Annotated in this window: 51 protein-coding genes, 2 tRNA genes and 1 pseudogene (2 of these 54 only partly in view); 27 read left to right on the forward strand and 27 right to left on the reverse strand. The window is 26.2% G+C overall.

What is annotated here, in order from left to right; genetic code table 11:
* Positions 1–1,960, forward strand: the 3' portion of a protein-coding gene (gene feoB / locus H0H67_RS02580; protein ID WP_185859212.1) for a ferrous iron transport protein B. Its footprint begins 95 nt before the window's first position; 1,960 of the gene's 2,055 nt are visible here — the last part of the coding sequence; its start codon lies off the left edge, out of view; the stop codon is at positions 1,958–1,960.
* A gap of 136 nt (positions 1,961–2,096) precedes the next feature.
* On the opposite strand, the gene H0H67_RS02585 is transcribed toward feoB, so the two are convergent.
* A complete protein-coding gene (locus H0H67_RS02585) occupies positions 2,097–3,083 on the reverse strand; it encodes a D-alanine--D-alanine ligase (protein WP_185859213.1) in 987 nt (328 codons plus the stop codon).
* Positions 3,084–3,138: 55 nt separating this feature from the next.
* On the opposite strand from H0H67_RS02585, the gene H0H67_RS02590 reads away from it, so the two are divergent.
* The gene (locus H0H67_RS02590; RefSeq protein ID WP_185859214.1) at positions 3,139–4,002 is read left to right on the forward strand and encodes a PASTA domain-containing protein; all 864 of its coding nucleotides are present in this window, start codon (positions 3,139–3,141) and stop codon (positions 4,000–4,002) included.
* On the forward strand, positions 4,003–5,040 hold the full coding sequence (locus H0H67_RS02595; protein WP_185859215.1) for an RluA family pseudouridine synthase: 1,038 nt from the start codon (positions 4,003–4,005) through the stop codon (positions 5,038–5,040).
* Here H0H67_RS02595 and mgtE read toward each other — a convergent pair.
* On the reverse strand, positions 5,010–6,362 hold the full coding sequence (gene mgtE, locus H0H67_RS02600; RefSeq protein ID WP_185859216.1) for a magnesium transporter: 1,353 nt from the start codon (positions 6,360–6,362) through the stop codon (positions 5,010–5,012). The genes H0H67_RS02595 and mgtE overlap by 31 nt on opposite strands.
* Before the next feature lie 115 nt (positions 6,363–6,477).
* On the opposite strand from mgtE, the gene leuS reads away from it, so the two are divergent.
* The 6 genes from leuS (at position 6,478) to rpoN (ending at position 15,040) form a co-directional block, all read left to right on the forward strand.
* A complete protein-coding gene (gene leuS / locus H0H67_RS02605; RefSeq protein WP_185859217.1) occupies positions 6,478–9,270 on the forward strand; it encodes a leucine--tRNA ligase in 2,793 nt (930 codons plus the stop codon).
* 122 nt (positions 9,271–9,392) lie between these two features.
* Entirely contained in the window at positions 9,393–10,823 is a 1,431-nt protein-coding gene (locus H0H67_RS02610; RefSeq protein WP_185859218.1) for a Glu/Leu/Phe/Val family dehydrogenase, read from the forward strand.
* Between the two features lie 63 nt (positions 10,824–10,886).
* A complete protein-coding gene (gene pyrH / locus H0H67_RS02615) occupies positions 10,887–11,603 on the forward strand; it encodes a UMP kinase (protein WP_185859219.1) in 717 nt (238 codons plus the stop codon).
* A gap of 5 nt (positions 11,604–11,608) precedes the next feature.
* Entirely contained in the window at positions 11,609–12,163 is a 555-nt protein-coding gene (frr, locus tag H0H67_RS02620; RefSeq protein ID WP_185859220.1) for a ribosome recycling factor, read from the forward strand.
* Complete coding sequence (asnS, locus tag H0H67_RS02625; RefSeq protein ID WP_185859221.1) at positions 12,163–13,572, forward strand: asparagine--tRNA ligase; 1,410 nt, start codon at positions 12,163–12,165, stop codon at positions 13,570–13,572. Before frr ends, asnS begins: the two co-directional genes overlap by 1 nt.
* A gap of 13 nt (positions 13,573–13,585) precedes the next feature.
* Positions 13,586–15,040: an RNA polymerase factor sigma-54 gene (gene rpoN / locus H0H67_RS02630; RefSeq protein WP_185859222.1), complete on the forward strand. Its 1,455-nt coding sequence runs from the start codon at positions 13,586–13,588 to the stop codon at positions 15,038–15,040.
* On the opposite strand, the gene H0H67_RS02635 is transcribed toward rpoN, so the two are convergent.
* The 6 genes from H0H67_RS02635 to H0H67_RS02660 are packed head-to-tail and all read right to left on the reverse strand — an operon-like array spanning position 15,035 to position 21,815.
* Positions 15,035–16,393: an aldehyde dehydrogenase family protein gene (locus H0H67_RS02635; RefSeq protein WP_185859620.1), complete on the reverse strand. Its 1,359-nt coding sequence runs from the start codon at positions 16,391–16,393 to the stop codon at positions 15,035–15,037. The genes rpoN and H0H67_RS02635 overlap by 6 nt on opposite strands.
* Positions 16,394–16,403: 10 nt before the next feature.
* Positions 16,404–16,847 (reverse strand): SufE family protein, encoded by a 444-nt coding sequence (locus H0H67_RS02640; protein WP_185859223.1) that lies wholly within the window; start codon positions 16,845–16,847, stop codon positions 16,404–16,406.
* A gap of 37 nt (positions 16,848–16,884) precedes the next feature.
* Positions 16,885–19,188, reverse strand: a complete 2,304-nt coding sequence (gene metE / locus H0H67_RS02645; protein WP_185859224.1) for a 5-methyltetrahydropteroyltriglutamate--homocysteine S-methyltransferase — start codon at positions 19,186–19,188, stop codon at positions 16,885–16,887.
* A 59-nt stretch (positions 19,189–19,247) separates the two neighbouring features.
* Complete coding sequence (locus tag H0H67_RS02650) at positions 19,248–20,432, reverse strand: putative sugar nucleotidyl transferase (RefSeq protein ID WP_185859225.1); 1,185 nt, start codon at positions 20,430–20,432, stop codon at positions 19,248–19,250.
* 16 nt (positions 20,433–20,448) lie between these two features.
* The gene (locus H0H67_RS02655; RefSeq protein WP_185859226.1) at positions 20,449–20,703 is read right to left on the reverse strand and encodes a type B 50S ribosomal protein L31; all 255 of its coding nucleotides are present in this window, start codon (positions 20,701–20,703) and stop codon (positions 20,449–20,451) included.
* A 5-nt stretch (positions 20,704–20,708) separates the two neighbouring features.
* Complete coding sequence (locus H0H67_RS02660; RefSeq protein ID WP_185859227.1) at positions 20,709–21,815, reverse strand: 3-oxoacyl-ACP synthase III family protein; 1,107 nt, start codon at positions 21,813–21,815, stop codon at positions 20,709–20,711.
* Between the two features lie 105 nt (positions 21,816–21,920).
* Here H0H67_RS02660 and ubiE point away from each other — a divergent pair, with 105 nt between their 5' ends.
* The 5 genes from ubiE to H0H67_RS02685 are packed head-to-tail and all read left to right on the forward strand — an operon-like array spanning position 21,921 to position 27,568.
* On the forward strand, positions 21,921–22,643 hold the full coding sequence (gene ubiE / locus H0H67_RS02665; RefSeq protein ID WP_185859228.1) for a bifunctional demethylmenaquinone methyltransferase/2-methoxy-6-polyprenyl-1,4-benzoquinol methylase UbiE: 723 nt from the start codon (positions 21,921–21,923) through the stop codon (positions 22,641–22,643).
* A 41-nt stretch (positions 22,644–22,684) separates the two neighbouring features.
* Positions 22,685–24,202 (forward strand): GH3 auxin-responsive promoter family protein, encoded by a 1,518-nt coding sequence (locus tag H0H67_RS02670; RefSeq protein WP_185859229.1) that lies wholly within the window; start codon positions 22,685–22,687, stop codon positions 24,200–24,202.
* A 30-nt stretch (positions 24,203–24,232) separates the two neighbouring features.
* The gene (rpsO, locus tag H0H67_RS02675) at positions 24,233–24,496 is read left to right on the forward strand and encodes a 30S ribosomal protein S15 (protein WP_185859230.1); all 264 of its coding nucleotides are present in this window, start codon (positions 24,233–24,235) and stop codon (positions 24,494–24,496) included.
* Between the two features lie 38 nt (positions 24,497–24,534).
* Positions 24,535–26,685, forward strand: coding sequence for a polyribonucleotide nucleotidyltransferase (gene pnp, locus H0H67_RS02680; RefSeq protein WP_185859231.1), 2,151 nt, complete (start codon positions 24,535–24,537; stop codon positions 26,683–26,685).
* A 19-nt stretch (positions 26,686–26,704) separates the two neighbouring features.
* Entirely contained in the window at positions 26,705–27,568 is an 864-nt protein-coding gene (locus H0H67_RS02685; RefSeq protein ID WP_185859621.1) for a sigma-70 family RNA polymerase sigma factor, read from the forward strand.
* A gap of 2 nt (positions 27,569–27,570) precedes the next feature.
* Here H0H67_RS02685 and H0H67_RS02690 read toward each other — a convergent pair.
* The 3 genes from H0H67_RS02690 to H0H67_RS02700 form a co-directional block, all read right to left on the reverse strand.
* Positions 27,571–27,644: transfer RNA gene (locus H0H67_RS02690), tRNA-Arg, on the reverse strand.
* A gap of 20 nt (positions 27,645–27,664) precedes the next feature.
* Entirely contained in the window at positions 27,665–28,423 is a 759-nt protein-coding gene (gene tpiA, locus H0H67_RS02695) for a triose-phosphate isomerase (RefSeq protein ID WP_185859232.1), read from the reverse strand.
* A 38-nt stretch (positions 28,424–28,461) separates the two neighbouring features.
* Complete coding sequence (locus H0H67_RS02700) at positions 28,462–28,956, reverse strand: nucleotide modification associated domain-containing protein (RefSeq protein ID WP_185859233.1); 495 nt, start codon at positions 28,954–28,956, stop codon at positions 28,462–28,464.
* Positions 28,957–29,023: 67 nt separating this feature from the next.
* Between H0H67_RS02700 and folP the strand changes: the two genes are divergently transcribed.
* The 5 genes from folP to H0H67_RS02725 all read left to right on the forward strand — a co-directional run bounded on the left by folP (position 29,024) and on the right by H0H67_RS02725 (position 34,224).
* Complete coding sequence (gene folP / locus H0H67_RS02705) at positions 29,024–29,857, forward strand: dihydropteroate synthase (protein ID WP_185859234.1); 834 nt, start codon at positions 29,024–29,026, stop codon at positions 29,855–29,857.
* A gap of 23 nt (positions 29,858–29,880) precedes the next feature.
* The gene (locus tag H0H67_RS02710; protein WP_185859236.1) at positions 29,881–30,675 is read left to right on the forward strand and encodes a diadenylate cyclase; all 795 of its coding nucleotides are present in this window, start codon (positions 29,881–29,883) and stop codon (positions 30,673–30,675) included.
* A 13-nt stretch (positions 30,676–30,688) separates the two neighbouring features.
* Positions 30,689–31,993, forward strand: coding sequence for a UDP-N-acetylmuramoyl-tripeptide--D-alanyl-D-alanine ligase (locus tag H0H67_RS02715; RefSeq protein ID WP_185859237.1), 1,305 nt, complete (start codon positions 30,689–30,691; stop codon positions 31,991–31,993).
* Positions 31,994–32,062: 69 nt separating this feature from the next.
* Positions 32,063–33,094 (forward strand): pyruvate dehydrogenase (acetyl-transferring) E1 component subunit alpha, encoded by a 1,032-nt coding sequence (pdhA, locus tag H0H67_RS02720; protein ID WP_185859238.1) that lies wholly within the window; start codon positions 32,063–32,065, stop codon positions 33,092–33,094.
* Positions 33,094–34,224 carry a dihydrolipoamide acetyltransferase family protein gene (locus H0H67_RS02725; protein ID WP_185859240.1) on the forward strand — a complete coding sequence of 377 codons (1,131 nt, stop codon included), beginning with the start codon at positions 33,094–33,096 and terminating at the stop codon, positions 34,222–34,224. Before pdhA ends, H0H67_RS02725 begins: the two co-directional genes overlap by 1 nt.
* On the opposite strand, the gene H0H67_RS02730 is transcribed toward H0H67_RS02725, so the two are convergent.
* Positions 34,221–34,913: a TerC family protein gene (locus H0H67_RS02730; RefSeq protein WP_185859241.1), complete on the reverse strand. Its 693-nt coding sequence runs from the start codon at positions 34,911–34,913 to the stop codon at positions 34,221–34,223. The two genes, H0H67_RS02725 and H0H67_RS02730, sit on opposite strands and share 4 nt — an antisense overlap.
* Before the next feature lie 301 nt (positions 34,914–35,214).
* Between H0H67_RS02730 and secD the strand changes: the two genes are divergently transcribed.
* The gene (secD, locus tag H0H67_RS02735) at positions 35,215–37,950 is read left to right on the forward strand and encodes a protein translocase subunit SecD (protein WP_185859243.1); all 2,736 of its coding nucleotides are present in this window, start codon (positions 35,215–35,217) and stop codon (positions 37,948–37,950) included.
* Positions 37,947–38,201, forward strand: coding sequence for a Sec-independent protein translocase subunit TatA/TatB (locus H0H67_RS02740; protein WP_185859244.1), 255 nt, complete (start codon positions 37,947–37,949; stop codon positions 38,199–38,201). Before secD ends, H0H67_RS02740 begins: the two co-directional genes overlap by 4 nt.
* Here H0H67_RS02740 and H0H67_RS02745 read toward each other — a convergent pair.
* From H0H67_RS02745 to H0H67_RS02755, 3 genes are read right to left on the reverse strand one after another with little or no spacing between them, the layout of a single operon-like run.
* Positions 38,198–40,297: a SurA N-terminal domain-containing protein gene (locus H0H67_RS02745; RefSeq protein WP_185859245.1), complete on the reverse strand. Its 2,100-nt coding sequence runs from the start codon at positions 40,295–40,297 to the stop codon at positions 38,198–38,200. The two genes, H0H67_RS02740 and H0H67_RS02745, sit on opposite strands and share 4 nt — an antisense overlap.
* Positions 40,298–40,303: 6 nt before the next feature.
* A complete protein-coding gene (locus tag H0H67_RS02750; RefSeq protein WP_185859246.1) occupies positions 40,304–41,575 on the reverse strand; it encodes a hemolysin family protein in 1,272 nt (423 codons plus the stop codon).
* The gene (locus H0H67_RS02755; RefSeq protein ID WP_238784568.1) at positions 41,572–42,054 is read right to left on the reverse strand and encodes a hypothetical protein; all 483 of its coding nucleotides are present in this window, start codon (positions 42,052–42,054) and stop codon (positions 41,572–41,574) included. Before H0H67_RS02755 ends, H0H67_RS02750 begins: the two co-directional genes overlap by 4 nt.
* A gap of 69 nt (positions 42,055–42,123) precedes the next feature.
* Here H0H67_RS02755 and H0H67_RS02760 point away from each other — a divergent pair.
* A tRNA-Phe gene (locus tag H0H67_RS02760) sits at positions 42,124–42,196 on the forward strand.
* Between the two features lie 4 nt (positions 42,197–42,200).
* Here the strand turns inward: H0H67_RS02760 and H0H67_RS02765 are convergent.
* The 4 genes from H0H67_RS02765 to H0H67_RS02780 are packed head-to-tail and all read right to left on the reverse strand — an operon-like array spanning position 42,201 to position 46,919.
* A complete protein-coding gene (locus tag H0H67_RS02765; RefSeq protein ID WP_185859248.1) occupies positions 42,201–42,704 on the reverse strand; it encodes an OmpH family outer membrane protein in 504 nt (167 codons plus the stop codon).
* 21 nt (positions 42,705–42,725) lie between these two features.
* Positions 42,726–45,230, reverse strand: a complete 2,505-nt coding sequence (locus tag H0H67_RS02770) for a BamA/OMP85 family outer membrane protein (RefSeq protein WP_185859250.1) — start codon at positions 45,228–45,230, stop codon at positions 42,726–42,728.
* A 12-nt stretch (positions 45,231–45,242) separates the two neighbouring features.
* Complete coding sequence (locus tag H0H67_RS02775) at positions 45,243–45,974, reverse strand: isoprenyl transferase (RefSeq protein WP_185859251.1); 732 nt, start codon at positions 45,972–45,974, stop codon at positions 45,243–45,245.
* 60 nt (positions 45,975–46,034) lie between these two features.
* Positions 46,035–46,919 carry an NAD kinase gene (locus H0H67_RS02780; protein ID WP_185859252.1) on the reverse strand — a complete coding sequence of 295 codons (885 nt, stop codon included), beginning with the start codon at positions 46,917–46,919 and terminating at the stop codon, positions 46,035–46,037.
* A 106-nt stretch (positions 46,920–47,025) separates the two neighbouring features.
* Between H0H67_RS02780 and H0H67_RS03225 the strand changes: the two are divergent.
* The 3 genes and pseudogenes from H0H67_RS03225 (at position 47,026) to H0H67_RS02795 (ending at position 49,095) form a co-directional block, all read left to right on the forward strand.
* Positions 47,026–47,954, forward strand: a pseudogene (locus H0H67_RS03225) (mevalonate kinase family protein).
* A 2-nt stretch (positions 47,955–47,956) separates the two neighbouring features.
* Positions 47,957–48,667 (forward strand): pseudouridine synthase, encoded by a 711-nt coding sequence (locus H0H67_RS02790; protein ID WP_185859253.1) that lies wholly within the window; start codon positions 47,957–47,959, stop codon positions 48,665–48,667.
* Positions 48,664–49,095, forward strand: a complete 432-nt coding sequence (locus tag H0H67_RS02795; RefSeq protein ID WP_185859254.1) for a type II 3-dehydroquinate dehydratase — start codon at positions 48,664–48,666, stop codon at positions 49,093–49,095. Before H0H67_RS02790 ends, H0H67_RS02795 begins: the two co-directional genes overlap by 4 nt.
* Here H0H67_RS02795 and yihA read toward each other — a convergent pair.
* The 5 genes from yihA to H0H67_RS02820 are packed head-to-tail and all read right to left on the reverse strand — an operon-like array spanning position 49,056 to position 52,736.
* Positions 49,056–49,685: a ribosome biogenesis GTP-binding protein YihA/YsxC gene (gene yihA, locus H0H67_RS02800; RefSeq protein WP_185859255.1), complete on the reverse strand. Its 630-nt coding sequence runs from the start codon at positions 49,683–49,685 to the stop codon at positions 49,056–49,058. The two genes, H0H67_RS02795 and yihA, sit on opposite strands and share 40 nt — an antisense overlap.
* The gene (locus H0H67_RS02805; RefSeq protein WP_185859256.1) at positions 49,660–50,451 is read right to left on the reverse strand and encodes an alpha/beta fold hydrolase; all 792 of its coding nucleotides are present in this window, start codon (positions 50,449–50,451) and stop codon (positions 49,660–49,662) included. Before H0H67_RS02805 ends, yihA begins: the two co-directional genes overlap by 26 nt.
* 4 nt (positions 50,452–50,455) lie before the next feature.
* Complete coding sequence (locus tag H0H67_RS02810; RefSeq protein WP_185859257.1) at positions 50,456–51,199, reverse strand: ribonuclease III family protein; 744 nt, start codon at positions 51,197–51,199, stop codon at positions 50,456–50,458.
* Positions 51,189–52,448, reverse strand: a complete 1,260-nt coding sequence (fabF, locus tag H0H67_RS02815) for a beta-ketoacyl-ACP synthase II (protein WP_185859258.1) — start codon at positions 52,446–52,448, stop codon at positions 51,189–51,191. The genes H0H67_RS02810 and fabF overlap by 11 nt, the downstream gene beginning before the upstream one ends.
* Before the next feature lie 21 nt (positions 52,449–52,469).
* Positions 52,470–52,736 carry an acyl carrier protein gene (locus tag H0H67_RS02820; protein ID WP_185859259.1) on the reverse strand — a complete coding sequence of 89 codons (267 nt, stop codon included), beginning with the start codon at positions 52,734–52,736 and terminating at the stop codon, positions 52,470–52,472.
* 103 nt (positions 52,737–52,839) lie between these two features.
* On the opposite strand from H0H67_RS02820, the gene H0H67_RS02825 reads away from it, so the two are divergent.
* Complete coding sequence (locus tag H0H67_RS02825) at positions 52,840–54,423, forward strand: phosphoenolpyruvate carboxykinase (ATP) (RefSeq protein ID WP_185859260.1); 1,584 nt, start codon at positions 52,840–52,842, stop codon at positions 54,421–54,423.
* Here the strand turns inward: H0H67_RS02825 and H0H67_RS02830 are convergent.
* Complete coding sequence (locus H0H67_RS02830) at positions 54,410–55,018, reverse strand: riboflavin synthase (protein ID WP_185859261.1); 609 nt, start codon at positions 55,016–55,018, stop codon at positions 54,410–54,412. The two genes, H0H67_RS02825 and H0H67_RS02830, sit on opposite strands and share 14 nt — an antisense overlap.
* Before the next feature lie 34 nt (positions 55,019–55,052).
* Here H0H67_RS02830 and pdxA point away from each other — a divergent pair, with 34 nt between their 5' ends.
* Positions 55,053–56,096: a 4-hydroxythreonine-4-phosphate dehydrogenase PdxA gene (gene pdxA / locus H0H67_RS02835; RefSeq protein ID WP_185859262.1), complete on the forward strand. Its 1,044-nt coding sequence runs from the start codon at positions 55,053–55,055 to the stop codon at positions 56,094–56,096.
* Here pdxA and H0H67_RS02840 read toward each other — a convergent pair.
* Both H0H67_RS02840 and atpD read right to left on the reverse strand, forming a co-directional pair.
* Positions 56,091–56,324: a FoF1 ATP synthase subunit delta/epsilon gene (locus H0H67_RS02840; RefSeq protein ID WP_185859263.1), complete on the reverse strand. Its 234-nt coding sequence runs from the start codon at positions 56,322–56,324 to the stop codon at positions 56,091–56,093. The two genes, pdxA and H0H67_RS02840, sit on opposite strands and share 6 nt — an antisense overlap.
* Positions 56,305–57,671, reverse strand: the 3' portion of a protein-coding gene (gene atpD / locus H0H67_RS02845) for a F0F1 ATP synthase subunit beta (protein ID WP_185859623.1). Its footprint extends 157 nt past the window's final position; only the last 1,367 of its 1,524 coding nucleotides appear in the window; its start codon lies off the right edge, out of view — the gene reads right to left on this strand; its stop codon occupies positions 56,305–56,307. The genes H0H67_RS02840 and atpD overlap by 20 nt, the downstream gene beginning before the upstream one ends.

The raw sequence follows: 57,671 nt of genomic DNA on the forward strand, positions 1-57,671 counted from the left end.
AGGCAATTATTTAGGAGTCACAGTAGACAAAAAAATAGGATATTTCTATTATGAAAATGTATCCTATCAAATTATAGATCTTCCTGGAATTTATAGCATATATCCTTCATCTGAAGATGAAGAAGTAGTTAGCAAATTACTTAATAATATGGATCATTTGGATTATCCTGACAAAATTATGGTTGTAGCAGACTATTCTAATGTAAAAAAAAGTCTTCTTTTATTTAGACAAGTGCAAGATTTAGGATTTCCTGTTTTATTTATCCTAAATATGTTGGATGAAGCAAAAAAGAAGGGAATATCCATTGATATAGAAAAACTAAAAAAATTTCTCATAACAGAAATTGTTTTGATCAATGCAAGGGAAGGAATAGGATTGGAAAAGGTTAAAAAAGAAATCAAGAATCTAAATAAAAAAACAAAAAAATTGGATTTTTTCAATCCAGGATTACGTTATTCTATTGCTGTTAATGATGTAAAAAATAATTATAAAGTAAATACTTATAAAGCTTGGTATTATTTAGCTTATAATGGAAAATTTTTGAAAGAAGACTATTTATTAAATAAAATAAAAAAGAAACACAATATTATATCCAAAAGATTACAAATCAAGGAAACATTAGATAGATATGAAGAAATAGGAAAAATTTTTTCCGAAACAGTTTCCGAATTGGTATCAGATAAAGAAAAAAATTATTTAGAATTTTCAAAAAAGATAGATAATAATTTAATTCTTCATCCTTTTTGGGGTTATTTTATTTTTTTATTTCTTTTATTTTTTATTTTTCAATGTGTTTTTTTCTGGGCAGAAAAACCTAAAGAGGTTATAGAATTTTTTTTTTCTTTTATTCAAAAAAAACTAGAAAATATTTATCCAGGTCCTTTCAATAATTTTTTGTTGCAGGGGATATTGCCTGGAATTAGTACTATTATCACTTTTATTCCACAAATTTTTATTTTACTGTTTTTTATTCTTCTTATGGAAGAAAGTGGTTACATAAGCAGAGTAATCTTCTTAATGGATAGAATCATGCGACCCTTTGGATTAAATGGAAAAAGTGTTGTCCCTCTTATTTCTAGCATAGCTTGCGCTATTCCAGCTATCATGTCAGCTAGACATATTGAAAATCCAAGAGATCGTTTAATTACTATTTTAGCCACTCCTTTTATGACCTGTTCTGCTAGATTACCTGTTTATACTTTAATTATATCTCTTATTATACCAAATTACAGATGGTATTTCATTCAATTAAGAGGAGTTGTCCTTATGATTATGTATTTATTAGGAATTCTATCTGCTTTAGGTGTATCAATGATTTTACATCAATTTTTGAAAAAAAATTATCAAAGCCATCTGATTATGGAAATCCCTACTTACAAATTTCCTATATTTAGAAACATATTGATTACCTTATGGATTAATCTAAAATCATTTATCATCAATGCAGGAAAAATGATTTTATTGATCAATATATTAATCTGGGTTTTAGGAACTTTTGGTCCTTCAGAAAATTTTTCATATCAAAACTCAATCGTATTGAAATATATGCAAAAAAAAGAATTATCTCATTCATATCTAGGTTTGATCGGTAAAAAAATAGAACCTATAATTCATCCATTAGGATACGATTGGAAAATTGGAATAGGATTACTCTCATCTCTTGTAGCGAGGGAAGTTTTTGTTAGTACTATGGCTTCTGTCTATAAAATAGAAGAAAAAGGAAATTTCTTGAAAGAAAAAATGAAAAAAGAAGTATTTGACAGCACCAAGAAACCTATTTACAATTTAGAGACAGGAATTTCTTTACTATTATTTTATGCATTATCTATACAATGTATGAGTACTTTGTCTATAATAAAAAAAGAAACAAAATCTTGGAAATGGCCAATAGTACAATTTTTTTTTATGACTTCACTAGCTTATATTGCTTCATTTTTAACATATCAAATTTTAAAATAAAATGTGTCAATATCTAATAATAGGAATATTGTTTTTGTGTTCAATTGTTTTTTTAATCAAAAAATTACTGAATTTTTTTTTATACGAAAAAAATTTTTGCAAAAAAAAATGCAATTGTAAATTGTAGAAATTTTTATTATTTTTTTTTCATTTTTTCAATAGAATAATTAATGGAATTTTTAAATAAATCAGACAAAGATATACCAGCTATTTTCAATTGTTTTGGAAAAATACTTTCTTCCGAAAGACCTGGAACTGTATTGATTTCTAAAAAAAAAGGTTTCCCATTTACAATGATATACTCTGCCCTAGAGATTCCTGATAGATTTAAATAATTATATACTTTCTTTGCAACTTTTTGTATTCTATTTTTAATTTTTTGAGAAAATTTTGCTGGTGTTATTTCTTGAGATTTTCCAGAATATTTGGATTCAAAATCAAAAAAATCATTTTGACTAATTATTTCTGTTATAGGTAAAACCAAAATTTCATTTTTGAATGAAAAAACTCCTACTGATACCTCCCTTCCTTCAAGAAAGGATTCAATAATAATTTCTTCATCCTCTTTAAAAGCTTTTTTGACTGCATTGAATAAATCTTTTTTTTCATAAACTTTACTGATTCCTAAACTAGATCCAGATCGATTAGGTTTAACAAAACAAGGAAGACCTACTTTTTTCAAAATTTTTTCCTCGCAGAAAATTTGATTTCTATTTAAAAAAATAGATACGGCAGTATTAATCCCAAAATGTTTCAATAAAGTTAAACAATACATCTTGTTGAAAGTCATATTTGCATGATTAAAATTACATCCTGTATAGGGAATATTTAATAATTCAAAATAGGCTTGTAATATCCCGTCTTCTCCTGGAGTTCCATGAATAGCATTAAAAACACAATCAAACTGGATACGACTTATTCCTACATTGATGGAAAAATCACACTTGTCAATAGGATATTCTTTGTCATTTTCATCTTTCATAAACCATTTCTCTTTGAAAATATACACTTTATAAGGTTCAAATTCTTTCCTGCACAAATTTTCATAAACTACTTTTCCGCTTTCTAGTGAAATTGCAGACTCTTTTGTATATCCACCCATAATCACAGCAATTTTTTTCATGATTTATTTTTATTAATGTAGAAATGATTCTTTATATTTAAAGAAATATTTTTTCATGAATTATTCAAAGTATTTTGTAATATTCATCATAAATTTATTAATTTCCATATTTTTTTTATACAATATCACTCAACTTGCATTAAAATGGGTTGATATTTACACAAAACATGGATCTTATGTTATAGTCCCAAATTTGCGTTATTTGACTTTATCTCAATCTATATCTATTTTAAAAAAGTTAGGGTTAAAATATGATATAGATACATCACATTATGATCCAAACTTGAAAAAAAATCAAATTATTTCTTTTTCCCCAGAAGCTGGAGGTTATGTAAAAGAAGGAAGACATATATACCTAAAAGTAAATTATCAATCGCAAAATACTACTTTTCTCCCCAATATTATAAATAAAAATAAATTCATTGCTATGAAATTGCTTCATGCTAATCATATTCCCGTTAAAGAAATTAGGTTTATTAATGATTTGACTAAAGATACAGTTTTAAAGGTTTTTTATAAGAACAAATCAATTCAATCTGGATACAGATTCCCTTACATTCAAGAAGGAATTACTTTGATAATTGGAAAAGGATATGAAAAAAATAATTTAGTGGTTCCAAATGTTATTGGAATGTCATTGCATACTGCAACTTTGACTTTAAAAAAAAAATTATTTCGTGTTATTAATTTTTACTATGATCATCCAATAATAGATCCTGATAGAAATGCAAAAGTATATCGTCAAAACCCTTCTCCTGGAGAAATTCAGGATAAAAATAAATCTATTGAACTTTGGTTAACTTCAAAAGAATTATTGGACAACTTAATAAAAATAGAAGAAAAAGATATTGATCAAAAAATAGAAGAAAAAGATATTGATCAAAAAATAGAAGAAAAAGATATGATACCTACGAATTAAATGAACAGTTATACATATAAAATTAAAATTTTTATAGACAAAAACCAAAAAGAAATTCGCATTGACAAATTTTTAAAAAATTATATACAAAATATCAGCAGAAATCAAATTCAAAATTTGACAATTTCAGGAAAAGTTTTAGTGAACAGAAACATTATAAAGAAAAATTATAAAATAAAGCCTTTAGATTTTGTTGAAATAGAAATTTATAAACCTTCTGTTATAGATTATTTAGAATATAAAAATATTACTGAAGAAAAAATAAATCTAGATATTATTCATGAAGATGAAGATGTTATTGTAGTTAATAAGCCTGCAGGAATGGTGGTACATCCTGGGTTTGGAAACGAAACAGGAACATTAATTCATGGAATTAAATATCATTTAATAAATTCAAATTTTAATGAATTAAACCTCTATAGATGTGGATTAGTTCATAGATTGGATAAAGATACATCAGGTTTATTGGTTTTAGCTAAAAATGAATATTCTCAAAAACATTTATTTCAACAATTCTATTCTAGAACGATTCAAAGAAAATACATAGCTTTAATATGGGGTAATTTAATTGAAGAAAAAGGAACCATAACTGGTTTTATTGGAAGAGATCCTAGAAATAGAAAAAAAATGAAAATTTTTAAACAAAATCAAGAAATTAATAGAGGAAAGTTTTCTATTACACATTACAAAGTATTAGAAAGATTTAAACATTTAACATATGTATCTTGCTATATAAAAACAGGAAAAACACATCAAATAAGAGCTCATTTCAAACATTTAGGACATCCATTATTTCATGATTCAATTTATGGAGGAAATAGAATTTTTATGAAAAAAAAATGCTCGAATCAAAATATAGAATTTATGAAAAATTGTTTAAAAATTTTGCAAAGACAAGCATTGCATGCTATTTCTCTTTCTTTTATCCATCCTAAAAATGGAAAATGTTATTTTTATTGTCCAATTCCTGAAGATTTTAAAACTGTTTTGAACAATTGTAGAAGTTATCACAATAAAGTACCACGTAAAAGAATATAAGACATAGAAAAATATATAATTAATCCAATCACATCGACTAATGTAGCAACAAAAGGAACAGAAGAACTAGCGGGATCTCCTCTAAACTTTTTAATTATAAAGGGTAACATAGAACCGCTTAACGTTCCCCATAAAACGACTCCAATCAAAGATAAAAAAACAGTTAATCCAACTAATATCCAATGAGGCCCATAATTAAATAAATTGATCTTATGCCAAGCTATCACACGGATAAAACCAGTTAATCCTAAAATACTACCTAAAAAAAAACCACAAATGATTTCTCTTCGCATGACTATCCACCAATCTTTTATTTTAACCTCTCCCAAAGCCATTGCTTGAATAATTAAACTTGCAGCTTGAGCCCCACTATTTCCTCCACTTGAAACAACCAAAGGAATAAACAAAGCAAGAACCACTGCTTTTTCGATAAAACTTGAAAATTCTTGCATGACTGTTGTTGTTAACATTTCTCCTATAAACAACAAGATTAACCATCCGGCTCTTTTTTTAATTAATCGATATAAAGGTTCATTAAGATAAGATTGATTTAATGCTTCCATTCCTCCTATTTTTTGAAGATATTCTCTATAATTTTCATTTAAAATCAATAAAATATCGGACACAGTTACTATTCCTAATAAAAAATTCTGATCATCAATAACTGGAAGTGATACTCTGTTATTCAGAGAAAATATTTTAGAAGCTTCTTCTTCTGTATCTTTCAGATTCAAAGCATAAGTATATTGATTATCCATTAAATCGGATACTTTTGTATTTGGATCTACTAGTAAAAAGTCTCTGATTTTTATATCATCTACTAATTTTCCTTTTTGATCAACTATATATACAATTTCTATCATATCTCTATTTTTCACCTCTTTACGTAGAGAATCCAAAATTTCTTGCACTCTACAAGTTTTTTGAACCGAAAGATAATATGGAATCATCAAACAACCTATGCTATTTTCTGGATATCCCAATGATACTAACGTTTTTATTTTCTCTTCTGGATTTAAATATTTGATTAAATCTTTTAATAGATTTTTAGGAATCTTTTCTAAAAAAGAAAAACGATCCTCTACTGACAAATTATTTAAAAGCTCCATCTTTTTAATTGAAGGAAACTCTTCTATAATTTTTTTTTTTATAGAAAAATCCAATCCATTAAAAACAGAAATGGCTTTGCATAATTTTAACAAATTAAATATTTTGATAACATCATTTGGATGATGATGAATAATTTTTATTAATCTGCTAATAGTTTGATTATTTAGAAATTTTTCATCGTTTATCAAATAATCTTGATGATCATTAAACATTTTTTTCTTTTTTTGTAGAGACTTTTTTTGAATATTTATATGATGGATTCATTTCAGCAGTATAAAAGTTAAAATTACGTAATCAATTTTTGTATAAAAAAAGTTTAAAATAAAAATGGAATATAATTTTAGAGAAATAGAAAAACGTTGGCAAATATACTGGAAAAAACATAATGTTTTTCATACTAAAGAAAACGAAAAACAGAAATACTATATTCTAAATATGTTTCCTTATCCTTCTGGAGCAGGACTTCATGTAGGACATTGTTTAGGCTATATCGCATCAGATATTTATGCCAGATATAAACGTGCAGAAGGATATAACGTTTTAAACCCTATAGGATTTGATTCTTTTGGGTTACCAGCAGAACAATATGCGATTCAAACAGGTAAACATCCTTATGATACCACTCGTCAAAATTCACAAAAGTATAAAAATCAAATGAATAAAATAGGTCTTTCTTTTGACTGGAATCGTGAATTATACACTAGCAATCCAAATTATTATCGTTGGACTCAATGGATGTTTATTCAAATATTTAATTCTTGGTACGACAAAAACTGTGAAAAAGCCAAACCTATAGATCTTTTAATTGAAGAATTTAATAAAAATGGAAATAATTTTATCAATGCAAGTACTTCTTACAATTATAAATTTAATTCAAAAACATGGAATGAACTAAGTTTTACTGAAAAAGAATCTATTCTTTTAGATTATCGTTTAGCTTTTTTATGCAACAATATAGTGAATTGGTGTCCAGACTTAGGCACTGTTTTGGCTAATGATGAAATCAAAAATGGAAAAAGTCAAAGAGGGGGATATCCAGTCTATAAAAAAAAAATGTTACAATGGCACATAAGAATTAGCGCATATGCAGAAAGACTCATAACAGGATTAAATTTGATTGATTGTTCTCAATCCCTAAAAAAATTGCAATTTAACTGGATAGGAAAATCAATGGGAGTTTCTCTTTCATTAAATATTACGCATCCCATGAATAATATCAAAAAAATTAAATTATTTATTTCTCGTCCAGAAATGATATTTGGAATAACTTTTGTTGTCTTATCTCCAGATCATCCACTTGCAGATCAAATAAGTATTCATTTCCATAAAAAAAGTGTTTTAACATATCTTATGCAAGAATTTTCTATTGATGAAAATCGAAAAAATATTTCTGGTGTTTTTACAGGAAATTATGTTTTTCATCCTTTCATTAAAAAAAAACAAATTCCTATTTATATTAGTAGCTCTTTTCCTGTAGAAAATCATACAAAATCCATGATAGGAATTCCTGGATATGAAGAAATAAGTAAAAAATTTGCTCAAAAGTTTGGATTAGAAATTATTCAAATTTGTGAAAAAAAAAACATCAATAAAAATGAGGATATATGTATTAATTCTGATTTTTTAAATGGATTAAATAGCAAAGAGGCAAGAGAAAAAATAATAGAAATATTAGTGAAACAAAAAATAGGAAAGAAAAATACAAGTTACAAAATACGTGATGCTATTTTTTCTAGACAAAGATATTGGGGAGAGCCAATTCCTATTTATTTTAAAAATAGAATTCCAAAAACAATTCCTATAGATCAATTACCTATTCTTCTTCCGAAAATAGATAATTATCATCCTAAGGATGGAAAATCTTCATTAATTAGAGCAAAAAATTGGGCTTGGGATGAAATAAATATGAAAATTGTTCCAAATACCCTTATTGATTATAAACATGTGTTTCCTATAGAAACCAGCACAATGCCAAGTTGGGCCGGATCTAGTTGGTATTTTCTTAGATATATGGATGTTAACAATCATCAATTTTTTCTTGATAAAAGAAAAGAAAATTATTGGAAGAATGTTGATTTATATATTGGAGGATCTGAACATAGTACTGGACATTTAATTTATGCAAGATTTTGGCACAAATTTTTGAAAGATAGAGGATGGATTAAAACTGAAGAACCCTTTAAAAAAATATTAAATCAAGGAATGATTCTCAGTTATTCTGCTTCTATACTAAAGATTATAGGGGAAAATACCTTTGTATCTTATGGACTAAGAAATCAAAAATACTATTCATTTCAAGAAATCTATGTAGATCTTTCCTTAATAAAAAAGAACAACGAATTGGATATAGAAAAATTTAAAAAAAACCGACCAGAATTTAGTTCTGCTATTTTTCTATTAGAAAGAGGAACTTTTTTTTGTAAAAGAAAATTGGAAAAAATGTCTAAATCCAAATATAATGTCATAAATCCTGATGATATCTATGAAAAATATGGATCAGATATATTTCGAATTTATGAAATGTTTTTAGGTCCTATTACTCAATCTAAACCTTGGGACGAAGAAAAAATAAATGGAATAAAAAATTTTATAAACAAATTATGGCGTTTATTTCATAAAAATGAAAATTTTAAAGTTAGCGAAGTCAATCCAACATTTAAAGAATTACAAATTTTACATCATACCATAAAAAAAATACAGGATAAAATGCAATCTTTTTCTTTGAATACATCTATTAGTTCATTTATGATTTTTGTGAATCAATTAACTATGTTAAAATGCAATAAAAGAAAAATATTAGAACCTTTAGTTCAATTAATAGCACCATTTGCTCCTCATATAGCTGAAGAATTATGGTATAAATTAGGGAAAAAAAAATCTATTATTCATTATCCAATTCCTGTTTTCAATTCAAAGTATCTAATAATAGATCAAATCACATATCCAATTATGTTTAATGGAAAATTGAAATTTATAGAAAAATTTGATTCTAATATTTCAATAAAAGAAATAAAAAATAAGATTTTAAATCACCCAAAAACAAAATCTTTTTTAAAAGAAAAAATTTTAAAAAAATTAATTATAGTACCAAAAAAAATAATAAATATTTTATATTATTGATACTTTTTAAACTTAAACAAGTTTTGTATTAAAATTTGTACATAAAACGTAGATTTGCATTCTATAATAGAACATTTGTTTTTGTTTTTTTTCATTTTATAGAAATGTGTAAAAATTTTTTTATGTCAAAAAACAACCAAAATAAAACTGGTAAATATAGTTTTTTTAATTGTATAGAAAAAAATTTTGATAAAGCCGCACAATTTCTTTCTATTGAAAAAGGTCTTTTAGAACAAATTAAAGCTTGTAATGCCGTATATCGCATGCATTTTCCTGTGAAAATAGGAAAAGAAATCAAAGTTATTGAAGCTTATAGAGTTCAACATTCTCATCATAAACTACCTTGTAAAGGAGGAATTAGATATAGCATAAAAGTTAATCAAGATGAAGTCATGACTTTGGCTGCTTTGATGAGCTACAAATGCGCTATAGTTGACGTTCCTTTTGGAGGTGCTAAAGGCGGTATTAAGATTGATCCACAAACTATATCAGAAGAAGATATAGAAAAAATAACTCGTCGTTATACTTCTGAATTAATTAAGAAAAATTTTATTGGTCCAGGAATAGATGTCCCTGCTCCTGATTATGGAACTGGAGAAAGAGAAATGAGTTGGATTTTTGATACATTTCTATCTATTCGTCCTGGAGATGTAGACGCATTAGCCTGTGTAACAGGAAAACCTGTATCTCAAGGAGGAGTTAGAGGAAGAAAAGAAGCAACAGGATTAGGTGTTTTTTATGGTATTAGAGAATTATGTAGTATGAAAGAAGATATGCTATCTGTAGGTCTTGATGTTGGATTGGTTGGAAAAAAAATTATAATACAAGGGTTAGGAAATGTTGGTTATCATGCTGCTACTTTTTTTCATGAAGCAGGAGCAATTATTGTGGCTTTAGCAGAAAGAGAAGGAGCCATTTATAATCAAAAAGGATTGAATGTTTCCAAAGTTATTCTCCATTTGAAAAATACTGGATCTATATTAAATTTTCCAGAAGCAAAAAATATCGAAAATACAGAAAATGCTTTAGAATTAGAATGTGATATTTTAATTCCTGCAGCATTAGAAAATGTAATCCATAAAAATAATGCGAATCGTATTAAAGCTAAAATTATTGGAGAAGCGGCAAATGGACCTATTACTCCAGAAGCTGATGAAATACTGGAAAAAAAAGGTGTCATTATAGTTCCTGACATTTATTTAAATGCAGGAGGAGTTACTGTTTCCTATTTTGAATGGATAAAAAATTTAAGCCACGTACGTTATGGACGCATGGAAAAAAAATTTAGCGAAAATATGAATGCAGAATTACTACAAGTAATTGAAAATATTTGCAAAAAAAAAATTTCAATAAAAGAGAAAAAAATTATATTGAGAGGACCAAGGGAAATAGACTTAGTGCGTAGTGGGTTAGAAGATACAATGATTAGTGGGTTCCACAAAATTAGTGATCTGAAAAAATCATCAAAAATAGAAAATATGCGAACTGCAGCATTTGTACTTGCTATAAATAAAATTGTAGATTCTTATGAAAAATTAGGAATTTTTCCATAACATCTTTTTCATGATTTCTGAAAAAAATGCTAAAAAATATATTTTTGAATAAATATTTTTTTCATGAAGTACAAAAGATCATTATTGAAATTAAGCGGAGAAGCTCTGATGGGAAATAACGAATTCGGACTTCATTCTACTCGTCTTCAACAATATGCTGAAGAAGTTAAAAAAGTGGTAGATATGGGAGCTCAAGTAGCTATAGTAATTGGAGGAGGAAATATATTTAGAGGTTTTTCTAGAATAAAGGAAAAGATTATAAATCGTATAGAAGGAGATTACATGGGCATGTTAGCCACCGTTATCAACGGAATCGCTTTTCAATCGTATTTAGAAAATGTAGGAATATGTGCTTATATTCAAACAGCTATTAGAATGGATCAAATAGCAGAACCTTTTGGGAAAGATAGAGCTATTCATCATCTTGAAAAAGGAAGAGTAGTAATATTTGTAGCAGGATTAGGAAATCCTTATTTTACTACAGATACAGCTGCTGTTTTACGAGCCATAGAAATCAAAGCTGATGTATTATTAAAAGGAACTAGAGTGGATGGAATTTATACCAAGGATCCGGAAAAAGATAAATATGCTAAAAAACTTAAAAATATATCCTTTGATATGGTATATCAAATGGGGATAAAAGTAATGGATCAAACTGCTTTTATTTTGGGAAATGAAAACAATTTACCGATTATTATTTTTGATATCAACAGAAAAGGGAATTTTCAAAAATTAATTTCTGGAGAAGAAATAGGAACTCTAGTTTCCAAAAAAAAATAAAAATTATGGATGAATTAAACGATATTTTTTTTTCTTGTAAAAAAGATATGGAAAAAATTGTTAAACAACTAAAGGAAGAAATTCATCGTATTCGATTAGGTAGCAAATCTATAGTTTCTCTTTTGGAAAAAATAAAAATAAAGTGTTATGGAAGTACTTTCCTGCTTATAGAAGTAGCAAATATTACTATTGTAGACAACATGAATATTACTATTCATCCTTGGGATCGTTCTACTGTTACACATATAGATAAAGCTATAATAGATGCTAATCTGGGTTTTATGCCAACTAATAAAGGAGAATCCATTCATATACATTTACCCATTATTACAGAAGAAGGAAGAAAAAATTTTCTGAAAAAAATCAAATTACAAACAGAAAATGCAAAAGTACTCATAAGAAATGTAAGAAAAAAAAATAATCAAAATATAAGAAAATTAAAAATATCCGAAGATTTTTCTAAATCAGGAGAAAACCGTATACAAAAAATAACAAGTGAATATATACAAAAAATAGAAGATTTCTTCCTTTATAAAGAAAAAGAAATACTGAGAATATAATGATAAAAAAATATTCAATTAAAGAATTATTAAATAAAGGAAAATTTTTTCTAAACAAAAAAGTATTGGTTGAAGGATGGATTCGTTCTTTTCGTTATTCTATTTTTATCACTTTAAATGATGGATCTACAATTAGGAATCTGCAAATTATTTTATCCGAAAAATTTAGAAAGGAAATTACAAAAAAAATAACAATTGGAACTTCAATTCAAGTTATAGGAATTGTAACAGAAAGTATAGGAAAAAAACAATGTATAGAACTGCAGTCTTTAGAAATTAATATATATGGATCTGTACCTTCGTCTACTCTTCAAAAATCTATTTTGCAACCTAAAAAACATAGTTTTGAAAAACTTCGTCAACAGGCTCATTTACGTTTTCAAACAAATATTTTCAGCTGTATCATGCGAATTCGTCATCATATGGCTTTTTGTATACATCAATATTTCCATGAAAAAGGATTTTTTTACCTTCATTCTCCAATAATTACTACTTCAAATTGTGAAGGAAGTGGGAAAATGTTTCAAATTACTACTATGGATTTAAAAGAGAATCCAATAGATTATAAAAAAGATTTTTTTAAATGTAAAACTTATTTAAGTGTATCCGGACAACTAGAAGCGGAAACAGCCGTTTTGGGATTAGGAAAAGTATATACATTTGGACCTGTATTTCGTGCAGAAAATTCCAATACTTCACGGCATTTATCCGAATTTTGGATGATAGAACCAGAAATTGCTTTTTATCATCTAGAAGAAAATATGAATTTAGCTGAAGATTTTTTAAAATTTATTATCAGATACATTCTTGATAAGAATATGGAAGATTTATCATTTTTAAATGAACACTTAAAAAAATGGGAAAAAAAGGATAAAGAATACCTTTTAGAAAAATTAGAAATTGTACTAAAATTTCCATTTCAAAGAATCAGCTATACAGAAGCTATAAAAATTCTTCTTCAAGAAGAAAAAAAACAAAAGATAAAATTTTTTCATCCTGTTGTTTGGGGAATGGATTTACAATCTGAACATGAACAATATTTAGTCGATAAGTATTTTAAGATTCCTGTTATTGTGTTTGATTATCCTTCTTGTATCAAAGCTTTTTATATGCGTATAAATAATGATGGAAAAACAGTTAGAGCTATGGATATTTTATTTCCAGAAATAGGAGAGATTATTGGTGGGTCTCAAAGAGAAGAACGTTATGAAATTTTATTACAACGCATCAAAGATACAAATACGGATAAAAATAAACTTTGGTGGTATTTAGATACACGTCGTTTCGGTTCTGTTCCTCACAGTGGATTTGGGTTAGGTTTTGATCGTTTAGTTCAATTCATTACAGGAATGAATAATATTCGTGATGTTATTCCATTTCCAAGAACTCCAAATAATGCAGAGTTTTAAAACATATTTTTTTATGTTAAAACAGAAATTATCACAAAAAGGACAACACAAACTCTCTCCACAACAAATTAAACTCATGAAACTAGTTCAGCTATCTACTTTAGATTTTGAACAAAGAGTTAAACAAGAAATGGAAGAAAATCCTGCATTAGAAGAAGAAAATTTTTCTGATTTAGAAGAAGAAATTTCTGATTCTGAAAATGATTTTGATCTTACAGAAGATCAAAATCAATCCATAGATATTTCTGAAATTGATGAATATTTGAGTGATGATGAAATTGAAGATTTTAAAGTCAATCATCAAAATTATGGTGTAGAAAAACATATTCCTATTATTTCTGGAGTTTCTTTTCAAGAATATTTGAAAAATCAATTGCATACTTTTCGTTTGAACAAAGAAGATTTATTGATAGCAGATTTTGTATTAGGAAATATAGATGATGACGGTTATATAAGAAGAAAGATCACATCTATAGTAGATGATATTCTTTTAATACTTGGAATATCAGTTACTGCAGAAAAAGTAGAAAAACTAATTTTAAACTATATACAAAAATTAGATCCTGTGGGTGTAGGATCCAGAGATTTACAAGAATGTCTACTTATTCAATTGGAAAAAAAAAAAATAACTGAAGAGGTTCTTCTAGCCAAAAAAATTATCCAATATAATTTTGAATCTTTTGTAAAAAAACATTATCAAAAACTGCAAAAAAAGTTAGGAATCACAAAAAAAGATTTAAGGAAATCTATTTTTCAAATAGAAAAATTAAATCCAAAGCCAGGAAAAATTTATTCTGAAAATACCAAAAATTTAAATCATATCATTCCAGATTTTACTATTCGTATTTTAGACAATAAACTAGAGCTTTCTTTAAATCAAAGAAATATACCAGAAATAAAAGTATCATCTATATATTTAGATATGTTAAAATCTTATAAATCTTCAAAAGAAAAAAATCTGAAGAAAAATGAGGAAACCATTGTTTTTTTGAAACAAAAAATAGATTCAGCAAAATGGTTTGTAGATGCAATCAAAAAACGTCAAAATACGTTGATGTTAACAATGAATGCTATTATGGATTATCAAAAAGAATATTTTTTAACTGGAGATCAAATTAAAATAAAACCTATGATCTTAAAAAACATTTCACAAAAAATTGGTGTAGGAATTTCTACCGTTTCACGTGTAGCTAATAGCAAATACGTCAATACACCATACGGTACTTTTTTGATTAAAAGTTTTTTTTCTGAGAAAATGAAAAACAAAGAAGGAGAAGAAATTTCCTCTATTGAAATCAAAAAACTTTTAGTAGAATCCATAGCTCAGGAAAATAAAAAAAAACCTCTTACCGATGAAAAACTATCTAAAATTCTCAAAAAAAAAGGCTATTTAGTAGCTAGAAGGACTGTTGCTAAATATAGAGATCAAATGCATATTCCTGTTGCAAGAATGCGAAAGAATTTATGATTTTTTTATAATCACCGTTTTCCAATTGGATAATTCTTTTATAGATAAAATAGATAGTTCTCTACCATACCCAGATTTCTTGACTCCTCCAAAAGGGATACGAGGATCTGATTTAACAATATCATTAATAAAAACCATACCAGTATCTATTTTTTTGGATAATTTTTCAGCTTTTTCTAAATCTTTTGTCCAAATAGATGCTCCTAATCCGTAACATGTATTATTGACAATATCAGGAATTTCTTCCTCTCTAGAAAAAACAGAAACAATTCCTATTGGTCCAAAAATTTCTTCTTTTTTCACAATAAAATTATCTTTTTCTATTCTCAATAAAGAGGGAGAAAAAAAATTTCCATCTTTATTAGTTTCTAAACAGACTTTTCCTCCATTTAATATGATATTCTTATATTGCTGATATAATTTTTCAGATAAATCAGAACGGGATATATAACCAATTTTGGTCGATTCATTATATAAATCTCCTTTCTGATATTCTTTCATTTCTTGAATAACTATATCTATAAAATCATTTACTATAGATTTATCTACAATAAACCTTTTTGCAGAAATACATGTTTGTCCTGTATTATTTAATCTGGATTCTGTAGCTAACTTAGCCGTTTTTTTAATGTCTTCAACATCTTTCATGACTACAAAAGCATCATTTCCTCCCAACTCCAAAACAGATTTTTTGATATATTTTCCAGATAATGATCCTATAATGCTTCCAGATAAAGTACTTCCCGTAAATGTGACTCCTTGTATAACTATATTAGCTATAACTGATTCTATTTTAGAAATATCTATTAACAAAACTTGAAAAACTCCTTCAGGAAAACCTGATTTTATAAATATTTTTTCCAAAATCATAGAGCATCCTGCTGTATTCATAGCTGGTTTAATAAGAATTACATTTCCTAATAATAAATTAGGAATAGCAGATCTTATGGTTTGCCAAATAGGATAATTCCAAGGCATGATTCCTAATATAGGGCCTATAGATTCAAATCTTACATAAGATTTTTCATATTCAGTAGATATTTTTTGAAAAAAAATGGACTCTTTCAGTTGACAATAATATTTACACAAATTTATACTCTTATTCACTTCTAAACGAGACTGAGTAATAGGCTTTCCCATTTCTTGGGTAATTAGATAGGATGTAATATCTATAGTTTCTTGCATGCAAGAATATAATTTCGTTAAACATTTAACTTTAGAATCAAAGGGATAATTTTTCCACTTTTTGTATGCATGATGAGCTATAGATAATCTAGTTTTAATATCTTTTTCAGATAGAAAATAATAAGTTTTTAAAATGTTATTATCTACAGGATTAATAGTTTGAAACATTTCATTTTTTTTAAATTCGATCATTTGATCCAATAGAAATTTTGGAATTTAGAGCTATGGCATAAATTTTTATTTTTTTTAAAAATAAAAGCATGCCATTAGCTCTAATAGGGGATAAAAAAGTTTGAAATCCTATTTCATAAATAAAATTAGTGTTCGAATAAATAATTTCAAAGGGAAAAAGTCCTGAATAAACACGAATCATAAGAGACGCCATTCCTCTAGGTAATAAAGCATCCCCATCTGCATCGAAAAAAATACGTGAACCTTTCAATTTAGCATCCAACCAAATTTTTGATTGACAACCATGAATTAATTTTTCATCTGATCTAAATTCATCTGGTTGTTTGGGCAATTCTTTCCCCAAATCTATTAAATATTCATATTTTTCTTCCCAATTTTTTAGAATATGAAACTCTTTTTTTATTATTTCTTCTTTTTTATGCAAAGTCATTTCTAAATTTTTACACAAATATAGAAATATACTTAAATTAAGAAGATTGATTTGACAGTTTCATTCTGGCTATTTTTGCAGCTTTTGTCATATTTTTCAAGGACTTCAAGACTTCTTCCCATTTTCTAGTTTTTAAACCACAATCTGGATTCACCCAAATATTTTTGATTGGTAATTTTTTTGAAGCTTTTTTTATCAAATCAAAAATTTCTTCTACAGTAGGAATTCTAGGTGAATGAATATCATATACTCCTGGACCTATTTCATTAGGATAAGAAAAAATAGAAAATGCTTTCAACAATTCCATTCTGGATCTAGAAGTCTCCATAGTAATTACATCTGCATCCATATCTGCGATATGTTCTAATATATCGTTAAATTCACTGTAACACATATGTGTATGGATTTGGGTCTCATCTTTAACTCCACTTGAAGAAATACGAAAAGCCTGAATCGCCCAATCCAAATAAGAATTCCAATTCTTTTTTTTCAAAGGTAATCCTTCTCTAAGAGCAGGTTCATCAATTTGAATAATCTGAATTCCAGATTTTTCTAAAGAGAGAACTTCTTCTCTAATAGACCAAGCTATTTGATAAGCGGTATGAGAAAGTGGCTGATCATCCCTCACAAAAGACCATTGTAAGATAGTAACTGGTCCAGTTAACATCCCTTTCATTAATTTTTTGGTTTTAGATTGGGCAAAACATATCCAATCCACAGTCATGTCTCCAGTACGACTAACGTCTCCATAAATAATAGGAGGCTTTACGCACCTACTTCCATAACTTTGTACCCATCCATTTTCAGTAGAAAGTATTCCTTTAAGTTTATTTGAAAAATATTCTACCATATCCGTTCTCTCAAATTCACCATGAACCAAAACGTCTAAATCAATTTCTTCTTGTTTTTTGATAACATCTACAATAAAACATTGTGTTTTTTGATCATATTCCTTTTTGCTCAATTCTTTTTTACGAAATTTATTTCGCAAATTACGTATCTCTTTTGTTTGAGGAAAAGATCCTATAGTAGTAGTTGGAAACAAAGGAAGATTAAATTTTTCTTTTTGTTTTCTTTGTCGAATAGAAAAAGGACTTTTTCTTTGTTTATCTTGATTTTTTATTTTTTTTGCTCTTTCTTTTATTTTTTTATCATGAAAAATAATAGATTTTTTATATTTTTCCAGTGAAGAAATATTATTCAATAAAATATTTTTATTTCCTTTTATAATACATTCTAAATCATTTAATTCATTTATTTTTTGTCTTGCGAAAGACATTCTATTTTTTACATCTTCATGAATGAAGTGCTCATATTCTATATTTATAGGAACATGTAAAAGAGAACAATTAGGAGCAATCATAATGCGATTTTCTCCTATGGATTCTATTGTTTTTTCAATTTTCTTGATTGAATCCATATAATTATTTTTCCATATATTTCTTCCATCAATGATTCCTAAGGACAAAATCATTTTTGATTCTTTGACAAAATTTAGTATTCCTTCCAATTGTTCTGAGTCTTCCACTAAATCTATATGTAAAGCTTTTACAAAAAAGTCTCTAATAAGAAAAACATTTTCTGAAATTCCATCAAAGTAAGAGGTTAATAAAATATTGGATTTTGAACAAAGTTTAGATATTTCTTTATAAGCATATTGAAATGCTTCCTTTTCTTTTTCAGACATATCTAAAACTAAAATAGGTTCATCTAATTGAATCCAATCAGTTCCTTTATTTTTTAACTCATTGATAATTTTTGTATAAACAGGAACAATATTTTCAATTAAATCCATTCTATGAAAGGATTTATCCTTTTCTTTTCCTAAAAAAAGGTAGGATACTGGTCCTATTAATACAGGTTTTATTTTTTTGATTGATTTTAATAAATTTTTTGATTCTTCTAATTCATCAAAAATTTTCTTTGAAAAAATAGAAAATTTTTGATTTTTATCAAATTCTGGAACTATATAATGATAATTAGTGTTAAACCATTTAGTCATTTCCATAGCTTTTATATCCCATCCATTTTTTTGAAATCCCCTAGCCATAGAAAAATATAGATCAATATTGTTTTGAATAATTGACACAGAAAGATAAGACTCTGGAATAACTCCTAATAAAAAAGACATATCTAGAACGTGATCATAAAAACTAAAATCATTACATGGAATCAAATCTAAATTTGCCATTTCCTGCATTTTCCAATTTTCTTCCCTTATTTTTTTTCCAACTTCAAATAAAGTTTCCGAATCAATTTTTTTAGACCAATAAGCTTCACAAGCTTTTTTTAACTCTCTTTGTGTTCCTATACGAGGATAACCCAGGTTATGTTTCAGCATATTTTATTTATTTTATTTTTCCTTTCTCCATGGAATCCCATGTAAATTTTTTTAAAAAACTAAATATCCAACAATTGATACAAATATTCTAAAATTTTTTTGTCTAAAACAGAAAAATTAACCTTTCTCCTGCTCATCATAATTTCAGCTGTTTCACAAACCTGATGAAAAGGGATCTTTTTTCTGTTTTGTATTCCACCCAAAGAAAAAGAAGGAATATATCTAGGTGGAAATCCATATCCAAAAATACTAGTGCTAATTCCTACTATCGTAGCTGTATTAAATTGAGTATTTATCCCTGATTTAGAATGATCTCCCATAATCATCCCAAAAAATTGTACATCAACAGGAGTAAAATTTTTTTTTTCATAATTCCAAACTGTTACTTTACGATAATCATTTCTCAAATTAGAAACATTAGTTCCAGCACCTAAATTACACCACTCTCCTAAAATAGTATTTCCTAAAAATCCATCATGAGCTTTATTAGAATAGGAAAACACTACAGAATTTATAATTTCTCCACCTACCTTACAAAAATGACCAATAGTTGTTCCACCATATATTTTTGAACCTACATTCAGGGTAGATTTTTTCCCAATAGATGCTGGTCCTCTGATTACAGAACCTTCCATGATTTCAACTCCTTTTTCAATATATATTGGTCCCAATTGAGCATTTAATACAACATTATTTGCTTTTATGTCTTCTTCCAAAAAAATTTCTTCTTTACAAAGAACATGATTTTTTCCCAATAAAGAAAAAGATTTTTTTCCTTTTGTAAAAAACATGAAATCTTTTTTCAATACAGTTTCGTTATTCATAAATATATCCCATGGATATTCTATATGGATAATTTTTTTGATATTATATTTTTTTTTAAAAGAGAGAATATTTTCTTTTATTTTACAGGAGTAAAAATTTTTTTTTACAGCTACAATTTTTTCTTTAAAAAAAACAGCTTCGTTTTCCTTTAAAGAAAAAATCATCTGAATTAACTCTTCGTTTGGCAAATATGATGAATTGATTAATAATATATTTTTAAAAAAAGACTCATCATTTATCAATGAATATTTTTTTGAAAGAAATGATTGTGTGATTATTCCTGAAATTTTTTTTCCAATATATTTTTCCCATCTTTCTTTTATAGTGAACAAACCCAATCGAATTTCTGATACAGGTCTGGTCAAAGTTATAGGAAATAAATTCCTCCATTCTATTCCATCATATAATATGAAATTCATATTAGTTGATAATTATTCACATTTTTTTATATTTTTCATACTTTCTTCTAAATTTTTCTGCCGGTCCTGTTTTTCCTAAAAATCTTTTTTCTCCAGTAAAAAATGGATGTGAATAACTAGATATTTCCATTTTGTATAACGGATAATTACATCCATTTATTTGAATAGAATCTTTTGTTTTTACTGTTGATCTGCAGATAAAAATTTTTTCATTATTAATATCTTTAAAAACAACAGGTCTATAATTTTCAGGGTGTATTTTTTCTCTCATATTTTTTATTTTTGTTTTTTTCTTGGAAAACGGTAAATCATTCCATTAATATTCATTCCTGCCCCTAGAGACGCCATTAATATAGTGTCTCCAGGTCTTATTTCATGAGGAGGCATTTTTCCATGAATAATCAAATCCAATAAAGTAGGGACAGTAGCTACAGAAGAATTTCCAAATTTTTTTATTGTCATTGGCATTATTTTTGATTCAAAATCTCTATTTATAGATGTATAATTATACAATTTCAATAATCTTTTTAAAATTGCATAATCCATTTTTGCATTAGCTTGATGAATAAGAATTTTCTTAATATCTTTCAAATGTAGATTGGCATGATCAAGTATATTTTTTAACATATTTGGGACTTCTGTCAATGCGTATTCATAAATTCTTCTTCCATTCATTCTAATATTCAACAGAGATTTTTTATAATTTGGATTTAAAGAAGGTCCATTAGTTAAGTAATATAATTCATCGTTATTATTGCATTGAGTCTCATAATGAATAATTCCATTTTTTTCATCCTCAAAATCTTCTATAGCTGATAAAACAGCTGCTCCAGCTCCATCCGAAAAAATCATAGCATTTCTATCATGTGGATCTATAACTTTAGATAAAGTTTCTGAACTGGTAACTAATATATTCTTAGCATATTTAGCTTGTAAAAGCTGGTCTGCAAGAATCATTCCCTCTATCCATCCTGGACAACCAAAAATCATATCATATGGTCTACATTTTTTATTTTTTATTTGAAGTTTGTTCTTTACTCTAGCAGCTATAGAGGGCATAAAATCAGATTGACAAGAAATAGGATGAATATCTCCATAATTATGAGACGATATAATATAATCTATTTTCTCTTTATAAATTTTAGAATTAATCAAAGCTCTTTTTGCTGCAATTGTAGCAATATCCGAATTTAATAACCCTTCATTAATATATCTTCTTTCCTCTATTCCCGTAATTTTTTGAAACTTATTAATAATTTCTCCATTAGACTTATCAATTTTTAATCCTTTTTTATCGTAAAATTTATGTCTTAAAAAATGATCGCTTTTTATAATTTTTTTTGGCAAATAATGCCCAGTTCCTGTAATGATTGATCGAATCATTTCTTTCAATAATAAAAATTAATAATAAAGTAAAAAAAATAAAATTCTTTAAAAGAGTTAAAGAACCGTTTTTTCTTCATAATTTAAGAAGTAAATTCATACATTATGAACAAACATTCTCTAAAAGAAGAAAAAATAAAGAATATGTTTGATCATATTTCTCATAAATATGATTTTATCAATCATATACTGTCTTTTGGAATAGATTTTTTTTGGAGAAGAAGAATAATTCACTTATTAGATAAATTTAATAATAAAAAAAAAATTCAAAATATATTAGATTTAGCAACTGGAACCGGGGATTTAGCTATTTTGTTAGCAAATAGATTTGATGATGCTAATATTATAGGATTAGATCCATCTGAAAATATGCTAAAGGTTGCTCAAAAGAAAATAAAAAATAATTTTTTGGAAAAAAAAATAAAGTTAATTCAAGGATATTCTCAACATATTCCATTTGAAAATGAAACTTTTGATGTAGTGACTATAGCTTTTGGAATAAGAAACTTTCAATATATTCATCTTTCTATCAGAGAAATATATAGAATACTGAAACCTTTAGGAATATTAGTAATTTTAGAATTTTCTAAACCTTCCAATTATTGGATCAGGAAAATTTTTTGTTTTTATTCTCATTTTATCATGAATAAAATAGGAAGTTTATTATCAAATAATCATTTCGCTTACAATTATTTAAAAGAATCTATTAAATCATTTTCTTATTGTGGAAAAAAAATGAATAAACTTTTAAAGTATCATAAATTTAACACAATCTATATGCAAAAATTAACTTTTGAAATTGCCTCTATTTATTTGTTAAATAAATAAAATTCATTTTTTTTGCATTTATAACTAAATTTTTTCTCGTAATGATAAAGTATTTATCTGGATATTTAACATCTGCTTTTCTAAAAAAAAGAATTAAAAACATAGAATTTTTCATGAGATATCCAATAGAAATACAAAATCAATTGATTCATCAATTGATTTTGTATGCAAAAGATACTGAATTTGGAAAAAAATATGGATTTCGTGACATCAAAAAATATCAACAATTTTCTGAAAGAATCCCCATATGTAAATATGCAGATTTAAAATCTGTAATCAAAAGAATTCGCAGAGGAGAAAAAAATATATTATGGCCAGGAACAGTAAAATGGTTTGCAAGATCTTCTGGAACTACAAATACAAAAAGTAAATATATTCCTGTAACCAAATTATCCATGAATGAATGTCATTACAAAGCAGGAAAAGATATGTTATCTATTTATATTCATAATCATCCAAAAACGAAAATATTTTTCGGAAAAGCTGTTCGTTTAGGAGGAAGTCATGAATTATATAAAAATTACAACACATTTTATGGTGATTTATCTTCTATTTTAATCAAAAATATGCCTTTTTGGGCGGAAAATATTTGTCTTCCTGGTAAGAAAACAGCTTTAATGAGTGAATGGGAAACAAAACTGGAAAAAATAGTAAAAGAAACAGGATGCGAGGATGTTCGAATTTTGTTGGGTGTTTGTTCTTGGTTATTAATATTTTTAAATAAATTACTAAAAAAATTTGAAAAAAAAAGAATTAATGAAATATGGCCTAATATAGAAGTCATATTTCATGGAGGAATGAGTTTTAAACCTTATATACATCAATATCAGAATTTATTCGAAAAATCTATTAATTATTACAACATATATAGTGCTTCAGAAGGTTTTTTTGCTATTCAAGATCAAAAAAATGTTGAAGATCTTTTGCTTTTATTAAATCATGGAATTTTTTATGAATTTATTCCTGCAAAAGACATAGATAAAAAAAATCCTAAAATTATCTCCATTGAGAAAGTGGAATTGAATAAAAATTATGCATTAGTTGTTTCTACAAATGCCGGATTATGGAGATACATTGTTGGAGACACTATTAAATTTACTAATTTATCACCATATAGAATTTCTATTTCAGGAAGAACTACTCATTACATTAATTCCTTTGGAGAAGAATTAATTATTGAAAATGCGGAACAAGCTTTGAATAAAACTTGCCTAAAAACAAATTCTATTATTCATGAATATACAGCAGGACCCGTTTATATGAATCAAAAAAATTCTGGTGCTCACGAATGGATTATAGAGTTCAAAAAACATCCGAAAAATTTGTGCAATTTTAGAGATATTTTGGATAAAGAATTAAAATCTCTGAATTCAGATTATGAAATTAAACGATATAAAAATATAGTTTTGGGTCCTCCTATTATACATGTGGCTAAAAATGGATTATTTTATAATTGGTTAAAAGAAAATAAAAAATTAGGTGGACAAAATAAAATTCCTCGTTTATCTAATGATAGAAAATATATAGATTCCATTTTAAGAATGGAAAAAAATTTTTAGTAGAAATATTTTTAACTTTATATCATCATTATGACTGCAGAAAAAAAAAAAGAAATATTCAAAATATATGGAACATCTGTTTACGATACAGGTTCTTCAAAAGGACAAGTAGCCTTGTTCACTTACCGTATTAACCATTTAAGCAATCATCTTAAAAACAATAAAAAAGATTTTAATACAGAAAGAGCTTTGGTAAAATTAGTGGGTAAAAGAAAAAAATTATTAAAATATATAGAAAAACGTGACATTAATAATTATAAAAAAATAATTAAACATCTAGGATTGAGAAAATGAAATAGTATTTCTTTTCTTTAGATAGAAAAAAATAAAATATGCCAGATATAGTTAAAGAAACCATATCTCTTAAAGATGGTCGTACTATCATTATTGAAACAGGAGAGTTAGCTAGACAAGCAGATGGAGCTGCTATAGTACGTTTAGGAGATACAATGCTATTGGCTACTGTAGTTGTTTCCAAAGAAATAAAAAATGAAACAAATTTTTTCCCTTTAACAGTAGATTATAGAGAAAAATATTCGGCAGGTGGAAAAATTCCTGGCGGTTTTATAAAAAGGGAAGGAAGACCTTCCGATGAAGAAATATTAACAATGAGATTAGTAGATCGTGTTTTGAGACCTACATTTCCAGAATGGTTCAAAAACGAAATACAAATTATGATTTCTTTATTGTCATATGATAAAACGGTTTTACCGGATGGATTAGCTGGATTAGCTGCATCAACAGCTTTATCTGTAGCAGGAATTCCTTTCAACGGTCCTATATCAGAGATACGTATTATACGTTTGAAACGAAAATTTATTATTAATCCAAGTTTAGATCAATTGAAAGAAGCAGATATAGATTTGATAGTAGGAGCTTCTATTAACTCTATTATAATGATAGAAGGAGAAATGAAAGAAATAAAAGAAAGTGAATTTTTGAATACTATAATTAAAGCTCATGAAGCAATTAAACCTCAGATAGAAGCTCAAATACGTTTATCTGAAAAATTATCCAAAAATAATTTCTTTTTTTTTGAAGATCTTAAAGATCAAGAATCAAAAAAAGAAAAATTAGAAAATGAATCTTTCAAAAAAGAACTTTTTTCTTTTTCTTACGAAAAAATTGAAAAAATTTACAATAATTTTTTAGACAAAAAAACTAGGTCTATTCAAGAAAAAATAATCTTAAATAATTTCAAGAAAAAATTTTTAACAGAAGAAAAAATAGAAAAAAAAGAAACTATCATTGATCAATTTTATGAAGAAATTAAAAAAAAAGTAACTAGAAATTTGATTTTAGAAAAAGGAATTCGATTGGATGGTAGAACTAATAAACAAATCCGTACAATATGGAGTATTGTCGATTACTTACCAGGAGTCCATGGTTCTGCTCTATTTTCTAGAGGAGAAACTCAATCCCTCACAACAGTCACTTTAGGATCATCTTTAGATGCTAATAAAATAGATAATGTTGTTATGGAAAATCAGGAAAAATTTTATTTACATTACAATTTTCCACCTTTTTCAACAGGAGAAATACGTTCAATAAGAGGCGTTTCTAGACGTGAAGTTGGTCATGGTAATTTAGCTCAACGTGCATTGAAAAATATTATACCTGATAATCCATATACGATACGCGTTGTATCAGACATTTTAGAATCTAATGGATCTTCTTCTATGGCTACAGTTTGTGCTGCAAGTTTAGCTTTGATGGATGCTGGAATTTCTATTAAAAATCCAGTTTCTGGCATTGCAATGGGATTATTTATGGAAAATGAAAAAAAAATTATTATATCGGATATAATGGGTGAGGAAGACCACTTTGGAGATTTAGATTTTAAAATAACGGGGACCCAATATGGAATTACAGCATGTCAAATGGATGTCAAAAAAATACAGGGGTTAACATATGATCTTTTAAATCAAATTTTGATGCAAGCTTTAGAAGGACGCATTTTTATTTTAAAAAAAATGTTAAAAGTCTTACCAAAATATAGGGAAAAAATGAAACCTAATGCTCCAAAAATATACACTTTTAATATTCCCAAAGATTTCATTGGATCAGTTATAGGTCCGGGAGGAAAAGTGATTCAAGAAATACAATCATACACAAACACTAACATACTAATTGAAGAAAAAGGAGATTTTGGTTACATTGAAATTGTCGGTAAAGATTATGAAAAAATAGAAAAAGCTATTGACAGAATTAAACAAATTACTTTTGTTCCAGAATTAGGAAAAGTTTATAAAGCAAAAGTGAAATCTATAAAATATTTTGGAGCTTTTGTTGAAATAGCTAAAGGTGTAGAAGGATTACTACATATTTCAGAAATAAGATGGAAAAGATTGAATCATATAGAAGAAGAGTTACATATTGGTGACATTATTGATGTAAAATTTATGGGAATGGATGAAAAAAATAAAAAAATGAAACTTTCTAGAAAAGTACTTTTACCTCGTCCAGGAAAAAGGAATGATTAAAAAAAAATATGATAGAACTATGAGACAACTTAAAATTACTAAACAAGTAACAAATCGTGAATCTGAATCATTGGATAAATACCTTCATGAAATAGGAAAAATTCCATTATTAACGCCAGAAGAAGAAGTAGAATATGCTCGTAGAGCAAGAGAAGGAGATTCTTCTGCTATAGATAAACTTGTAAATGCAAATTTACGTTTTGTAGTTTCTGTTGCTAAACAATACCAAAATCAAGGATTAAGTTTATGTGATTTAATTAATGAAGGAAATTTAGGTTTGATAAAAGGAATATTACGCTTTGATGAAACAAGAGGATTTAAATGTATATCTTATGTTGTCTGGTGGATAAGACAAGCGATTTTACAAGCCATAGCTGAACAATCACGTTCTATTAGACAACCCACAAACAAATTAGCTTTACTAAATAAAATTTTAAAAACTCTTGCCCAATTAGAACAAGAATTGCAAAGAACTCCTTCTGCCAGAGAAATAGCAGAATATCTGAATATGAATGAAAAAGATGTCGAAGAATCTATCAAAAATTCAGGAAGACATGTTTCTATGGACGCACCTTTAATAGAAGGAGAAGATTCCAATCTATATGATTTGGTAAGATCCGATGAATCTCCTCGTCCAGACGAACATTTGGAAAAAGAATCTCTCCGTAAAGACATCAAAAGAATTTTAGAAACCTTAAGCGAAAGAGAACGTCGTGTTATTATTTTACATTTTGGATTAAATGGATCTCCTCCAATGACTTTAGAAGAAGTCGGACAATCTTGCGATTTAACAAGAGAAAGAGTAAGACAAATAGAAAGCATTGCCCTAAAAAGACTCAAACATTCTTCTAGAAGCAAAATTCTTAAACCTTATTTAGGTTAACACGACCTCGAAGGGATTCGAACCCATAACCTTCTGATCCGTAGTCAGATGCTCTATCCGATTAAGCTACGAGGCCTATAAAAAAACAAATATATATCAAGATTGAATAATTTCTAAGAAATTATCGATTTTAAGAGAATAATTTCCTACAAGACCTCCATCTATGTCTTTTTGTAAAAAAAGATCTCTTGCATTAAGATTATTTATACTACCTCCATACAAAATGGGAATTTTATCTGAAACCCTTTCTCCATATTTTTCTAAAAATAAAGATCGAATGAATTCATGCATTGTTTGAGCTTGTTCATATGTAGCATTTTTTCCTGTTCCAATAGCCCATACTGGTTCATATGCTATATAGAAAAATCTAATTTCATCTCGAGAACAATGAAAAACAGTTTCTTTCAATTGATTTTTAACAATGTTAAATTGTTGATTTTGATCTCTTTCAATAGCTGTTTCTCCTACACAAAAAATGATATTTAATCCATATTTTAATGCTATTTTTATTTTTTCGAATAAGATATCATTATTCTCGAAATATAACTCTCTACGTTCACTATGTCCTAATATTACTTTAGTAATTCCTATAGATTTTAACATAGAAGCTGATACTTCACCTGTATATGAACCTTTTTCCATTTGATGGATATTTTGAGCAGCAATCTTCAAAGTAGTTCCTTGTGAAATCTGATTTGAAATATGTAAAAAAGGAAAAGAAGGAGCAATAATGATTTCTTTGTTATGATTTATTTTTTTCTCGAAAATAATTTTTAAAAAATTCCTAAGAAAAAAACTAGTTTCATGAAAATCATGATTCATTTTCCAATTTGCAATGATAATCTTTTTCCTCATTTGATAATAGAATTATATAAAATATAAACATTTTTGGATCAATAATTTTTTTTCAACAAAAAAATAGTTTCAATTAACATTTTGAAATAAAAAATTTCTAATTTTTTGAATGCAACTTTTTCTTCATTTTTTTTTAAGTATAAAATGTTTTCTAAAATATTGTTAATAGAAAACATCTTATTTTTGAAGTCTTTATGAAGATAATTTTTGATTTTTTCAAATTTTTGATTATAAATAAAAATAACATCACGATATGATATCTTATTAAAATTCAATATAAAAAAAACATCCAATTTAATTAATATAATTATTATATAATTTATAATATCCATATATGTATCTGTTATTTTTTCTTCTTTAATTTCTTGATATCCTTTTGATTGAATATTTTTTATACGAACTACTTTAATGAGAATTTGATCTATTATAGAAGAATTTTTCAAAAATTTCCATGAAAGATCATAATCTATTAATTTATCTAAAAATAACTTTCTACATTTTTGAATAATAAAATCAATAGAAGGATTATTCATGTTATTTAATTTATTATATGTATATGATGTATATGATGATAAATTACAAATAAATAGTTTTTAATAAATGACAATTAATTGTGCAGGATCCTTATTACATTTAAAAGAACCAAAAATTATGGGAATAGTGAATTTAACTCCTGATTCTTTTTACGATGGTGGAAAATTAAATTCTGAATCTAGCATACTTAAACACGTAGAAAATTTATTAAATGAAGGTTCTGATTTTATAGATATTGGAGGCTGTTCTACTCGTCCAAAATCAAAATTTATAACAGAAGAAGAAGAAATAAAAAGAGTTATAAAACCTATTCGGACTATAATAAGAAATTTTCCAAACATTAGAATTTCTATAGATACTTTTCGCAGTGAAGTAGCAAGAATAGCTGTTGAAGAAGGAGTCGTAATGATAAATGACATATCAGGGGGTAAATTGGATAATAACATGTTTCCTTTACTTGGAAAACTTAAAATTCCATATATATTAAATCACATGAAAGGTATACCTGAAAATATGCAAGAAAACCCATACTATGAAAATAATATAATCATAGAAATCAATAATTTTTTTTCTAAAAAAATTTTTTACTTAAAAAAAAATGGAATTCAGGATATTATTTTGGATCCAGGATTTGGTTTCGGAAAAACATTAGAACAAAATTTTCAATTATTAAAATACTTGTCTTTATTAGGATATCAAGATCATTTAATATTAATAGGAATTTCTAGAAAATCTATGATCAAACATATTCTACAGATTTCTTATGAAGAATCATTAAATGCTACTTCAGTCATTCATACTATAGCACTATTAAATGGATCTAAATTATTGCGAGTCCATGACGTCAAAGAAGCTGTAGAATGCATTAAATTAGTACAATATTACAGAAATATTTTCTAATTCACTAATAATTTATATTACTTTTGTATGAATCCTTTTTTTCATTATTATATTCTTTGAAGATTTCTTTCATTGATATTTTAGATATATTTTTAGTGGCTATTATTTTATTCCAAGTCTATAGATTAGTTTATAGCACTGCTGCTCTAAACATTTTTTATGGGATCATCGCAACTTTTATTTTCTGGAAAATAGTAGAAATTTATGAAATGAAACTCCTTAGCATAGTTATAAGTGCTTTTTTCAAAGGAGGTTTTCTAGCATTAATTATTGTGTTTCAACCAGAAATTAGAAAATTTCTACTCATAGTAGGAAGCAGAATATTTTTTAAGAAATTTATATTTTCTCTTTTTTTCAAAAAATCAAATGTTTCAATCAAAACTGAAACTATAGATAGTATTGTCAAATCTTGCGCAATTTTTTCAGGAGATAAAACAGGTGTTTTAATAGCAATTCAATTACATCAAGATCTTAAAGAATTTATCCAAAATGGAGATGAAATGGATGCTAAAGTTAATATTCCTATTCTAGAAAGTATTTTTTATAAAAATAGTCCATTACATGATGGAGCTGTAGTTGTTATAGGAAATAGAATAGTGAAAACAAGAGCAATTCTTCCTGTATCTTACAACAAAGAAATTCCATCACGTTTAGGTTTGCGTCATAGAGCTGCTATTGGTCTATCTGAAAAAACAGATGCTATATGCCTTGTCATTTCTGAAGAAACAGGTTATATATCTTATATTAAAGATCAAAAAAGAATTGTTATAACCAATATTAATAATCTAAAAATGAAACTTGAAGAAGATTTACTTTAATTTTATTTAAAGAATGAACATTCAAAATATATATCAATTATATATGATTTCTTCTGGAATAGAAACAAATAGTAAAAAAGTAAAAAAAGGATCTATTTTTATAGCTTTAAAAGGAAGAAATTTTGATGGAAATCAATTTGCTAATGAAGCCATTTCAAATGGAGCAATCCTAGCGATAGTAGATGATAAAAGAATTTTTCCCTGTAAAAAAATTGTTCACGTAGATAACACTTTATACTTTTTACAAAAATTAGCTATGTACCATAGATATCAATTACGTCATATTCCCATTATAGCTATTACAGGAAGCAATGGAAAAACCACTACAAAAGAGCTTACGAAAGCTATTCTTTCCAAGAAATATGAAAGAGTTCATTCTACTAGAGATAATTTCAATAATCATATAGGAATTCCATTAACTATACTTTCCATGCCTATCAATACACAAATCTCTGTGATGGAAATTGGGGCTAATCATGAGAAAGAAATCGATCAAATGTGTTCTATCATTAAACCGGATTATGGATATATAACTAATTTTGGAAAAGCTCACTTAGAAGGATTCAAAAGTATAGAAGGAATTATACGTGGAAAACTTGAATTATATAACTTTTTAAAAAAAAACAAAAAAGTAGTATTTGTAAATGGAGATGACCCTATTCAATTAAATAAAAGCATAGGAATGAATAGATACGTTTTTTCGGAAAAAAAAAATAAAAAATCAGATGTAAAAATTAAATATTTGTGGGATGGATACGATCTAGAATCAATTTTATATATTGAAAAAATGAAAATTAGTTCTTCTCTAATAGGAAATTATAATTTATATAATATAGCTTCTGCTATATCCATTGGAAAATACTTTAAAGTTTCTTTAGAAAAAATGAAAAAAGCAGTAGAAGAATATATTCCAAAAAACCATCGATCTCAGATTTTGAATAAAAAAAATATCAAAATCATTATAGATTGTTACAATGCCAATCCGACTAGTATGATAGAAACTCTCACATTTTTTAATAATCATGTGAAAGGAAATAAAATTGCTATATTGGGAGATATGTTAGAATTAGGATTTTATTCTAATCATGAACATGAAAAAATAATTCTTTTTATAGAAAAAAGCAACATAAATATAACATTCTTGATTGGAGATATATTCTTTAGGACAAATCTAAAAACTTCTCAAAAAATAAAAAAATTCATAGATAAAAAAGAATTCATTGAATGGTTAAAAAAAAATTACTTTCAAAAAATTGATTATGTACTCATTAAAGGTTCCAGAAAAGGATCCTTGGAAAGCCTTATTGATTTAATTTAATTATTCTTTGTAGATTGAATCTTAAAGATTAAATTTGCATACGATAGATAATCTCATAAATTTTTTCTTATGAAAGAAATTACCACAGAAACCTATCTCAAGTGGTTTAAGGATATGTCTTTTTGGAGAAAATTTGAGGACAAATGTCGTTCACTATACTTGAAACAAAAAATTAGAGGATTTTTACATTTATATAATGGACAAGAAGCAGTTCCTGCAGGATTAACACATGCAATGGATTTGTCTAAAGATAAAATTATAACAGCTTATAGATGTCATATTTTACCCATATCTATGGGAGTAGATCCAAAAAAAGTTATGGCAGAACTTTTAGGAAAAAAAACAGGAACTTCTCATGGAATGGGCGGTTCTATGCATATTTTTAGTAAAAAATATCGTTTTTATGGAGGGCATGGAATTGTAGGTGGACAAATTCCATTAGGAGCTGGTATAGCTTTTGCCGATAAGTATTTTAATAGAGGAGCTGTCACTCTAACTATTATGGGGGACGGTGCTGTAAGACAAGGTTCTTTACATGAAACATTTAATATGGCTATGATATGGAAACTACCTGTTGTATTTATATGTGAAAACAATAAATATGCTATGGGGACTTCTGTAGAAAGAAGTACAAACATGGAAGAAATTTATAAAATAGGGTTATCATATGGAATGCCTTCTCATCCTGTAGACGGAATGGATCCTGAAAAAATAGCACAGTCCGCTTCTATTGCAATAGAAAGAGCTAGAAAAGGAGAAGGAGCTACTTTTTTAGACATAAAAACATATAGATATAGAGGACATTCTATGTCAGATTCAGAGTCATATCGCAGCAAAAAAGAAGTTCTTTCATATAAAAAAAAAGACCCCATTTTAAAATTAAAAAATATTATTATACAAAATAAATGGGAAACCATGGAAAATCTGAACACTATAGAAAATGAAGTAAAAAAAGAAGTAGAATCTTGTGTAGAATTTGCAGAGAAATCGGATACGCCTTCTTTAGAAGAAATGTATAATGTTGTTTACAACGAAACAAATTATCCTTTCTTAGAAAAGTTATACCACCATCGTAATGATCAAAAAAAAACTTTAGAATAATGGCAGAAATAATATCTATGCCCCAATTAAGTGACACAATGGAAGAGGGGACTGTAATCAAATGGAATAAAAAAATAGGAGATAAAGTTTCTGAAGGTGATATTTTAGCTGAAATAGAAACAGATAAAGCAACTCAAGATTTTGAAATAGATATCAGTGGAGTTTTACTTTTTATTGGGGTGAAAGAAGGGGAAAAAACACGTGTGAATGATATCTTAGCGATTATAGGAGAAGAAGGAGAAGATATCAGTCATCTCATTTCAAAATCAAAAAAAGATAAAAAATATCAAAAAAATAAACAGGATAGGATATTTATTTCTCCTTTGGCAAAAAATATGGCTAAAAATATAGGAATTTCTATAAGTAATATCAAGGGAAGTGGAGAATATGGGAGAATCGTAAAAAGAGATATTGAATACTATGAAAAAACAAAATTAAAGGAAGTTAATCAAAAAAAAATTGCTCATTCTTCTATGAGAAGAAAAATAGCAAAACATTTAACTTTTTCTAAATTATCTGCTCCCCATTATTATTTATTTAGTGAAATCAATGTGGATAAATTGATTGAATTCAGAAAAAATTTAAACGATAAACTTTCTTTGGAAGAAAAGATATCATTTAATGATATTATTATAAAAGCAGCAGCTCAGTCTTTGAAGAAACATCCTGATATGAATGTATCTTGGAACGAAGAAGAAGTTCTACTTCATTCGCAGATTCATATTGGAGTAGCTGTAGCAGTCAAAGATGGATTAATAGTACCAGTTATTAAAAATGCAGATAAAAAATCACTATTACAAATATCCAAAGAAATCAAAGATAAAGTATTACGTTCAAAATCAAAAAAGATACAACCAGAAGAAATAGAAAACAGTACTTTTACAGTTTCTAATTTGGGAATGTATGGAATAGAATCTTTTACTTCCATTATTAATATTCCTAACTCTTCTATTTTATCTGTAGGATCTATTATGAAACGACCAATTATTAAAAATTCTAAAATAGAAATAGGGAGTGTAATGAAAATTACTTTGTCTTGTGATCATAGAATTATAGATGGGGCTATAGGAAGTAGCTATATTCATTCTTTTAGAAATTTTTTAGAAGATCCTATTACCATATTATTTTAATTTTTTATGATTTTTTTTACCCATGAAAAAAAAATGGGAAATGCAAATATAGAAAAGGTGAGTAACGAAAACATTCCTTCGGATGGAAAAAAATTATAATTTTTAAAAGAAGAAAAAATAAGTTTGATTCCGAGAATAATAATTATGAAAAAAGCAGAATTTTTTAATTCTGGAATCCTTTCCATCAATTGAATAAAAAATTGAGCAATCAATCTCATTGATAAAATTCCTATAAATACACCTAAAAAAATTAACAAAAAGTTTTCTGATAAAGCAACAGAAGCGAAAATATTATCAATAGAAAAAGATAAATCCATAATTTCTATGAAAAAAACAATTTTCCAAAAAGAATCTTTTTTTTTTAAATTTTTTGATAAAAAATTTCTTTTTTTTAAGAAATGATTTAATCCCACAAAAATTAAATATAAACCACCTAATGGTTTTAACCACCATATTTTTATTAATGCAGAAGCAAACAGTAAGCATAATCCTCTAAAAAAATAAGCTCCAATAATTCCATATTTTATAGCTTTTTTTCTATCTTCTTTTTTTAAATTCATAATCATAGAAGCTAACATTGCTGCATTATCTATGGATAAAATACTTTCTATTAAAAATAGGTTTCCTATAATGGTAATAGATAAAACAGGATGATCAAAAATTTCTGTAATAGATTTTACAATATTCATTTTTATTCAAAAACTTTGTAGATTCATTAGATTACTGTAAATTTCTTTTAATTATATCGATTTCATTAACATCATTCTAATATAATCATTAATATAATCAATATAACGGGCATAATATGTTGATAATATTTATTTATAGGGTTTGAATAATTTTAAATTATTTCAATTAGATTCATTTAATTTACTTAATCCTGATAGACGAAAGTAATTATAAAATTTTGAATCTATTAGCGAAATAACAATTTCACATTTAATTTTTATATTTTTACTATTCGAATCTGTAAATCGTTAGAAAAATAAAATGCGTATAGGAAACTTTTTTACGATTTTTACAACCATAATATTGACTGCAATTTGTTTATATTACATACATTCCAGCGTATTTAAAAATAATAAAAAAACTCTAAACTTAGGTTTAGATTTGAAAGGAGGAATTAGCATAATTTTAGATGTATCTGAAAAAGATTTATTAAAAAAACTTTCTGAAAATTCTAAAAATCCTTTTTTTATAAAAGCATTAGAATATGCGGATAAGAAAAAGAAAGAAAATCCAAATGGAGATTACTTATCATTTTTTATCAATTTTTTTAATCAATTAAATATTGGTTTATCTTCTCCAGATTTATTTGGAAATAGACTAAATATAGAAAAAATTGATTCCAACAGTTTAAATTCAGAAGTAGAAGCTTTTCTTAGAAAAAGAATAGAATCATCTATTATTTCTATTCAAAATATATTAAGATCTAGAATAGATCAATTTGGAGTTATACAACCGAATATACAACGTATAAAAAATTCGAATCGAATTTTAATAGAATTATCTGGAATTAAAGATCTAGATAGAATAAAAAAAATTTTAGAAAAAAAAGCAGAACTGCATTTTTTTGAAATTTATAATTTCCAAGAAGTTTTCTCATATTTTAACGAAATAAACAAATTTTTTGATAGAAAATCAAATAAAAAAAAATCTTTTATAGATCTTTTGAATATTTCTAATTTAAAGTCCTCCTATATAGTAGGATTAGTTCATAAAAAACATCAAAAAGTAGTTTCTGAATTTTTGAATTCAATAGAGGCTACGGAAGCTTTACCATATAATTTGCATCATGTAAAGTTTTTATGGGGGACTAAAAGTCTTTTAAAGAATAAATATTTGCAATTATTTGCTGTAAAAATAAATAATGAAGAAAAGTCTACTTTATTGAATGGAGATATTGTAACTCGTGCCTATAAATCTTTTGATTCTTTTAATAAAATCTCCGTTAACATAAAAATGAATCAAGAAGGAACTAAAAAATGGAAAATATTTACTGAAAAAAATATAGGTAAGAATATAGCAATAGTGCTTGATGATTTGGTCTATGCAGTTCCTTTAGTTCAATCAGTTATTCCGAATGGAATGTCTCAAATATCTGGACATTTTTCGATACAAGAATCGAATGATTTAGTTAATGTATTGAATGCAGGAGAACTTCCTACTTCAGTGAATATTGTTCAAACTGATGTAGTAGGACCTTCTTTGGGTAGAGAATCAATTCAAAAAGGAGTAAAATCTTTTTTAATTGCCTTATTTTTTGTATTCTTTTGGATGATTTTTTATTATTCAATTCCAGGATTGTATTCTGATATAGTTTTAATTTTCAACATAATATTTATTTTTGGCATTCTTATTTCCATGAATGCAGTATTAACTTTTCCTGGGATTGCAGGAATTATATTGACATTAGCCATGTCTATGGATGCAAACATTCTGATTTATGAAAAAATTAAAGAAAATATAAAAAATAAAATTTCTATTTTCACATCTATTCATAACAGTTACACGTTACAAGGAGCTTTATCTTCAATTATAGATGGACAAATTACAACTTTGTTATGTGGAGTTATTTTGTTCTATTTTGGAACAGGACCTATTCAAGGATTTTCCACGACTTTAATTATTGGGATCATAACATCTGTGTTTACTTCTACTTGTTTAGGAAGATTATTATTAGAATGGCATATTAAAAAATATAAAAATATTATTTTTAGTAATAAAATGATGTTTATGAATTCTTTTCATAGAATTCAAAACATACAATTGGATTTTTTGTCTAAAAGAAAATGGTCTTATGTAATCTCTTCTATTTTGTTGATAATCAGTATATTTTCCATTATTTTTCAAGGATTAAATCTGGGATTAGATTTCGTTGGAGGACGTTCTTATGTAATTGTTTTTGATCGAAAAATAATCCCTGAAAAAATTTCTGAAATTTTATCAAAAACATTCGTAGAAAAAGAAAAGCCTTCATTTCCAAATGTAAAGACATTTGGAAATGAAAATCAACTGAAAATAGTAACTAAATACAAAATATGGGAAGATAATAATAAAGTAGACGAAGAAATTTTACAAAAAATGTTCATATCTTTAAAAGATTATTTTCCCGTTCATTTTGAATTTAGGGATTTTAAAAATATAGAAAAAGATAAACCTTTAGGAATCTTGTCTTCCGAAAAAGTGGAACCTATAATAGCTAAAGATATGAGATATAAATCTTTTATATCAATTATCGTTTCTTTAATAGGAATATTTTTATATATCTTAATAAGATTTAAAAAATGGCAATTTGGATTAGGTGCTGTAGTATCTTTAATTCATGATTCAGTAATTGTCCTTGGAATATTCTCTTTTTTTTATAGAAAATTTTCTCTTCTGGAAATCAATCAATCTTTTATAGCATCTTTATTAACCATAATTGGTTATTCTATTAATGATACTGTAGTTGTTTATGATCAAATTAGAAAAATTTCAAAAACAACAATGTTTTCAACAATGAAAGAAACTATTAACAAAGGTATTGCTAGTTCTCTAACAAGAACTATAAATACTTCATTTATCACTTTATTAGTAATTTTTATCATTTTTTTATTTGGGGGAACATCCCTTCGTAGTTTTATGTTTGCTTTATTTATTGGAGTAAGTATTGGAACTTATTCTTCTATATTCATTGCACCATCCATAGTATACGATTTTTGTAAAAAAAATATAGTAAAATGACAAATTCTTTATTATTTATTAGTATTGAAGAAAGTTTTTTTATCATTTTGATAGCTATTCTCGTATTTGGACCTAAAAAAATACCGGACATAGCTCGTGGGTTAGGAGAAGGAATACGATATTTAAAAAATACTAAAGAAAAAATAAAAAATGAAATTCTTATGCAAGATCATCAAAAAGAACAAACTTCTATTTCTCAAAAAGAAAGTAAAAAAAAGAAAAATATACCCCCTTATTCTGTTAAACGTTAAATATTTTTTCTATAATCTTTAATTCTAGATTTTCCAATCAATACATCTCCTAATTTTTCTAAAACGTTTCTCCTTAAGTAAGCATTTAAAAATTCTACTTCAGAAGAAAAATAAGAAGGGTTTCTAGATGTATTAAAACGTTTTAATGATCTTACAAAAAAAACCCCTTTTTCCCCTAATATTGGTTTAGAAGTTTTGTATAATTTTGAAGAAAAAGCATATCCTACTACTTTAGGCTCTTTGTATTCACCAATCATAGAATTATGAAAATTAATTTGACAATATTTATTGATTTTCTTAGAAAAATGAATAGCTATATTTTCCAAATCATTATAATTCATTTTAGACAAATCGTTATTTATTTTTCTATTCCTTAATAAAGGAATCAAATTATTTTTTATCTCTTCAATAGGATATCCTTCCTTTTGAATTTCAGATAAAAATACTATAATGTAATCTCTGTTTGAAGTGTGAAAAATTTTAAGATCTCCTTCTTTTCTATTTTTCTCATAAGACCAATTTATGATTTCTTTATCTAATTCAGTATTTAATCCATGGATATTCCATTGATTATTTTTTACTGTTTTTAGAAATATAGTTTCGTATCTTTTTCTTCTTGCATTATTAATAAATGTATTCAAATTGGAATTTTTATTTTCTTTCACAAATTGAACAACATTTTTATGAAGCATATCTTCCGTTTGTTTTGATGGAACAAGTGTTTTTATGATTATAGAAAATTGATACACAGGACGAAGATCTTTTTGATTGTCTATTCTGATAATATGGTATCCAAATTTAGTTTCAGTAAAAACTATTATTCCTTTTTTGTTTTCTGACGAAAAAATATCTAATTTTTTTACATCATTTTGTTCTTCGTATTTCATCCATCCTAAACTTCCTTTACTTTTTTTTACATTAATGAAATCATCAGATTTTTCCATGACTAAAGAATCGAATTGGGAAGGACTTTTTTTAACAATATTATATATTTTATTGGCTATATTTTCAGCTTCTTTTTTTGTTCTTTGATTAGAAGAACGTATAGCTTCTTTGTGCGAAATTAATATATGACTGGATAAAACAGAATTGTATATCATTTTTTTTCCAGTTAATTTAGCCATAATATAAATATTGTTTTCTCTCACAGGGCCAAACATGCTCCCAATCTTATTATTTTTTTCCAAAAAATTTTGTAAAATAGGAGGAAGATTTTTTTTTAAATAAAAATTAGAATCAAAAGGTCTTTCAGATTGATTGGAAACAATCATAGAATGATGATCAGAAGATTGAAATTTTTTAAATAACTTACTGATTTTAGAATCCATATTTTTCTCATCATCCAAAGATGCATGAGAACGTAAAATAACGAAACTAAGATTTCTTAAATTTTCTTTTTTATAAAGAAATTTGTTCTTTTTAATATAATCATAAATCTCATAATTTTTTATTGGTCTATATTTTTTTTCTATTTCTGAATAAGGAATAAAAACATAATCAATGATAGAAAAATAATTTTTATCTCTGTAATTTAATTCAGCTTCTATAAAAGAAGTATTCAATCCATACATCAACATTTCTACATATTTTTTTGCAAGAATTCTTTTTATAATATTATTTTTTTCATAAGACCAAATATTTTTTTCTTCTTCTAATTGAGGATTTGATAAATTTTCTAAATTTTTTAAATATAATCTAAATTTTTCCAGATCCATATTTCCTTTTTCATCTTGAAAATCATAAATTTTACTATATATAGATTGTTTTTCTATAGCTTTCCAAAAATCTTTTTTTGTGCTTTGTATTCCTAATTTTTCTGCTTGTTGGGTTAACACTTTTTCATGAATTAACAATTTCCAAACATCATTTTTCAAAGAAGAATCAGATTCTGCTTCACGAAATCGTTTCAAAAATTGAATGTTGTCAAAATATTCTTTAAGAAAAATATTATCTCCATTGACTTTTCCTATTACATTAGAATTTTCAGAAAAAAATTTTAATAAAATATTAGGGTCTAATAAAAAAAATACTAAAGAAATCCCTATAAATAAGAAAATTAACCACGTATTTTTTCTGATTTTTTCTAAAAAACTCATTTTAAGTCAAGATTTTTTTTGAATAAAAACTTCTTCTATTTTATTTTTAGACACTTTTTTAATTTCAATAAAAAAATTTTTATTGATAACAATTTTTTCTCCATATTTAGGAATATTTCCTGTGTAAGTCACAATAAAGCCTCCTAAAGTTTCATATTTTTCGGATTTAGGAAGATCTAAATCATACTTTGCATTAATAAAATCGATTTCTAAACGTGCAGAAAATAAAAATTCGTAATCATTTAATTTTTTATCTAATAAAAGATTTTCATCATGTTCATCTTTTATATCTCCAAGAAATTCTTCTAGAATATCTTCTATAGTTATCATACCTGCAGTTCCTCCATATTCATCTAAAACTATAGCTATGCTTCTTTTTTTTTTAATTAAAAGATCCATAATCTCTCTCACAGGTGTGGTAATATAAACTAATTCTACAGATCTAATTAAAGATTCAATATTTTTTGGTTTTTTAAAAAGTTCTAAATAATGAATGTATCCTATAATATTGTCTATATTATCTTTGTAAATCACTATTTTAGATAATCCACTTTCTGTGAAAAGATTACGAATATTATCCATAGAAGAAAATGTAAGATTAGAAGAAACGATCTCTTTTCTAGGTATCATACATTCTCTTGCTTTTTTTTCTGAAAAATCCAAAGCTTTATGAAAAATTTCAATTTCAGATTCTATAATCTCTTTTCCCTTTCCCTTAATATTGTTTTCCATATTCTCTGATAGAAAATAAATTAAATCTTCTTTATCAAAAATTTTCTTTTTATCATTTTCTTTTTCTCCTAAAATTTTTAGAAAAACATTAGAAATCCAAATAACAGAGTTAGTAATAGGAGAAAAAATCTTACATATAATATATACGGGAACAATAAATAAATTCAATAATTCATTTGAATATACACTAAATATTATTTTAGGAATAAATTCTCCAACAATTAAAATAACAGTAGCGGAAAAAACCGTTTCTAAAAAAATTATCCATAAAGAATTATCCAAAAATTCTTTTGGTAAAATAGAAAAAAATAATTTTCCCATATAAATCCCATATATAACTAAAGATATGGTGTTCCCAATTAGCATTGTAGTTATAAATTTTTTAGGATTACTAATGCTTTTATAAAGAATTTTAGAACGAAACGATCCTCTTTTCTTTTCCAATTCTATTCGAAATAGACTAGAAGAAATTAAAGCCATTTCCATCCCAGAAAAAAAAGCAGATACAAGTATAGTAATAAAAACTATACTAATATGAAAAATCATATTGGTAAAGTCCCACTAATATTTTTTAATTTAATTTTTTTGAAATCTTCAGAAACTTCTATTCCATTTGTTGCATGTAATATAGTTCCATCTGAATTATATATCATTGTATACTTTTCATTAAATATTTTTTTCTGTTTTCTATTCCAGAAAATTTCTTCAGTTTTCACAAAGTATCCATTAGAATTCATAATTTTAATATTTCCTTTAATATGATAGATTATTTTTCCAATTGATTTAACCCAATCTGCTTTAAGATAAGTATATTTATTGGTATTATTTTCATAAATAAATAAGTAAAACCCATTCGGAAATAAGGTGTAAGAAGTATATTCTTTGATGAGAGGTGAATACAGAAAAATTCTCAATAAACCATTTTCTTTGTATAAAATACTTGTTTTAACGAAAATTTTTTTAGGTATTTTTTTTTTATTTTTTTTGATTAAAAATTCTTTTTTTTCGCAAGAAAAAACAAACAAAATTAATAAAAAAAATATGATTGTGTAACTTTTTGATTTATTACTTATTATTGTATTTTTGTTTACTATGGTATCTTAGCTCAGTAGGTAGAGCAAAGGACTGAAAATCCTTGTGTCCCCGGTTCGATTCCGGGAGATACCACTTTTTATATTCCTAATTCTTTTTTAACTTCCTCTGTTATATCTTTTCCTTTATTAACCAAAACTCCTTTTCCAGGACTACAATCATCAACTCTCACAATATTTTTATCTTTTTCTATTACTTTATAAATTGCATTTTCTATTTTCTTATATATAGGATTTAATAATTTATTTTGTTTTTTGGTTAAATCATCAGATGCTGTTTTTTGATATGCATGAGCTCTTGCTTGCAAAATTTCTAGTTCTTTTTTAAGAATTGGATTTTTATTTTTTTGAAATTTTTCTGCTTTTTTGTGAAATTCTTTTGATAATTTATCTAGTATATTTTCATGCATTTTACTAATTCTATCTAATTCTCTCTGAGCATTAGAAAATTCTGGCATTTTTTCTATAATAATCATACTATTAAGACAAACAATTTTTTGTTGACATTCTTTAAAAGAAGAAGAGTATGAATATCCAAATAAAAAGAAAAATAATAAAAAATAAAAAATTGTATTTTTTTTCATATGATTTTTATATTTTGTTAATTACAAATCTTTTCCTATAATGAAATGTGTTCTCCATTTTGATTGAGTTTTATTTGCTATATCAAGAGGGTATCCAAAATCCACTCCTATAAATCCTATTGGATTCCAGAATAAACGAAATCCAAATCCAAAAGATTTATTCATTGTTAATGGATGAAAGTTTTTATAAGAATCTCCTACATTTCCTCCTTCCATAAAAAAAATAGTCCAAATTTTAAAATTTGAAAAATCCTTGATTAAATAACGCATTTCCAAAATAAGTTTATTGTAAATCACTCCTCCATAATTTGGAATTGAATATCTAAAATCCTTTGTTAGAAAAGGATATCCCCTTAACGGAATATGGTCTCTATTTTCTAATTTTGATTCAAATAAATTATTTTGTACTCCACCTATATAAAATTTTTGAAATGGAAACAATTCTTTTGAATCATCATATTGTCCTAGATATCCAAATTCACCTCCTATTTTTAATGCCATGTTTTTTATAATTTTTTTATACCAAGAAAAAATTATTTTCAATTTATAATACTCCATCCATTTCATTTTATTTTCATTATTATCCTTAAAAATCATGGAGTATGGAAGAGTGAATATGCTATTCAATTGTATTTTTGATCCACTAAACGGAAATATGATATCTGGTTCAGTAGAAAGTCTTTGTAATGAAATCAAAAAGCTAAGATTGTGAAACCTATGTTTTTGATACAAATCGATTTTTTTTATATTGTAAATAAATTTATCGTAATCTATAGATGTTAAAATTTTTGAATAAGGATCTAAAAAAGTTAAAAACTTATTTAAATTAACAGAAGTTCCTATTTTTTCTAAAAATTGTTTGTCTTCTATTTTAGCATTTTTATATATTTGAGATAAAAAATAAAAATCTTCCTCATTTTTTATTTTCTTTATTGAATAATCTCCTTTCAAAATTAGGGATGTCGGATTTGTTTTTTCTATCCAAGGTTCTGTGAAAGAAAAACCATAGGACGTAAAATCTTTTCCTAATTGACTAAAAATAACTAATTTTTGTCCCTCTCCTTGAGGAATAGGATTCCATAATTTCCATTGAAAAAAGTTCTTAGAAGAAAAGTTTCCAAAATTTAACTTAAAATTTCCAATAATTTTTTTCATATCTTTTCCTCCAAATCCTCCATGAAATTGAAATTCATTAGTATTTTTTTCTACAACATGCCATTCTATATCTACAGAACTATTTTCTTTATTGGGCCTAATTTCAGAATATACTTTTTCGAAAAGGTTTAAATTTTCCAAATTTAATAAACTATATTTCAGTTTTTTAGGTGAAATAAGATCTCCTGGATAAGTTTTTAATTCTCTTCTAATTACATTATCTTTAGTTATTGAATTTCCTAATATTTCAACTTTATTTATATAAACAGGTTGATTTTCTTTGATTTTTATTTCCAAATCTATTTTATGGTCTATGACTCTCTTCTCTATCGGAATTATATTAACAAATAAATAGCCTAAATCTAAATAAGTATATAGAATGCTGGAAGGAAAATAAGCATTTAAAATATTTTTTTCGATTTCAATTTTGTTATAAATATCTCCTTTTTTGTAAAAGAGAATATTTTTTAAATAATTTGTTTTTAGTTTTTTATTTCCTAAAAAATATACATTTCCTAAATAATATCTATTCCCCTCAATCACTTTTATTTTTATTCCATAATTTCCAGATTTTTCTTTCCAAACAGAATCTAAAAATACTTGAATATCAATAAAACCCATTGATTGATACTTATCTGCGATATTTTTTAAATCTTTTACTATATTTTCTTGAACGAATAAATAAATGGATTTCTCTATGATTGGAATATAAAAACTTTTTTTTGTTTTGATCATTAGATTTAGTAATTCTTTGTCCTTTACCACATGATTCCCCTCAAATAATATTTTTTCTATTCCAATTTTTTTTCCTTTGTCAACAAACAGATATAATCTATTTTTATTGTTTTCTCTGATTATTTCATTTCTTATATTAATTTCATTATATCCTTTTTTTATGTAATACTCTTGAATATCGTTTTTTATAGTTTGAATAAGATCATCAGAAATTTTATCTCCAGATTTAATTTTCTTAATATTGGGAAATTGTTCTTTTCTAGTTCCTATTACTTTAACTTCATGAATTTCTATTAAATCTTCCAGTTCAAAAAATAAATCTATTTCATTTTGAGATATATCTTTTTTATAAATAGATATATTTCTAAATAGATTGCTTTTCCACAATTTTTGGATAGCATTATCTATTCCATAAGAATCAATTAAATCTCCAGAATAAATACCAGATAAATCGGAAATAAAATGACTATCATATTTTGTTTTTCCCATTACATGAACTGACTTAACAACTAGATTTGAATTTAGATTTCTTGTAACATTAAAATTTTCTTTTTTCATAAAAGAGTAACCTTGTTGTACTTGCATTATTATCATTAATAAACAAAAAATGATTTTTAGAAAAATGTTTCTTTTCATGAATGCAAAAAGTTATTCAACGTTTCCAAAACGACGTTTTCTTTGTTGATAATTGATGATGGCTTCAAAGAAATCTTTTTTTCGAAAATCAGGCCACAAAATATTTGTAAAATACAGTTCTGCATAAGCAGATTGCCAAAGCAAAAAATTGCTAATTCGTTGTTCTCCGCTAGTCCTGATGATTAAATCGACATCTGGTAAATTTTTAGTATATAAATGATCTTGAAAAAAAGAATCGTCTATATCTCTTAATGAAAATAAACCATCGAAAACTTTTTTAGCGATATTTTTCGTTGCTCTTAAAATCTCTCTTCTAGCACTATAACTTAGTGCAAGAATCAAGGTACCAGATGTATTATGTTTGGTTTTTTTCATGAAAAAAAATAGTTCTTTTTGAATAACTTCGGAAAATTTTTCAATTTCTCCTATTGTAATAATTTTCACATCTCTTTCATGAATTTCTTCTAAATGAATTTTTAAATTAGTATGAAATAAACGCATCAAATCATCTATTTCTTTCTTGGGCCTATTCCAATTTTCAGAAGAAAACACATATAAAGTCATATAAGGAATTCCCAATTCTTTACATCCATTTATAGTGTCTCTCACAGATTGTATTGCTTTTTCATGACCGAATGTTCTTAATTTTCCTTTTTTTTCGGCCCAACGACCATTTCCATCCATAATAACAGCTACATGATGAGGAATATTATTATAATCTATTTTTTCTAATAAATTTTTCATAAAAAATCATAAATCCATCTTTGGACAAAGATATAAATAAAAAATAAAGATTTTTTACATTCAATTTCTTTGATCCATTCCCCATAAAAGTTTTTCTCGCAATGTTTTATAATAAGTATTCTTTCCTTCTTGAAGAAGATAAATATAAAAAGGAGCTTTTTGGATATACAATTCATTCTCTTTCTTCAGAGAAGTAAGTCTAGTATCCATAGATAAAGAATAAGATTTAACACGACTATGTATTTTCAAATGAATTTTTTGATGATCTGATATAATTAATGGACGTGAAAATAGATTATGTGGAGATATAGGAGTAAGAACAAAATTCTTATTATCAGGACTAATAATAGGACCTCCACAACTCAAAGAATATCCAGTTGATCCAGTCGGAGTAGAAATAATCAATCCATCTGCCCAATAAGAAGTCAGAAATTCATTATCAATATAAGCATCTATAGTGATCATAGAAACTGTTTCTTTGCGAAGAATAACAATTTCATTTAGTGCAAAATTAAAAAACTGATGATGATCAGTTATTGAAGTTTCCAACCACAATAAACTTCTAGGCATTATATGAAGTTTTCTATTGAAAATTTGATCTATTTTTTGAATAAATATATCTTTATTGAAAGTGGCCAAAAAACCTAGATTTCCTGTATTTACTCCAACTATAGGAATTCCAGAATCTCTGATCAATGTAATAGCAGATAAAATAGTTCCATCTCCTCCAAAAGTAAACATTAAACTGAAATCCTTAGTTAATTCTTTATAATGAGAAAATACAGGAAAATCTAAATTTTTAAATTCTTCAAAAGAGGACAAAACGTCAAAAAATGATTTTTCAATATGAATTTCTATTGAATGACTACATGCATAGCCTATGAACTGATTTAAATATGGTATATTTTTTTCTCCAAATTTCTGTCCATATACGGCTATTTTCATTTTAATTTTTCTTAAAAAACTAAAAGAAAATTACGAAATTAAATATTCAAAAAAAATTAATTCAGTTTTTATTAAATTTGTCGACTAAGGAAAAAAGAAAAATAATATGAAAGAATCTTTATTTCCTGCAAAAGTTTTGTTATTTGGAGAATATGGAATTCTAGAAAATTCTAGTGGACTTTCTATCCCTCATGATTTTTATAAAGGAACTTTAAAATTTCATTCTGTACTTAATAAAGATATTTTATGTTCTAATCATGAAATTAAAAAATATTATAATTTCTTATCTATTTTAGAAAAAAAAAACTAATTTTAACAAAATTAGATCTAAAAAAACTGCGTGAAGATATACAATGTGGATTATCTTTTCATTCAAATATACCTCAGGGGTATGGAATAGGAAGTTCTGGAGCATTAGTTGCAGCCATTTATGACAAATATGCAAAAAATAAATTCAAAAAATGTTTAAAAAATGAAAATATAATAATTTTGAAAAAAATATTTAGTCAAATGGAATCTTTTTTTCATGGAAAAAGTTCCGGAATAGATCCTTTGATTTGCTATCTAAACTTGCCTATACTCATTCGTTCAGAAACAGATATATCCACAATCGGAATTCCCAAAAAAAACAAAGGAGAAGGAGCTATTTTTTTATTAAATTCTGGTATTCCTAGCAACACTTCTTCTATGATCAAATTTTTTTTTGGAAAATTAAAACACGATAAATTCAAGAAAATTCTAAAAGAAGAATTTATAAAATATAATGAAAAATGTATTGAAGCTTTTTTAAAAGAAGATTTCAAAATTTTATTAAAACATGTTAAACAACTTTCTACCTGGGTTTTTCATCACTTTCGTCCCATGATTCCAAAAAATTTCCGTAAAATATGGAAAGAAGGAATATTTAATAATATTCATTATTTAAAATTGTGTGGATCTGGAGGAGGAGGATTTTTTTTGGGATTTACTCCAAATTATGACCTTTCGAGAAAAAAATTGGAAAAATACACAATGGAAGTCCTTTTTCGTTTTTAATTATGCATCATAATAAAATTAGACTAAATCATTACTTATCTAATGCAGGAATTTCTTCCAGAAGAAAAGCCGATGAACTTATTCAATCTGGAGCTATAGAAGTTAATGGAAAACCTATTTGTAAATTAGGAACTATCATTCATACAAATGATATTGTCACATTTCATGGATCAAAAATTAAAATTCAAAACAAAATTTATATATTACTTAATAAACCCAGAGGTTTTATCACTACAACAAAGGATCCATTTAACAGAAAAACAGTAATGAATTTAATTCCAAATTTTTCTAAATACAAAATTTTTCCAGTAGGAAGATTAGATTATTCGACTACTGGAGTATTGCTTCTCACAAATGATGGATTCTTAGCTGAAAAACTAACTCATCCAAAATATAATGTCAAAAAGATATATCATGTATCATTAAACAAAGAAATTAAGAATGAAGATTTAGACAAAATTAGAAAAGGGAAAATATATTTAAAAGAAGGAAAGGTTAAAGTGATTTTTGTAAATAAAAGTCATTCAAAAAATCAAATCAAAATAGGATTATATATCGGATGGAATAGAATTATTAAACGGATCTTTAAAAAATTAGATTATCAAGTAATTCAATTGGATAGAATCAATTTTGGTGGATTATCCAAGAAAAATATTAAGACAGGGAATTGGTGTTTTTTAAATCAAAAAGAAGTAAAAAATATAATAAAATGAAAAAAATAACCATCATCAATGGTCCTAATTTAAATCTTTTAGGAAAACGAGAAACAGAATTATACGGAACTGAAAATTTTTTAGATTATCTCGATAAAATAAGAAAAAAAAAACTTTTCTCTAATATAGAAATTCTTTATTATCAAAACAATAGTGAAGGTAAAATTATAGATATTTTGCATTCTTTAGGATTTCAATCGGATGGCATTGTATTGAATGCAGGAGCCTACACTCACACTTCTATAGGAATTGCTGATGCAATCAAATCTATACCAGCTCCGGTTATAGAAATTCATATTTCCAATATTCATTCAAGAGAATCTTTCAGAAAAAAATCATTTCTTTCTCCCGTGTGTAAAGGAACAATTTTTGGTTTTGGTTTAAAATCCTATGAATTAGGAATATTTAGTTTTTGTTTACAGGATTGATGAAAATCGTTTAGTTTTTTTTTAATATATTTAACAATATTATTTATTCCATCTTTTCTCTTTGCGGAAACTTTAAACCAACTAGGCATAGTTAAACCATTTTTTTTAATTTTTTCGATACAAAAAGAAATATTTTTTTCAATAAATTGATGATTCAATTTATCTGTTTTTGTAAAAACAATGCAAAAATTCGTTTTTTTACTGTTTAATTTTTGCATGAAATCCAAATCTATTTTTTGTATAACAAATCTACAATCTATTAATAGAAATAAACAAACAAGATTCTTTCTATGAAAAATATAATCTACAATTAATTTTTGTGTTTTTTTTTTTACTTTTTTTTCTGAAAAAAATCCATATCCCGGCAAATCGATCAAATACCATCGATCATTGATTAAAAAATGATTGATATATTGAGTCCTCCCAGGATAAGAAGAAACTTTAGCTATTTTTTTTCTTCCAGCTATGCAATTTATTAAACTAGATTTTCCAACATTAGAACGTCCTGCAAAAGCATATTCAGGAAAATTATCAATGAACATGTTGATTTTTTTTGAACTTCCTTTAAATTTTACAGAAAAAATTTTCATGATTGAAATCAAATTTAGAAAGCCATTTTTCTAGTATTTCTATAAATTTTTTAGGATGTTCCATCATAGGAACATGTCCACATTTATCTATCCAATGTAATTCAGAATCAGGTAACAATCTATGAAATTCTTCCGCAACTTCTGGTGGAGTAACATGATCTTGTTTCCCCCAAATTAAACAAATAGGTTGTTGAATAACAGATAAATCTTTAGACATATTATATTTCATAGCACTTTTAGCAATATATAAAGTTTTAATTCCCTTTTTTTTATCATTGACAATATGAAATACTTCATCTACTAATTCTTTGGTCGCTATTTTAGGATCATAAAATACTTCTTGTGATTTTTTTCTGATATATTCATAATTTTCTCTTTTAGGAAAAGCATCTCCAAAAGCTTTTTCAAACAATCCTGAACTTCCCGTAAGAACTACAGAATGGACTAAATCCATTCTTTTTTTTGCTATAATTAAAGCAATATGTCCTCCAAGTGAATTTCCTACTAAAGTAGCTTTTTTAATTCCTATTTTCATTAAAAATTGGATAATATATTTAGATAAATTAGAAATATTTGTAAGAAATAATGGCATATTATAAAGAGGTAATGAAGGAATAATTACTTTATAACCTTTTTTTGGAAAAAAATCTAAAAGAGCCTTGAAATTACTTAATCCTCCCATTAACCCATGAAGCAAAATCAAAGGATGCCCTTTCCCCTCTTTTATATGAGTAAATTTTCTTTCTTTATTATTAAGATTAAGCATACTATTAAGTATTATTTTTTCTACATTTTTTTTGAACAAGAAAATAAGCTGCTTTTGCAGCCATCTCCTCCGATTTCTTTTTTGAAGTCCCTCTCCCTTCAGTTTTAATTCCACATTCTAATACGGTAAACTCTGATAAATAAGTAATTACATTTTTATTTTCTATTTCTCTAAAAGTTTTAAAATTTATTATTAATTTATTTTTTTGAGACCATTCTATCATCCATACTTTATAACTAAAAATTTCATTTTGTAACTTCGCAATATTTACATAAGTATGCAATATCTTCTGATGGACGAAATCTTTACAACCTTGATATCCTATTTCCAAATAAATAAATCCTATTAAAGCTTCAAGTGTATTTCCCAATATGTTATCAGATATGACTGATTTATTAAAAAAAATATCTGTAATAGTTAATTTTCTAGAAATTTCATTCAAATTTCTTCTGCATACTATTTTAGATCGTATTTGAGTTAACTCTCCTTCTTTTTTATCAGGAAGTTTTTCACATAAAAAATGTGATATAATAGAATTTAACACAGCATCTCCTAAAAATTCGAGTCTTTGGAAATTAACAGAATAATTTTGATTCAAATTTTTTCTTTTTATAGAAAAACTATAAATGAATACTTCCTTTAAAAATTTCGTATTTTTTGGACAAAATCCTAATATTTTTATTAATCTTCCGATTAGAATAGAGTCTTCATCTTTTTCAAAATTTTCAAAAGTAGTATTAGACAACATTTATTTTTTTGAATAAAATACAAACATTGTGTCCTCCAAATCCAAAAGTATTACATATACTAATTTTTACTTCTTTTTTTATAGCTTTATTTGGAGTAAAATTAATTTTTGGATCTATATTCCTGTCTATATGAAATAAATTTATAGTTGGAGGTATTATTCCTTTTGTTAAAGGAAGTATAGAAGCTATTGCTTCTATTGCTCCTGCAGCACCCAACAAATGTCCTGTCATAGATTTTGTAGAATTAATATCTATATTATATATATTTTTCTTAAAAACTTCTTGAATTGCTTTCACTTCTGCAAGATCTCCCAACTGAGTAGAAGTTCCATGAGAATTAATATGATCAACATCTTCACATTTGATTCCTGCATCTTGAATGGCCGTTTTCATAGCTAAAACGATTCCTTTTCCTTCTGGATGAGGCGCAGTAATATGATAAGCATCTCCAGACATTCCAACTCCTCCTATTTCAGCATATATATTGGCTCCTCTTTCTTGAGCATGTTTATATTCCTCAAGTATAAGACATCCAGCCCCCTCTCCTAATACAAAACCATCTCTCTCTTCATCAAAAGGACGTGATGCTGTATGATAATCTTCATTTCTAGTAGACAAGGCATGTAGAGCATTAAACCCTCCTACTCCACTTTGGGTAATAGCTGCTTCAGAACCTCCTGCAACCATTATATCTGCTTTTCCTAAACATATTAAATGATAAGCATCTGCAATAGCATTAGAGGAGGAAGCACAAGAAGATACAGTTGCGTAATTTGGACCATGAAGACCATAATTCATAGAAATGAAACCAGCAGTAATATCTATTAGCATTTTAGGAATAAAAAAAGGGCTAAATCTAGGAGATCTTCCTCCATTTACATAATCAGAAATAGATTCTTCCAAATTGAGAAGACCTCCAATTCCTGAAGCCCAAATCACTCCAACTCTTTCTCTTTTTTCTTTGAAAAAATTAATACCACTATTTTTTATAGCTTCTTCAGAAGCAACAATTCCATATTGTGCACATGGATCTAATTTTCGTCTTTCTTTTTTACTGAAAAAAATACTGGGATCATAATTTTTTAATTCACAAGCAAATTTAGTCTTGTATTTTTTAGTATTAAAATAAGTGATAGGAGCACATCCACTTTTTCCATTAATAAGAGAAATCCAATATTCTTTTACATTATTTCCTATCGGAGTAATAGAACCAATACCAGTAACTACTACTTTTTTTAATTTATCCATATTCATACATACATAAAAAAGCTAATCAGATTTTTTATCAATATTCTTTTTATCAATTAAAAGATCTTCTATAGCCTGTATGGCTTCTCCTACTGTTGTTATTTTTTCTGCCTTTTCATCAGAAATACTAATGTCAAATTCTTTTTCAAATTCCATAATAAGTTCTACTATATCTAAGGAATCTGCTCCTAAATCATTAGTAAAACTAGCAGTAGGAACAATTTCACTTTCATCTACACTTAATTTATCTACAATAAGAGCATTGACTCTGGATGCAATGTCAGACATAGGATCATAATTTTTTTATTGTACAAAATTAGTAAACTTTTGTAAATCATATATAAATTTGCTGTATGCTTAAATAGTATATACAGAAATCACAGAAGAATATATGATGGCTCTTTCTCTAGAAAATTACGGAATATTGAATTCTTATGACAATTATCAGTTAAATCCTTATGAATTACAAAACATAATTATTCAAAAAGGAATGGGAGTAGAAACTAAATCAGGAGTTTTAGCAATAAATACTGGTTCATTTACTGGAAGATCTCCTGAAGATAGATTTATTGTAAAGGACAGTATTACAGAAAAAAAAGTTTGGTGGGATGAGAAATTCAATCGATCTTTTGATCCAGAAAAATTTGATCATTTATATCGAAAAGTAGTTCGATACTTATCTGGAAAAACATTATACATTAGAGATGGATATCTTTGTTCTGATAAACGTTATCAGTTCAATGTTCGTTCTATTAGTGAATATCCATGGTCCGATTTATTTATTCATAATCTTTTCCTAAGATTTACAAAGATTGATCAAATTTTACCAGATTGGTTATTATTTTGTGCTCCAGGATTTCAAGCTGATCCTATAAAAGATGGAACACGGAAAAAAAATTTTTCTATATTGAATTTTTCTAAAAAAATAGTTTTGATTGGAGGATCAGGATATACAGGAGAAATAAAAAAATCTATCTTTTCTGTCCTAAATTTCATACTTCCTGTATATAAAAATGTATTTCCCATGCATTGTTCTGCAAATGTAGGAAAATATAAAAAAGATACAGCTCTTTTTTTTGGATTATCTGGAACAGGAAAAACGACTATATCCAATGATATCAACAGAAATTTAGTGGGAGATGATGAACATGGATGGACTTGTGATAACATCATTTTTAATTTTGAAGGAGGATGTTATGCAAAAATATTAGGTATTTCTAGAAAAAAAGAACCTATGATTTATCATGCTATAAAAAAAGGAGCTATGTTAGAAAATGTCATTTTTAAAAATGAAACCCAAGAAGTTGATTTTTTAGATGATTCTATTACTCAAAACATTAGAATTAGCTATCCTATTTATTTTGTAAATAATATTGAGAAAGAATTATTGTCTTCTAATATCAAAAACATTTTTTTTCTTACATATGATGCTTTTGGAGTTTTACCACCCATAGCTAAATTAAATCGATCACAATCTTCTTATTATTTTTTGTTAGGATATACTTCTAAAGTAGCTGGAACTGAATTAAATATAGTTAAACCAAAAGCTACATTTTCTTCTTGTTTTGGTGCTCCATTCATGCCTTTACATCCTGTTCAATACACAAATATGCTAATGAAAAAATTAGATAATACCAAAATAAATGTTTGGATGGTTAATACAGGATTAATATCAGGAGGATATTCATCTGGATATCGTATCAAATTAAATGATACTCGAAAAATTGTGAAAAGCGCTCTAGATGGTTTGTTATCAGAGGTCCCTTACGAAAAATATCCAATTTTTAATTTTAAAATACCAAAATATTGTCCAGGTATATCTTCTCATATATTAAATCCAAAAAATTCATGGAAAAATGAAAAAATGTATCAAAATCAAGTCAAAATACTTGCTAGAAAATTTATTAACCATTTTGATATATACAAAAAATATACAGACAAAAATATTTCATCTGGAGAACCTATTTTAGAATAAATATATCATCATAATTACTGAGATATTTACTAATATATTTTCCCAATATATCAAACTCTACATTCACAATATCTCCTACTTTCATAAGGTGAAAATTTGTTTTATTATAAGTATAAGGAATAATGGAAACGCTAAATATATAGTGATTACATGTTATAATAGTAAGACTTATTCCATTGATAGCAATCGATCCTTTTTCTACAATTGTGTGATTTAATTTTTTTTTAGACCGAAAAAAAAATAGCCAACTTCCATTTCTATTTTCTATTTGAATAATTTCAGCAGTTGTATCTACATGTCCTTGTACTACGTGTCCATTTAATCTTTCAAACATCATTAACCCTCTTTCTAAATTTACTTCATCTTTAATTTTTAAAAAATTTAAATTAGTGCAAAACAAAGTTTCTTCAGAAGCTATGACTGAATAAGTTTTTTCATTAATATCTATAATGGTAAAACATATTCCATTATGGCAAATGCTTTGATTTATTTTAATTTCATCTAAAAATGGATTAATGAAAGTAATACAAAGATTATTTTTATCACGATTGAATTGATATACTTTTGTTGTACATTCTACAATACCAGTAAACATAATTATTTATAATTTTTATCAAATTAAATATTAAATGAATTATAGAAAAAAAAAAATTAGAGTGGGGGTTACCACAGGTGATATTCACGGAATAGGGATAGAAATTTTTTTAAAAGTATGTCGTAAAAAAAGACTTCTAGATTTTTTTACTCCAATATTATTTGGATCTACTAAATTATGTTCTTATTATAATAAAATCTTAAATCTGGATATAAATCATATTCGAGAAGTAAAAAATTTTAAAGAAATTATTGATTACAAAATTAATGTATTCAATATATGGAAAGAAGATATAAAATTTGAATCTATAAAAATCAATCATCCAGATTCAGGGAAATATCCTATTTTATCTTTAAAAAAAGCTGTGAAAGCTTTAAAAGAAGGAAAAATTGACGTACTTGTAACAGCTCCAGTAAACAAAAAATATATGAATTTGAAAGGTTTCTCATTTTTTGGACATACTGAATATTTACAAAATGTTTTGGAAGGAGAATCATTAATGGTAATGATTCATGACATTTTAAAAATAGCTTTAGTTACTAATCATTTGCCTTTAAAAAAAGTCACTTCAGAATTAAACATAAAAAAAATAATAAAATCAATAAAAATTCTACATCAATCCCTTATTATTGATTTTTCTATAGAAAAACCAAAAATAGCAGTTTTAGGATGTAATCCCCACTCAAGTGATAATGGATTAACAGGAGATGAAGAAAAAATAAAAATTAGACCTGCTGTTGATTGTTTGTTTCAAAAACAAGGCTGGCTGGTTTTTGGCCCTTATTCTTCAGACAGTTTTTTTGGAAATCAACTCTATCGTAATTTTGATGCTGTTTTAGCTATGTATCATGATCAAGGATTAATTCCTTTTAAAACATTAACTTTTAATCAAGGAGTGAATTTTACAGCAGGTCTTTCTCATATACGAACTTCTCCAGATCACGGTGTTGCCTATGATATAGCTAAAAAAGGAATTGCTAATGAAAATTCTTTTGAAGAAGCTATTTTTAGTGCTATAAAAATATTTAAAAATAGAAAAGAATATATGAAACTAAGTTTTTCTAAAAAATCATTATAAAATAACAATGATTGAATTATTTTTTACTTGCAAAATTCCATTTTTTATTTTTATTTTTTTTCTATCTTTTCCATCAATATATAGTTTGATTATCCCATTTTTTAATATGGATATAAAATAAGCATGATTCTCTAATATTTGAAAATATCCACATAATCCAGGAGCTGTAATGGAAGCTATATTTCCTTGATACAAGATCTTATCACAATCAAGAATTTTGATTTTCATAATTTATCATTTTTTTTCCATCTTCTATTACTTGTTCAATAGTTCCTTTTAGATTGAAGGCTGTTTCTGGAATGTGATCTAAATCACCATTTATTATCATATTAAATCCTTTGATTGTGTCCTCAATTTTTACAAAAATTCCTTCAATTCCTGTAAACTGTTTTGCAACATGAAATGGTTGAGATAAAAAACGTTGAACACGCCTAGCTCTGGAAACTATTAATTTATCTTCTTCACTTAATTCTTCTATTCCTAGAATAGCTATAATATCTTGTAAAGAATTATATTTTTGTAAAATTTCTTTAACACGTTGTGCGCAGTTATAATGATCTCTGTCTATTATATCCGGAGACAAAATACGAGAAGTAGAATCCAAAGGATCTACCGCAGGATAAATTCCTAAAGATGCTATTTTTCTGGAAAGAACTGTTGTTGCATCCAAATGAGAAAATGTAATAGCAGGAGCTGGATCTGTTAAATCATCTGCAGGAACATAAACAGCTTGCACTGAAGTGATGGATCCTTTTTTTGTTGAAGTAATTCTTTCCTGCATAGAACCCATTTCTGATGATAAAGTTGGCTGATATCCTACAGATGAAGGGATCCTTCCTAATAAAGCTGAAACTTCTGATCCTGCCTGAGTAAATCGAAATATATTGTCTATAAAAAACAAAACATCTTGTCCTTTTTTTCCTTCTACATATTGATCTCTATAATATTCAGCTAATGTTAATCCAGATAAAGCAACTCTAGCTCTAGCTCCTGGAGGCTCATTCATTTGACCAAACACAAAAACAGCTTTAGATTCCTTAAGTGCATTTTTATCTACTTTTGAAAGATCCCAATATCCTTTTTTCATGGATTTCATGAAAGAATCTCCATATTTTATAATTCCAGATTCTAACATTTCTCTTAATAAATCATTTCCTTCTCTAGATCTTTCTCCTACTCCTGCAAAAACAGATCTTCCTCCATGTCCTTTCGCTACATTGTTAATTAATTCTTGTATTAGCACAGTTTTTCCTACTCCTGCCCCACCAAATAAACCAATCTTACCTCCTTTTGGATAAGGTTCTATTAAATCTATAACTTTAATCCCTGTATACAATATTTCTGTTTCTGTTGATAAGTCTTTAAATGCTGGAGGTTCTTTGTGAATAGGTCTCGTTATGGATTTATCTATATCTCCTAATCCATCTATGCAATCTCCCAAAACATTAAAAACTCTACCATTGATGGATTCCCCTACAGGAACGCTAATTGGCTTACCTAATCCATTTACTTCTTGGCCTCTTTGCAATCCATCTGTTACTTCCATAGAAATGCAACGAACATTTTTATCCCCAA

The organism is Blattabacterium cuenoti, assembly GCF_014251575.1.
Taxonomy (GTDB): domain Bacteria; phylum Bacteroidota; class Bacteroidia; order Flavobacteriales; family Blattabacteriaceae; genus Blattabacterium; species Blattabacterium cuenoti_N.

What these genes read in the sequence shown, in the direction of transcription:
- H0H67_RS02810 (WP_185859257.1), bottom strand. Translation starts at nt 51,199, where the DNA reads ATGTTGTCTAATACTACTTTTGAAAATTTTGAAAAAGATGAAGACTCT.
- H0H67_RS02745 (WP_185859245.1), bottom strand. Translation starts at nt 40,297, where the DNA reads ATGAGTTTTTTAGAAAAAATCAGAAAAAATACGTGGTTAATTTTCTTA.
- H0H67_RS02830 (WP_185859261.1), bottom strand. Translation starts at nt 55,018, where the DNA reads ATGTTTACTGGTATTGTAGAATGTACAACAAAAGTATATCAATTCAAT.
- frr (WP_185859220.1), top strand. Translation starts at nt 11,609, where the DNA reads ATGGATGAATTAAACGATATTTTTTTTTCTTGTAAAAAAGATATGGAA.
- metE (WP_185859224.1), bottom strand. Translation starts at nt 19,188, where the DNA reads ATGCTGAAACATAACCTGGGTTATCCTCGTATAGGAACACAAAGAGAG.
- rpoN (WP_185859222.1), top strand. Translation starts at nt 13,586, where the DNA reads ATGTTAAAACAGAAATTATCACAAAAAGGACAACACAAACTCTCTCCA.
- H0H67_RS02700 (WP_185859233.1), bottom strand. Translation starts at nt 28,956, where the DNA reads ATGAATAATCCTTCTATTGATTTTATTATTCAAAAATGTAGAAAGTTA.
- yihA (WP_185859255.1), bottom strand. Translation starts at nt 49,685, where the DNA reads ATGAAAATTTTTTCTGTAAAATTTAAAGGAAGTTCAAAAAAAATCAAC.
- H0H67_RS02715 (WP_185859237.1), top strand. Translation starts at nt 30,689, where the DNA reads ATGAACATTCAAAATATATATCAATTATATATGATTTCTTCTGGAATA.
- H0H67_RS02670 (WP_185859229.1), top strand. Translation starts at nt 22,685, where the DNA reads ATGATAAAGTATTTATCTGGATATTTAACATCTGCTTTTCTAAAAAAA.
- H0H67_RS02825 (WP_185859260.1), top strand. Translation starts at nt 52,840, where the DNA reads ATGATGGCTCTTTCTCTAGAAAATTACGGAATATTGAATTCTTATGAC.
- H0H67_RS02585 (WP_185859213.1), bottom strand. Translation starts at nt 3,083, where the DNA reads ATGAAAAAAATTGCTGTGATTATGGGTGGATATACAAAAGAGTCTGCA.
- H0H67_RS02655 (WP_185859226.1), bottom strand. Translation starts at nt 20,703, where the DNA reads ATGAGAGAAAAAATACACCCTGAAAATTATAGACCTGTTGTTTTTAAA.
- pnp (WP_185859231.1), top strand. Translation starts at nt 24,535, where the DNA reads ATGCCAGATATAGTTAAAGAAACCATATCTCTTAAAGATGGTCGTACT.
- H0H67_RS02595 (WP_185859215.1), top strand. Translation starts at nt 4,003, where the DNA reads ATGAACAGTTATACATATAAAATTAAAATTTTTATAGACAAAAACCAA.
- H0H67_RS02740 (WP_185859244.1), top strand. Translation starts at nt 37,947, where the DNA reads ATGACAAATTCTTTATTATTTATTAGTATTGAAGAAAGTTTTTTTATC.
- H0H67_RS02685 (WP_185859621.1), top strand. Translation starts at nt 26,705, where the DNA reads ATGAGACAACTTAAAATTACTAAACAAGTAACAAATCGTGAATCTGAA.
- H0H67_RS02840 (WP_185859263.1), bottom strand. Translation starts at nt 56,324, where the DNA reads ATGAAAATCAAAATTCTTGATTGTGATAAGATCTTGTATCAAGGAAAT.
- H0H67_RS02635 (WP_185859620.1), bottom strand. Translation starts at nt 16,393, where the DNA reads ATGTTTCAAACTATTAATCCTGTAGATAATAACATTTTAAAAACTTAT.
- H0H67_RS02590 (WP_185859214.1), top strand. Translation starts at nt 3,139, where the DNA reads ATGAATTATTCAAAGTATTTTGTAATATTCATCATAAATTTATTAATT.
- mgtE (WP_185859216.1), bottom strand. Translation starts at nt 6,362, where the DNA reads ATGTTTAATGATCATCAAGATTATTTGATAAACGATGAAAAATTTCTA.
- H0H67_RS02750 (WP_185859246.1), bottom strand. Translation starts at nt 41,575, where the DNA reads ATGATTTTTCATATTAGTATAGTTTTTATTACTATACTTGTATCTGCT.
- H0H67_RS02780 (WP_185859252.1), bottom strand. Translation starts at nt 46,919, where the DNA reads ATGAAAATAGCCGTATATGGACAGAAATTTGGAGAAAAAAATATACCA.
- pdhA (WP_185859238.1), top strand. Translation starts at nt 32,063, where the DNA reads ATGAAAGAAATTACCACAGAAACCTATCTCAAGTGGTTTAAGGATATG.
- H0H67_RS02650 (WP_185859225.1), bottom strand. Translation starts at nt 20,432, where the DNA reads ATGAATTTCATATTATATGATGGAATAGAATGGAGGAATTTATTTCCT.
- asnS (WP_185859221.1), top strand. Translation starts at nt 12,163, where the DNA reads ATGATAAAAAAATATTCAATTAAAGAATTATTAAATAAAGGAAAATTT.
- H0H67_RS02795 (WP_185859254.1), top strand. Translation starts at nt 48,664, where the DNA reads ATGAAAAAAATAACCATCATCAATGGTCCTAATTTAAATCTTTTAGGA.
- pyrH (WP_185859219.1), top strand. Translation starts at nt 10,887, where the DNA reads ATGAAGTACAAAAGATCATTATTGAAATTAAGCGGAGAAGCTCTGATG.
- H0H67_RS02820 (WP_185859259.1), bottom strand. Translation starts at nt 52,736, where the DNA reads ATGTCTGACATTGCATCCAGAGTCAATGCTCTTATTGTAGATAAATTA.
- H0H67_RS02725 (WP_185859240.1), top strand. Translation starts at nt 33,094, where the DNA reads ATGGCAGAAATAATATCTATGCCCCAATTAAGTGACACAATGGAAGAG.
- pdxA (WP_185859262.1), top strand. Translation starts at nt 55,053, where the DNA reads ATGAATTATAGAAAAAAAAAAATTAGAGTGGGGGTTACCACAGGTGAT.
- H0H67_RS02640 (WP_185859223.1), bottom strand. Translation starts at nt 16,847, where the DNA reads ATGACTTTGCATAAAAAAGAAGAAATAATAAAAAAAGAGTTTCATATT.
- H0H67_RS02775 (WP_185859251.1), bottom strand. Translation starts at nt 45,974, where the DNA reads ATGAAAAATTTATTAGAAAAAATAGATTATAATAATATTCCTCATCAT.
- ubiE (WP_185859228.1), top strand. Translation starts at nt 21,921, where the DNA reads ATGAACAAACATTCTCTAAAAGAAGAAAAAATAAAGAATATGTTTGAT.
- H0H67_RS02765 (WP_185859248.1), bottom strand. Translation starts at nt 42,704, where the DNA reads ATGAAAAAAAATACAATTTTTTATTTTTTATTATTTTTCTTTTTATTT.
- H0H67_RS02610 (WP_185859218.1), top strand. Translation starts at nt 9,393, where the DNA reads ATGTCAAAAAACAACCAAAATAAAACTGGTAAATATAGTTTTTTTAAT.
- tpiA (WP_185859232.1), bottom strand. Translation starts at nt 28,423, where the DNA reads ATGAGGAAAAAGATTATCATTGCAAATTGGAAAATGAATCATGATTTT.
- H0H67_RS02790 (WP_185859253.1), top strand. Translation starts at nt 47,957, where the DNA reads ATGCATCATAATAAAATTAGACTAAATCATTACTTATCTAATGCAGGA.
- secD (WP_185859243.1), top strand. Translation starts at nt 35,215, where the DNA reads ATGCGTATAGGAAACTTTTTTACGATTTTTACAACCATAATATTGACT.
- fabF (WP_185859258.1), bottom strand. Translation starts at nt 52,448, where the DNA reads ATGGATAAATTAAAAAAAGTAGTAGTTACTGGTATTGGTTCTATTACT.
- rpsO (WP_185859230.1), top strand. Translation starts at nt 24,233, where the DNA reads ATGACTGCAGAAAAAAAAAAAGAAATATTCAAAATATATGGAACATCT.
- H0H67_RS02770 (WP_185859250.1), bottom strand. Translation starts at nt 45,230, where the DNA reads ATGAAAAGAAACATTTTTCTAAAAATCATTTTTTGTTTATTAATGATA.
- folP (WP_185859234.1), top strand. Translation starts at nt 29,024, where the DNA reads ATGACAATTAATTGTGCAGGATCCTTATTACATTTAAAAGAACCAAAA.
- H0H67_RS02660 (WP_185859227.1), bottom strand. Translation starts at nt 21,815, where the DNA reads ATGATTCGATCAATCATTACAGGAACTGGGCATTATTTGCCAAAAAAA.
- H0H67_RS02805 (WP_185859256.1), bottom strand. Translation starts at nt 50,451, where the DNA reads ATGCTTAATCTTAATAATAAAGAAAGAAAATTTACTCATATAAAAGAG.
- H0H67_RS02730 (WP_185859241.1), bottom strand. Translation starts at nt 34,913, where the DNA reads ATGAATATTGTAAAATCTATTACAGAAATTTTTGATCATCCTGTTTTA.
- leuS (WP_185859217.1), top strand. Translation starts at nt 6,478, where the DNA reads ATGGAATATAATTTTAGAGAAATAGAAAAACGTTGGCAAATATACTGG.